Raw genomic sequence first — 57009 nt, 5'->3', positions numbered from 1 at the left:
CGAGTCGGTCAGGCCGCTCGCGGACGTCCTCGAACCGGGTGTCGGAATCCGAGAGGCCGACGCCGGTCAGCGGGTGAGCGTGTCGGGAACCTGGGTGCCGGAGGACTACCTCGTGGTGGGCAACCGGGTGAACGACGGCACGCTCGGGTACTGGGTGACGGGCCACCTCGCGACGGACCGCCCTGACCAGGCCGGTCTCGCGGTCGCGCTCGGCTGGACGAAGGACCGCGAGACCGCCGACCGCGTCGCAGAGGCGTTGAACGCGGACGCCCCCACCGCCGCCGTCGAGCTCGAAGGGCGACTGAACCCGCCGGAGGGCCCGGAGGAACCGGCAGCGGACGCCGCACCGACCGACCTCGACAACATGTCGGTCGCCGCACTGCTGAACCGCTGGAACGACGCCGACGGTCTGCGGGTGTTCAGCGCGTTCGTCGTGGACGACGTCGCCGTCGACGGACTCGAGCCCATCTCGTCGCCCGCGCCCAGCCAGGAGATCCAGCTCAACTGGTTGAACATCTTCTACGCGGCCGAGTGGGTCGTCTTCGCGTGCTTCGCCGTGTTCCTCTGGTTCCGGCTCGCCAAGGACGCCTGGGAGCGCGAGATCGAGGAGCTCGAGGACGCCGAGGAGGAGGCCGCAGCGCTCCGTCAGTGATGTCCGGTCGCCTGGCGGCCGCGGGTAAGATGGGCACATGCCCCTCCAGCCGAAACCGTCGACGTTTCCCGCGATCCGAGGCGCGCTGAAGTTCTACCAGGTGGCCGCCCCCATCACCGGTGTGCTGCTCCTGTCGCTCTGCGCCGAGATGCTCATGAAGTACGCGTTCGGCCTCGAGCTCGAGCTCGGCGGCGCCTACGGCTTCCTCGCCTTCGTGCCCTCCGGCACCGCCACCGCGGTCAACCTCAGCACGGGCATCCTCATCATCCACGGCTGGTTCTACGTCGTGTACCTGTTCGCCGCGTTCCGGCTCTGGAGCCTCATGCGGTGGAACGTCCTGCGTCTGCTCTGGCTCGCGCTCGGCGGCATCATCCCGTTCCTGTCCTTCTTCTTCGAGAGCCGCATCCCGCGGGAAGTGAAGGGCTACCTCTCCGGCCGCGAAGCAGCAGCGGCCGCCGAACCCGTGGAGTCCATGCAGTGAGTGAAACCACCCCCGCCGCCGCAGCGGAGCAGACCGCCGCCCGACCGGTCCTCGTCGTCGACTTCGGTGCGCAGTACGCGCAGCTGATCGCGCGTCGCGTTCGCGAAGCCGGCGTGTACTCCGAGATCGTGCCGCACACCGTGTCCGCCGCCGAGGTCGCCGCCAAGAACCCCGTCGGGATCGTCTTGTCCGGTGGCCCGTCCAGCGTGTACGAGCCGGGCGCTCCGTCGCTCGACGAGGGCATCCTCGAGCTCGGCGTCCCGACCTTCGGCATCTGCTACGGCTTCCAGGTCATGGCCAAGCAGCTCGGTGGCGAGGTCGCGCACACCGGTCTCCGGGAGTACGGCTCGACCGACGCGACCAGCGTCGTCGACGTCCCGGGAACCCTCCTGCACGGCGTCCCGACCGAGCAGAACGTCTGGATGAGCCACGGCGACTCCGTCTCCAAGGCCCCCGAGGGCTTCGATGTCCTCGCCTCGACCGCCTCGACCCCGGTCGCCGCCTTCGCGAACGCGGAACGCGGCCTCTACGGCGTCCAGTGGCACCCCGAGGTCAAGCACACCGCCTACGGCCAGCAGGTGCTCGAGAACTTCCTCCACCGGGCGGCCGGCATCCCGGCCGACTGGAACAGCGGCAACGTCATCGCCGAACAGGTCGACCGCATCCGCGCCCAGGTGGGCGACGCGAAGGTCATCTGCGGACTCTCCGGCGGTGTCGACTCGGCCGTCGCCGCGGCGCTCGTGCACAAGGCCGTCGGCGACCAGCTCGTCTGCATCTTCGTCGACCACGGCCTGCTCCGGAAGGACGAGCGACGCCAGGTCGAGGAGGACTTCGTCGCCTCGACCGGTGTCCGGCTGGTCACGGTCGACGCCCGCGAGCAGTTCCTGTCGGCGCTCGCCGGCGTCAGCGACCCGGAGCAGAAGCGCAAGATCATCGGCCGCGAGTTCATCCGGTCCTTCGAACAGGCCGAGATCGACCTCGTGAAGGAGGCCCAGAGCGAGGGGGAGCCCATCCGCTTCCTCGTCCAGGGCACGCTGTACCCGGACGTCGTCGAGTCCGGCGGCGGATCCGGTACGGCCAACATCAAGAGCCACCACAACGTCGGCGGCCTGCCGGAAGACCTCCAGTTCGAACTCGTCGAGCCCCTGCGCACCCTGTTCAAGGACGAGGTCCGGGCGATCGGTCGCGAGCTGGGCCTCCCGGAGGAGATCGTCGGCCGTCAGCCGTTCCCCGGTCCCGGACTCGGTATCCGCATCGTCGGTGAGGTCACGGCCGAGCGTCTCGACCTCCTCCGCGACGCCGACGCGATCGTCCGCGAGGAACTGACCGCGGCCGGGCTCGACCAGGAGATCTGGCAGTGCCCCGTGGTCCTGCTGGCGGACGTCCGTTCCGTGGGCGTGCAGGGCGACGGCCGCACCTACGGCCACCCGATCGTGCTGCGACCGGTCTCGTCTGAAGACGCCATGACCGCCGACTGGACCCGCCTGCCGTACGACGTCCTCGCGCGCATCAGCAACCGCATCACCAATGAGGTGAAGGACGTCAACCGCGTCGTGCTCGACGTCACGTCGAAGCCACCGGGGACCATCGAGTGGGAGTGATCGCTCCCTGAGTCATCGGAAGGCCGTCCCGTTCGCGGGGCGGCCTTCCGTCGTCCGCGCCCTTCGACAGGCTCAGGGACCGCGGTGGGGTGGCTCAGGGACCGGGGTGGGTGGCTCAGGGACCGGGGATGGTGTGCCTCGGTCCGAGGGGTTCGGTCCCTGAGCCTGTCGAAGGGCAGTACCTCGACCGGCGGGTTCCTCGGACGACGAAGGCCCGCCCCGCGAACGGGACGGGCCTTGCAGTACGTGCGCTCCTAGTTGCGGGAGATGGCCAGCAGACGCAGGATCTCGACGTAGATCCAGATGACCGTGACCATGATGCCGAAGGCGCCGGTCCAGCCGTACTTCGCGGGTGCGCGGTTCTGCACGCCACGCTGGATGAAGTCGAAGTCGAGCACCAGCGAGTACGCACCCATCAGCACCGCGAAGATGCCGATGACGATCCCGAGCGGGATGCCGAAGATCGTCGCGCCGTAGAGGCCGAACGGGTTGTTCAGCACGCCCGTGAACATGAGCACGAGGTTGAGGAGCTGGAAGACGCCGTAGCCGATGATGGCGACGAGGAAGACCTTCGTCAGCTTCTTCGAGGCGCGGACCTTGCCGCTCGCGAAGAGGGCGAGGGTCACGCCGACGACGGCGAGGGTCGCGAGGACCGCCTGGACGACGACGCCGGACCAGGCCGGGTTCGCCTCGAAGACGCGCGAGATGCCACCGACGAAGAGTCCCTGGAAGACCGCGTACCCGAGGATGAGCGCCGGGACCGGCTCCTTCTTGAAGGAGTTGACGAGACCGAGGCCGAGGCCGCCGATCATGCCGATGATCATGGGGAGGGCGTAGCCGCTGCCTGCCTGCAGGAGGGAGGTCGTCCACATCCAGGAGATGACGGCGAACACGACGAGGACGGCGAACGAGCCGAGGGTCTTGACGAGCGTGTTCTCGATCGTCATGCGGTCGGCGGTGCCGACGCCCGCCGGTGCGGTGGGCTGCTCGTACATCTTGCGGAGCTGTTCGGCGGTCAGCGAGGGGTTCGCTGCTTGAGCTGCCTGCAGCGTCCCGCCTCCCTGCTTCGCGAATGCCGGGTTCTTCGAGAACGCGGGATTGTCGAGGGCCATGGCTGATTCCTACTCTCAGTCGTGGAGGCTGTGTCGCGCCAAGCGGCGCTGCTGACACCCAGAGTATCCGAGTTCCCTTTGAATCAGCCGGGTCGCGCGTGGAAAACCCCGAACGGACGCCGATGTTCGCGGCGGGCTGACAGCCGGCACCCTGCGCGCACGCCGGAGCGTCGTCCTAGGCTGATGGCGTGCGCATCGACTCCCTGCCCAACCCGCTCGTCATCGGACACCGCGGGGCTCCCGGTTACCGCCCCGAGCACACCGAGTCCTCCTACCGCTTGGCCGTCGCGCTCGGTGCGGACGCCGTCGAGCCCGATCTCGTCGCGTCGAAGGACGGAGTCCTCGTGGTCCGACACGAGAACGAGATCTCCGGGACGACCGACGTCGCCGCCCGAGCGGAGTTCGCCGACCGGCGGACGACGAAGCGCGTCGACGGCCACGAGCTGACCGGGTGGTTCACCGAGGACTTCACCTGGGCCGAGCTGTCGACCCTGACCGCACGCGAGCGGATTCCCGAGGTGCGGACGGTGAGTGCGGGATTCGACGGCACCGAGGGCATCCTGCGGTTCGCCGACCTCGTCGCGGTCGTGCGCAGTGCGGCCGAAGCGCACCGACGACCCGTGGGCATCGTGGCCGAGGTGAAGCACGCCGACTACTTCGCGTCGATCGGCCTCCCGCTCGATCGGCTCCTGGCCGAAGAGCTCGCCGCCCTGGAGTTCGGCACCGATCCCGATGCCGAGCCGCTCATCATCGAGTCGTTCGAGCAGTCGGTCCTCATGGCGTTGCAGGCCCGTCGGGTGCAGGCGGAGTTCGCGTACCTCATCGAGCGGTCCGGCAGGCCGAGCGATCTCGTCGCCCGGCTGGGGGATTCGGCCCCGTCCTACGCCGACGCGATGACCGACGCCGGACTCGCGGCGCTCGCCCTCGAAGTCGACGCCATCAGCGTGGACAAGGCGATGCTCATCGACCTGGGCGACGACGACGGCGCACACCCGACGGACCTCGTGGAGCGCGCACACGCGGTGGGCCTGCGCGTCTACACCTGGACCCTCCGCCCCGAGAACCGGTTCCTCGCGCCACCCTTCCGGGACGGGGCCGATCCGGCGGCGGTCGGCCGCTGGCTCGAGGAGTTCGTCCTGGTGCTCTCCTCAGGGGTCGACGGCTTCTTCGTCGACCAGGCCGACCTCGGTGTCGCCGCGCGGTCGGCGGCCGGCGACCGTGCGGATCACCACGACGGCGGTGCTCGGCCGAGCGATGTCGGAGGCAGCGCCTAGACTTGCAGGCGATATGGCGAGCTCTCCTTCTTCGAACGCCGACGCCGTGCAACCGGTGATCGTCGGCTGGCCCACGGCAACCGTTCCCGAGTCGTCCTCCGACGAGCGTGCCGGCGGGAGTCGGCTGCTGGAGGGGCTCAACCCCCAGCAACGGATCGCGGTGGAGTACCGGGGCCAGGCCCTGCTCATCGTCGCCGGTGCCGGGTCCGGCAAGACGAGTGTGCTCACCCGCCGCGTTGCGCTGCTGCTCGAGCAGCGGGAGGCCTGGCCGAGCCAGATCCTCGCGATCACGTTCACCAACAAGGCCGCCGCCGAGATGCGCGAGCGGGTGCAGGCGCTCGTCGGCCAGGCCGCGCAGGGCATGTGGATCTCCACCTTCCACTCCGCCTGCGTCCGCATCCTCCGCCGCGAGGCCGAGCACTTCGGCTTCACCAAGAACTTCACGATCTACGACAGCGGCGACCAACGTGCCCTCCTGAAGCGCATCATCAAGGAGCTCGAGGCCGACGCATACGGCTTCACGCCGTCGAACACCTCGGCGAAGATCTCGAAGCTCAAGAACGAGCTGTCGGACGTCGAGTCGTACTCCCGCACGATCAACACGAACGACCCGCAGGAACTCGTGTTCCTGCAGGTCTTCCGGAAGTACACGCGCGCGCTGGCCGACGCGAACGCCTTCGACTTCGACGACCTCATCAGCCAGACGGTGTTCCTCTTCCGGGCGTTCCCGCACGTCGCGGCGCAGTACCAGCAGCGGTTCCGCCACATCCTCGTCGACGAGTACCAGGACACCAACCACGCCCAGTACTCGCTCATCCGGGAGCTCACCCGCGCGCCTGAGGCCGGCCCGGGTCAGCTCGCCACCACCCGCACCGAGGGTGCCTCGCTCACCGTCGTCGGTGACTCGGACCAGTCGATCTACGCGTTCCGCGGGGCCGACATCCGGAACATCACCGAGTTCGAGCGCGACTTCCCGGGTGCCAAGGTGGTGCTGCTCGAGCAGAACTACCGCTCCACGCAGAACATCCTCTCGGCGGCGAACGCGGTCATCTCCAACAACTTCGACCGCAAGGACAAGAAGCTCTGGACGGCCGTCGGCGACGGGGAGAAGATCGTCGGCTTCACCGGGTACTCCGGGCACGACGAGGCGCAGTTCATCGCCGACGAGATCGAGAAGCTCCGGAACGCGGGAACGCCCTACAGCGACATCGCGGTGTTCTACCGGACGAACGCCCAAACGCGTGCGCTCGAGGAGATCTTCATCCGTGCGGCCCTCCCGTACCGGATCATGGGCGGAACCAAGTTCTACGAACGCGCCGAGATCAAGGACGCCCTCGCCTACCTCGTGTCGGTCGCGAACCCGGCCGACATCATGGCGCTGCGACGCATCCTGAACACGCCCAAGCGTGGCATCGGGCCGGCGACGGAGACGGCACTCGCGAGCTTCGCCGAGAACAACGGCGTCACCTTCCGCGAGGCCATGCGGCGCGCCGACGCCCTCGGGCTCGGGCCGAAGGTCACGAGCGCGATCCTGCAGCTGTCGGCGCTTCTCGACGAAGCGCAGGCCGCGCTCGACGACGCCGCCGCAGCCGACCGCCCGACGGCGTCCGCGACCGCCGTCGGCGACGTCCTGTCACTCCTCATGACGAAGAGCGGCTACCTCGACTCGCTGCGCAACAGTCGCGACCCGCAGGATGAGGCACGCGCCGAGAACGTCGACGAGCTCATCGCCGTCACCAAGGAGTTCGCGAAGAACAACCCCGACGGCGGCATCGTCGACTTCCTGACCGAGGTCTCGCTCGTCGCCGCGGCCGACGACCTCGACGACGCGACGGGCAGCGTGTCGCTCATGACCCTGCACACGGCGAAGGGCCTCGAGTACGACGCGGTCTTCCTGACCGGCATCGAGGAAGACCTCCTCCCGCACCGGATGTCGGCGAACGAGCCGGGTGGCCCGGCCGAGGAGCGACGCCTGTTCTACGTCGGCATCACGCGCGCCCGCAAGCGCCTGTACCTCTCGCTGGCGATGACGCGTGCCCAGTACGGCGAGACGGCCGTCGCCATGCCCAGCCGCTACCTGCAGGAGATCCCGGCCGAACTGATCGAGTGGCGTCAGTCGCCCGGCAACGTCAACGGTCGTGGTGGCACGCAGTCACGTGCCCTGAACGCCCGCCGTGCCCCCTCGAGCGACCGCTGGTCGGTCCGCTCGCTCCCTGAGGGCGCCTCCGCGGGCGACACGCGGTTCTCCGGCGGTTCGAGCAAGCCGGAGACGGCCTGGGCCAATCGCATCACCGCGAAGGTCCGCGACAACGGCGACCTCGAGCTCGTTCCCGGCGACCGCATCTCCCACGCCGACTTCGGACCGGGCCGGGTGAACGCGGTGACCGGTGAAGGCGCGAAGCGCATCGCCCATGTCCAGTTCGAGTCAGCCGGAGCGAAGAAGCTGCTGATCAAGATCGCGCCCATCGAGAAGCTCGACTGACTGCGCTGAGGCGCGCACCGTCGGTCCGGCCGGTTCCCTGAGCGGAATCCAGCATCTAGGCTGATGCATCATGGGTCTGTTCTCCAAGCGCAACGCGTCCGATGCCCGATCTGCAGCCGTGGAGGCCGAGACATCGGCACCTGAGGATGAGGTGGATCCGGCCGCGGAAGCCCCGGAGACCGTGCCGCAGGTGTCGATCTCGGTCACGACGGTCAACGCAGCCGCTCGGACACCGGAGGCGCCTGTCTCCGTGCCTGCTGCGGCCCCGGCGCCGGCCCGGGCGCCCGCTCCCGTCGAGCCTGACTCCAACGTCGACCTCGCTCAGGCGCTTACCGCTCTGGCCGAAGGCGGTGACGAGCGCGCGATGATGCACGTCCTGCGCCAGAGCATCCAGGGCAAGCTGCTGTTGTCCACGAGCCTCGACGGTGTCTCGGAGGAGGACAAGGCTGCCGGGCGCATCCCGCTCGGCGTCCACCGCGACCCGGAGGGCGCCGTCTACCTCCTCGCCTTCACCTCGTCGCGTGAGCTCGAGAAGACGCGGACGGCGGACGGGCCGGTCACGGGGGTCGCGGTGGACGCCGTCTGGGCACTCCGTCAGGCGACCGGCGACGGGTACGCCGGCATCGTCCTGAACCCCGCCGACGGCAAGGCGAGTGCGGTCGTCCCGAAGACGCTGATCGTGCGTCTGTTCGGGGACGGCCGGAACAACGACCTCGCGAAGCAGGCGCTCGCCCAGCCGCGAGAACCCGATGCCCTCCAGCGGCTGGTCGCCGCACTCGCCGCGCACGGCGGGTTCGTAGCCGGTCGCGCCGAGGTCGACGAGGACGGTAACCGCAAGACCGTCGGCATCGCGGAGACCCGCCTCGGCGACCGTCGACTGCTGGAGGTCTTCACCTCGCCCATCGAGATCGCCGCACTGGGACGAGGGGATGACGCGTACCCGGTCACCGCAGCGGAACTCGCGGCCGCGCTCCGCAGCGACGAGGGCATCACCGGGATCATCGTGAACCCTGCGGCGCCGTGGCTGGACGTCGACCGCGCCCAGCTCGCACCCCTCCTCGACGTGCGCTGAGCGCCGCACCCGCTCCACTCGGCGTGATCCGCCGACGGAGAGCGAGCAGGATGCCGCCGAGCGCGAGCGCTCCGATCGCCGCAGTGCCGGCGAGGAGCAGGGAACGGTCGTCGGCGCCGGTCTCGGCGAGCCGCGCTTCGGGCACGGTCGGCGTCGAGGCGAGGGTGATCTCCGAGGCGACCCCGAAGGCGGATCGCCAGGGGCGGATCATCGTGCCGCCGTTCTCCGGCAGGGTGTCGCTCGGCTCGATGCGTTCGACCCAGACGTAGTAGCCGTCCTCGGGGAGGACGCAGGACGGCGTCGTGTACTCGCCGGGGCCTGCATCCACGAGCGTCTCGACCTCGCAGACCACCGGTGCTCCGAGCGGGACGTCCGGCGATTCGACCGGGCGCTCCGCGAAGGGACCGAGCAGCTGGCTTCGGACGGTCACCGGGATCGGCGTGTACGGTCCGCCCTCCGGGCCGAAGAGGCCCCACTCCGAGGCCAGGCCGGCGCCGGTCGCGATCCCGACCGACAGCCGGTCGGTGATCTCCGCTCCCGGAGTCGACGTCGCGTGCGAGGTCGTGGTGGCGACGATCGGCTGGAACGGGAGTGGCGTCGGCCGTTCCCGGTCGGCACTCGCCCCGGCCGAGACCGTGATGGGGCGCGCGATGAGGACACTCTGCACGTTGGCGGCGCTTCGAGCGATCGTGAGGCCGGCCCCGTAGGGCAGCTCACCGAAGGTGGCGTTCGCTGAGAACGCCACGACGGCGGCATCGGTGCTCGGCAGGATCCGCAGGCTCTCACCGTTCCCGACGGCCCGTTCGGAGGTGCCGTCCTCGAAGGTCGCGCCGTCGAGGGTGACCGTGCCGGTGTGGGTGCCCGGTGGCAGGGTGGTGACGCCGGATGAGATGAAGTCGACGGCGAGTTCCGTTCGGACGAGGTCGAATCCGTCCTCGCCGCGTTCGATGGACATGGTGGCGCTCGCTCCCCGACTCGCGCCGCCGGGCCCGTCGGCCTCGGCGAGCATCTGCTGGGCCAGGGAGAGCACGCGGTCGGCACTCGCTCCTGCCCGAGCGGCGATCTGCGCCGGCGTCCACCCGTTCAGGCCGGTGATGATCCAGGTGGCGAGCTGACCCGCGGCGGCCTCGTCGGCGTCCTGGCTGGCACCCCAGTGCCGCGAGAGGTAGGCCAGGCGGGCGGCGTCCTCCGGGGTGAACCACCCGAGCGATGATCCGTCGACGTGCTCGTAGGCGTGACCCGGCGGGATCGGGAGGTCGAGATTGATGCAGAACCCGACCGTCCCGTCGTCGAAAGCCCACGAGCCGAGCCAGCGGCCGTTCGAGGCGTCGCGGTGGCCGTAGGCCGCGCCGGTGGCGGTCAGTGCGGAGGACGCGGTGGCGCCGCCGAGGACGATCGTGAGCAGGATCGGGACGGCCGCCAGGAGCCGGAGGATCCGCGGTCTGCCGCCGAGGAGGCGGCCGGTCTGGGGGAGGTGGTGTGTTGTCATGCCCCCATCGTGCGAACCGCGGTGCCTCGGTCAGCGGGGCGAGGATCCGAATGTGGACGGGACGGCTCCGCCAGCGGGCTGTGGAGGGCGGTGCTGGAACGTCGTCAGTCGAGGTGACGGGCCGCCTCCGTGCGATCCCGCTCTCGCATCGCCCGGAGATACCAGGCGGAGGGTGCCGCGCGCAGTCGCTGCGGAAGACGCGGCCAGACGGCTCGGGCGACGGCTACCCGACGTGCGAAGCGACGCTGCTGCCGCGGCGTCCAACGGAACCCGTAGGCGCTCCGCAAGCCGTCGGGCAGCAGTCCCGCCGTCACGAGCCGGACGAGCGGGAGCAGGCACCGGACGGGGAGCGGCGCCGCGCGAGCGGTCAGGAGCTCGATCGAGACGGCACGCGCCTCCCCGGTGACGTGGAGTCCCGCGACCCGGCCTGCGAAGTACTCGTCGAACGCGGCCCGGGTCGGAGGCCAACGATCGGGCGGGAGCTGCAGGCTCGTCCCCACGATCGCGTACTCACGGTGCAAGCGCTCCCGGGACTCCTCGTCGAGCGCGCCGAACACGAGCTCGTAGACCTGGACGGCGGTGTCGTACAGCGTCGCCGCGACCCAGAGCTGCGCGTCGTGGTCGAAGGCCGAGTACCCCGGAGCGGCCTCGCCCGGCCGGGTACGGACCGGCGCGTGGGCGTGGTTCACCCGTCGGGCCGCACTGCGCTGCTCGTCCGGCGTGCCGAGGGCGAGCGCGTACACGAAGGTGAGGGTGGCGTGCAGCCGGTCGAGCGGGCGGGAACCGAAGTCGCTGTGCCGCGCCACCCCGGCGGCGACCGAGGGGTCCGCGATCTGCAGCAGGATGGCCCGTCCGGCGCCGGCGACGAGGATGCCCTCGCGAGCGAGGTCCGCCATGCCGGTCATGGACCCGACCTTAGTCGTTCACTGCGAACGTCCGGTTGCGGCGCAGCGCTGGGGGTAGAGTCGTCACTGGCCCTTTTTCTCTCGCCGCCGAGATAACGCGCGGCCGAAAATCGCCACGACAATCACAGCAGAACGCGCGAAGCGCGGATGGGAATGACACGTGGATCTTTACGAGTATCAGGCACGAGACCTGTTCGAGCAGTACGAGGTGCCGGTCCTCGCCGGCATCATCGCCGACACCCCGGACGAGGTGCGGGCCGCGGCCGAGCGTCTCGGCGGCGTGGTCGTCGTCAAGGCCCAGGTGAAGGTCGGAGGCCGCGGCAAGGCCGGCGGCGTCAAGGTCGCCAAGACCCCCGACGAGGCCTACGAGGCGGCGAAGGCCATCCTCGGACTCGACATCAAGGGTCACGTCGTCAAGCGCGTGATGGTCGCTGCCGGCGCACGCATCGCCCAGGAGTTCTACTTCTCGGTGCTGCTCGACCGCGCCAACCGGTCCTACCTGTCGCTCACGAGCGTCGAGGGTGGCATGGAGATCGAGCAGCTCGCGGTCGAGAAGCCCGAGGCGCTCGCGCGCATCGAGGTGAACCCGCTCACCGGTGTCGACAAGGCGGCCGCGGTCGAGATCGCGAAGGCTGCGAACTTCCCCGAGGAGCTCGTCGACCAGGTCTCCGACGTCTTCGTGAAGCTCTACGACGTCTACAAGGGCGAGGACGCGACGCTCGTCGAGGTCAACCCGCTCGTCCTCACGGAGGAGGGGCGCATCGTCGCCCTCGACGGCAAGGTCTCGCTCGACGAGAACGCCGCCTTCCGTCACCCGAACCACGCCGAACTCGAAGACACCGCAGCCGAGGACCCCCTGGAGCTCAAGGCCAAGGAGAACGACCTCAACTACGTCAAGCTCGACGGCGAGGTCGGCATCATCGGCAACGGCGCTGGACTCGTCATGTCCACGCTCGACGTCGTCGCCTACGCGGGCGAGCAGCACGGCGGCGTGAAGCCGGCCAACTTCCTCGACATCGGCGGCGGTGCTTCGGCCGAGGTCATGGCAGCAGGCCTCGACGTCATCCTCGGCGACGCCCAGGTGAAGAGCGTGTTCGTCAACGTCTTCGGTGGCATCACCGCCTGCGACGCGGTCGCGAACGGCATCGTGAAGGCGCTCGAGATCCTCGGTGACGCAGCGACGAAGCCGCTCGTGGTCCGCCTCGACGGCAACAAGGTCGCGGAGGGCCGCGAGATCCTCGCCGCCGCCGCGCACCCGCTCATCACGCTCGCCGCAACCATGGACGAAGGCGCCGACAAGGCCGCCGAGCTGGCTTCGAAGTAAGGGATCGCACAAGCATGTCAATCTTCCTCAACAAGGACTCCAAGGTCATCGTCCAGGGCATCACCGGCGGCGAGGGCACCAAGCACACGGCGCTCATGCTGAAGGCCGGCACCCAGGTCGTCGGTGGCGTCAACGCACGCAAGGCCGGCACGACCGTGACCCACGACGGCGGCGTCGAGCTGCCCGTGTTCGGCACGGTCGCCGAGGCCATCAAGGAGACCGGCGCAGACGTGTCGATCGCCTTCGTGCCCCCGGCGTTCACCAAGGACGCGGTCATCGAGGCCATCGACGCCGAGATCCCGCTGCTCGTCATCATCACCGAGGGTGTGCCGGTCGGCGACTCCGCCGAGTTCTGGGCCTACGCCCAGTCGAAGGGCTCGAAGACCCGCATCATCGGCCCGAACTGCCCCGGCATCATCACGCCTGGGGAGTCGCTCGTCGGTATCACGCCCGCGAACATCGCCGGCAAGGGACCGATCGGCCTCGTGTCGAAGTCGGGCACCCTCACGTACCAGATGATGTACGAGCTGCGCGAGATCGGCTTCTCGACGGCGATCGGCATCGGCGGCGACCCGATCATCGGCACGACGCACATCGACGCGCTCGCCGCGTTCGAGGCCGACCCCGAGACCAAGGCCATCGTCATGATCGGCGAGATCGGTGGCGACGCCGAGGAGCGCGCGGCCGACTTCATCAAGGCGAACGTCACGAAGCCGGTCGTCGGCTACGTCGCGGGCTTCACCGCGCCCGAGGGCAAGACGATGGGCCACGCCGGCGCGATCGTCTCGGGCTCCGCAGGTACCGCGCAGGCGAAGAAGGAGGCCCTCGAGGCCGCCGGCGTCAAGGTCGGCAAGACGCCGAGCGAGACCGCCGACCTCATGCGCGAGATCATCGCCTCTCTGTAACACCCGCAGCTCGACTGCGACCACGACGCGACGCCCGGATCGGGCGTCGCGTCGTGGCGTTTCGGCCCACGCACGCCGTGTGCCTGACCGTCCGCACGCGCGGCTCCAGGTAGGGTCGAAGGCGCATGAACCGTCTGACCGTCGCCCTCCTCGCCGCCCTCGATGCCACCCTCGCCGTGGCCATCGGCATCGGTGTCGCACTCGTCCCACTCCTCGCCCTGTGGGCCCTGCACTTCCAGTTGGACGTCGACCCCGCCGCGCTCTGGCGGGGGGCCGTCGACATCTGGGCGCTCGGCAACGGCTCGAGCATGCGCATCTCCCTCGACACGGCCCTCGTCACGCAGCTCGGCCTGCCTGCCGGGATGGAACCGTTCCTCGTCTCCCTGGCGCCCCTCGCCTTCACGATCGGCACGGTCCTGTTCGGCCTGCGCACCGGGGCCCGCGCGGCACGCAGCACTTGGTGGCAGGGTGCCGTCGTGCTGTCGGTGCTCGTGTTCGCCCTGCTCTCGTTCCTCGTGACCCTCACCGCCCTCCACCCGGCGGTGCGTCCCTCGATCGTCCAGGGGACCCTCGCGCCGACCGTGCGCTTCGCAGGCGGGGTCGTGGTCGCCGCGCTGTGGGTCCGGTTCCGAGAGCAGGACGCGGTCGATCCGATCCTCGACGGACTCCGCGCGATGCGGGACCGGATGCCGGACGGGACCTGGTCGATGGTCGTCGCGGCGCTGCGTGGTGGAGCACTCGCCGCCACCGGACTCGTGGCGGTCTCCGCGGTCCTGACCGCCATCCTCATCGCCGTCGGCTACGGCGCCATCATCTCCCTGCACGAGAGCGCGCAGTTCGGCGTCCTGGGCGGTGCCATCGTCACCGGCGCCGAACTCCTGTACCTGCCGAACCTCGTGATCTGGGCCATGAGCTGGATCACCGGCGCGGGCTTCGCCATCGGGAGCGGCACGGCGATCTCGCCGATCGGCACGCTCGTCGGGCCCATGCCGGCCGTGCCGGTCCTCGGCGCCATCCCGACGGGGGAGAGCCCACTCGGTTTCGCGGTCCTCGTGGTCCCGGTCGTCATCGGATTCGCCGCTGCCGTGGTGCTGCGCCGTCGTCTGCTCGTCGACCTCGACGGGCGTGGCGGGCTCGCACGGCTGGCGGTCGTCGGTCTCGGCGTCGGGGTCACCGCCGGCATCATCGTCGGTGTCCTCGCCGCCCTCTCGGCGGGCGCGGCAGGCCCAGGCCGCCTCATCGAGGTCGGCCCGAACGGTTGGGCGACGGGCCTGTGGACCACGCTGACGGTCGGGATCGCGGCCGTGGTCGGCATGGCGGCCGGTCCGACGCATCTCGCCGAGGAGGACCGCCTCCCGGAGCTGCACGCCCAGCCGAGCGGCCGGGGTGCCCGCGACCGATAGGATGCTCTGGTGCTGTCACTCGTCGTGCTGATCTCCGGTGGCGGATCCAATCTCCGCGCCCTCCTCGAAGCCTCACGCGACGCGGATTTCCCCGCTCGCGTCATCGCCGTCGGTGCCGATCGGGAGGCTGACGGCCTCGCCCACGCTGAGGAGTTCGGCATCCCGTCGTTCACCGTCCCCTACTCGTCCTTCGACTCGCGGGCGGAATGGGGCGCGGCCCTCCTCGAACAGATCCGGGTCTGGAACCCGGACGTCCTCGTCCTCAGCGGCCTCATGCGCCTCCTGCCGCCCGTCGTCGTCGACGCCCTCTCGCCGCGCATCATCAACACGCACCCCGCGTACCTCCCCGAGTTCCCGGGTGCGCACGGCGTCCGGGACGCCCTGGCGGCAGGCGCCTCGCAGACCGGGGCATCGATCATCGTCGTCGACAACGGCGTCGACGCTGGACCGATCATCTCGCAGGAGCGCGTCCCCGTCCTGCCCGAAGACACGGAGCACAGCCTCCACGAGCGGATCAAGCCGGTGGAGCGTCGACTCCTCGTCCAGGCCGTCCGCGACCTCGCCACCGGAACCATCGACCTCGAGGCGCTCTCCACGGCGTCCCGCCCGCCAGCAGAAGGAGCACCCCAGTCATGAGCGGTCCCAGCCACGACCACAGCCTCTACCGCGAACGCGACCTCGTCCCCGTCCGCCGGGCGCTGATCTCGGTCAGCGACAAGACCGGGCTGCTCGAGCTCGCCGGCGCACTCGCCGCAGCGGGCGTCGAGATCGTCTCCACCGGGTCCACCGCGGCGACCATCCGCGGTGCGGGCCACACGGTGACCGACGTGTCCGAGGTCACCGGATTCCCCGAATCGCTCGACGGTCGGGTCAAGACCCTGCACCCCTCGGTGCATGCCGGACTCCTCGCCGACCTGCGGCTCGAGTCCCACGAAGCCCAGCTCGCCGAGCTCGGTATCGAGCCGTTCCAGCTCGTCGTCGTGAACCTGTACCCCTTCGTCGAGACGGTCGCGAGCGGCGCCGCCGGTGACGACGTCGTCGAGCAGATCGACATCGGTGGACCGGCGATGGTGCGCGCCTCGGCGAAGAACCACGCCAACGTCGCGATCGTCGTCTCTCCGGAACGCTACGGGCTGATCACCGAGGCCGTCGCCGCCGGCGGCACCACGCTCGCTCAGCGCCGCTCGCTCGCCGCGCAGGCCTTCGACCACACCGCCTCCTACGACGCGGCGGTGTCCGCGTGGTTCGCGAGCACGGAGACGACCGAGGCGGAGGCCTTCCCCAGCACGCTGACCGTCACCGGTCGTCGCGAGGCGGTGCTGCGCTACGGCGAGAACTCGCACCAGGCCGCGGCGCTGTACGTCCGTCCTGGCGGTGCCGGGATCGCCCAGGCGACGCAGTTGCACGGCAAGGAGATGTCGTACAACAACTACGTCGACGCCGACGCGGCAGTCCGCGCGGCCTACGACTTCGCCAACCCCGCCGTCGCGATCATCAAGCACGCGAACCCGTGCGGCATCGCCTTCGCGAACCCGAAGGCACCCGACCCGATTGCCTCGGCCCACCGTCGCGCGCACGAGTGCGACCCGGTCTCCGCCTTCGGCGGCGTCATCGCCGCCAACCGCGTCGTGACCCTCGGCATGGCCGAGACGGTCAAGGAGATCTTCACCGAGGTGCTCGTCGCCCCGGGCTTCGAGGACGCCGCGCTCGAGGTGCTCAAGACGAAGAAGAACCTGCGGCTCCTGCAGCTGCCGGAGGACTTCGTGCGCGAGGACCGCGAGGTCCGGCAGATCTCCGGCGGCCTGCTCTACCAGGACGCGGACCGCTTCGCCGACGACCCCCAGGACACCGCCAAGGGCTGGACGCTCGTCACGGGCGAACCGGCCGACGACGACACCCTGCTCGACCTCATCTTCGCGTGGAAGGCGTGCCGCTCGGTGAAGTCCAACGGCATCCTGCTCGCCAAGGGCAGCGCGAGCGTGGGCGTCGGTATGGGGCAGGTCAACCGCGTCGACTCCTGCCACCTCGCCGTGAGCCGAGCCGGTGACCGCGCCGCGGGTTCCGTCGCGGCCTCGGACGCCTTCTTCCCGTTCGCCGACGGCCTGCAGGTCCTGCTCGACGCCGGCGTGCGCGCGGTCGTGCAGCCCGGTGGTTCCGTCCGCGACGAAGAGGTCATCGCTGCGGCCGAAGCCGCCGGCGTGACCATGTACTTCACGGGGGAGCGTCACTTCTTCCACTAGGCCGTGCCGCCCGCCCCTGTGGGGGTTCTGGGCAGGCTCGTGGTGATCTCCCAGCGGCGTCGGGCCCTCGTGGCCCGACGCCGCTGTGTCGTTGGGATACGGTTGTCGAATGACTGCCACCTGGAGCCGCAAGCTCATCGCATCCGCCGCCGCCGCCGTCGCGACCATCGTCGTGGGCTTCCTGGGGGTCATGTTCGTCACGTTCGTCGGCTACCAGTTCGCCGGGACGATCTTCGCCCAGGCGAGTCCGTACTTCTTCGAGAGCACGATCATCACCTTCGTGCTGCTGCTGATCGTGGGCGTCGTCGGCCTCTACCGGTACCGACTACTCGCCCTGCTGGGCGGCGCCGCCCTCGCTGTCATCGGAGCGCTCCTCGGGCTCATCGTCCAGGTGGCGACGACCGGACAGCCCATCGACAGCACCGTCCTCGGCAGCATCGTCGCGACGCTCATCAGCCTCAACCTCGTCTTCGTGGTCGTCGTCGCGCTCTCCGCGGCATTCATCGGATACCCCGTGTACTGGATGGTCGTCCGCACGCAGGACGCCGTGCTCGACGACGGACGCCGAATCGCACTCGTGCGGATGCCCGCCTCCAACCTCGCCGAAGGCCTCGTGACGCACCTGGAGCGCACGCCGATCGACACCGAGCTCGCCGACAAGCAGTGGGACGCGTACGTCGCAGCGTTCGACGCCGCCGGCTGGGACACCACCGAGGTCTCCTGGGCCGACCAGCTCGCCGACTCCGTCTTCATCGAGGACGCCGTCATCGTGATCGGCGACGTCGCCGTCGTGACCCGACCGGGCGCCGAGAGCCGTCGCCCCGAGGTCGTCGCAGCCGAGACCACCGCCCGTGAGCTGGGCCTCCGGATCCACCGGATCGAGGGCGAAGGCACCCTCGAGGGCGGCGACGTCCTCCGGGTCGGCACGACCGTCTACGTCGGTCGCAGCGGCCGCACCAACGCGGAAGGCGTCCGGCAGCTCCGAGCCATCCTCGCGCCGCTCGGGTTCGACGTCGTGGCGGTCCCCGTCACGACCGCCCTCCACCTGAAGTCGACGGTCACCGCGCTCCCCGACGGGACCGTGCTCGTCCACCCCGACCTCGTCGAGGACCCGGCCTTCTTCGGCCGCCACCTCGTCGTGCCCGAGCGCGAGGGCGTCGCTGTGGTCGAACTCGCGGAGGACACCGTGCTCATCTCCGCAGCCGCTCCCAAGACGGCTGCGCTGCTCGAGGACCGCGGCTACACCGTGGTCCAGGTGGACATCAGCGAGTTCGAGAAGCTCGAGGGCTGCGTGACCTGCCTGTCCGTGCGGGTCAGCTGAGCCGATCGTGGAGCAGCAGGCTGGAGCGCGCGGCGGTCGGGATCTGAGCCGGAGGACCGTCGCGCAGCGACTGGACATCCCGCTCGAGATGGCCAGACACCACGGGATCCCGCCGTTCTGGTCGGCGGACCAGTTGGCGGCGTTCCTTGCCGATCCGCCGGCCTGGTACGTGCAGTCCCGCGCGAACCGGACCGGGAAGCGGCCGGTCTGGGTCGAGCTGCGCTGCACCATCTGTGGCACGAGCGAGACGCTCCGCCCGAAGAAGTGGTGGCCGGAATTCTCGATGGTGAGCTGCTCCTGGCACGGCGCCGACGAGCTGCCGCCGGTGCCCGAGGGCGCCCGTCGGCGCGAGGTCGACGGCATCGGAGCCTTCGTCGGCATCGTCGACGAACCGACCTCCTGAGGACGAGCCCATTCGGTCCGGTGCGTGCAACCGCATGGATCCCTTGCAGCTTGACGGTCGATTCCCATAGTCTGGTCTGCTGCGCCGAACCTCGTTCACCGTGATCGGTCGCCGCCCGCGTTCGAGTGCGACCTGTGCACCCGGCCCGCGGCTCTCGCCCCACAGGATGAGGAGGATGCCATGACGCTCTCGAACCACACCGCGCTCGCGCCGACGGTCGATCGTGCCCGCTCCGCCTCGAGCCGCCGCCCTGTGGTCGTCCCGGCGCCAGCCGGACGCGCCGCAGCGGACGCCGACGCTTAGCACGAGCGCCAGGCAGTCCACCTCACCATCCGTCCGGCCTCGTCCGGGCCCGTCACCGGATGCTGCGACCTCGCACAGCGACCTCGCCGTCCGGCCGTTCCACGACCATCATTCCGTCGGTGATCGACGTCACCGACGCTCTCGCAAGGAATCCCCGTAATGACTCCGCTCGGCGATGAACGCCGTCCTGTCCAACCGCGTCAGAGCACCTTCCGTGCCCTGATGCGGATCTACCCGTTCGCGAAGACGGCCATGCCGCGGATCGTGCTCGGCATGGTCGCCGCGCTCGTCGCCGGCCTGGTGGCGCTCGCGATCCCGCTCGTGCTGCAGGCCCTCGTCGACGGCCCGCTCTCGACCGGCGACTCCTCGCAGATCTGGCCGGCGGTGCTCGTGGTCCTCGCGCTCGGTGTCCTCGAGGCGGTCATGATCGCGCTGCGCCGCTGGTTCGTCCTGACTCCTGGGACGCACGTCGAGGCGCGGATGCGCAATGCGCTGTTCGCCAAGCTGCAGGACCTCCCCGTGACCTTCCACGACCGCTGGCAGAGCGGGCAGCTGCTCTCGCGCGCCGTCAGCGACCTCGGACTCATCCGCCGGTGGATCTCGTTCGGCTTCGTGCTCCTGATCGTCAACGGTGTCACGATCGTCATCGGTGCGGTCATCCTGTTCACCTGGAACTGGCTGCTCGGACTCATCTTCATCGCGCTCGCCATCCCCGTGTGGGTGTTCGGGTTCACCTTCGAGGGGCGGTACTCGGTGATCGCCCGGCGCAGCCAGGACCAGGCCGGTGACCTGGCGACCGCCGTCGAGGAGTCCGTCCACGGCATCCGGGTGCTCAAGGCGTTCGGTCGAGGCAAGCACGCCCTGCGGAGCTTCGCGTCGCGCGCCGAGGACCTGCGGGGCACCGAGATCGAGAAGGCGAAGGCCATCGCGGGGATCTGGTTCTGGCTGGTCCTGTTGCCCGACGTCGCCTTCGCGCTCTGCCTGTTGGCGGGGGTCTGGCTCGCGTCGATCGGCGAACTCACCGTCGGTCAGCTGTTCGCCTTCTTCGCGACGGCCACGATCCTGCGGTTCCCGATCGAGTCGATCGGCTTCCTGCTCGCGATGACCTTCGACACCCGGACGGCGACCGACCGGTATTTCGAGGTCATCGACTCGGTCAACACGATCACCGACCCCGAACACCCCGAGCGCATCCGTGAACCGCGTGGTGAGCTCGTGTTCGAGGACGTGCACTTCCGCTACCAGGACGCACCCGACCGCTACGCGGACGTGGTGAACGGCGTCGACCTCCGGCTCGAGCCGGGGGAGACCATGGCACTCGTCGGTCTGACGGGCTCCGGGAAGTCGACCATCACGGCACTGACCACCCGCCTGTACGACGTCACGGGCGGGCGGATCCTGCTCGACGGGGTCGACATCCGCGCGCTCACCCGGGAGGACCTGCGCCGGCACATCGCCATGGCGTTCGAGGATGCGACCCTCTTCTCGGCGAGTGTCAAGGAGAACGTCCTCCTCGGGCGGGACGACATCGACCTCGACTCCGCGGAGGCCGATCGGATCCTGCACGAGGCGCTCGACATCGCCCAGGCCGGGTTCGTCGACGAACTGCCGAACGGTGTGGAGACGTTGGTCGGTGAAGAGGGGCTCAGCCTGTCCGGTGGGCAGCGTCAGCGGCTCGCACTCGCGCGTGCGGTGGCCGCGCGGCCGGAGGTGCTCGTGCTGGACGATCCGTTGTCGGCGCTCGACGTCGACACCGAGGCGCTCGTCGAGGCGGCACTCCGCCGAGTGCTCGCCTCCACCACGGCCCTGATCGTCGCCCACCGGCCGAGCACCGTCACCCTGGCGGACCGCGTCGCCCTCCTGGAGGACGGTCGCATCACCGCCGTGGGTCGCCACAGTGAGCTGTTGCAGCACAACGCCCATTACCGCTACGTGATCTCGAGTCTGGAAGACGACGAACGAGAGTCCAACCGCCAGGAGGTGAACCTGTGACCCCGCCGACGACCGTCCACGGAGTGGAGGGTGAGGAGCGCGACGACCTCACCCGTGACGAGTCCGCGCACATCCGGCGCCGTTCGCTGCGCCTGCTCGGATCGCTGCTCGCGCCCCTGCGCCTGCGCGTGATCGCCGCCATGACCATCGTCGTGGTGTCGACCGCCGCCCAGGTCGCCGGGCCCGCGCTGATCGCCATCGGCATCGACCGGGCCCTCCCGGCCGTCCTGGAACGCGCCGACTGGATGCCGGCCTTCCTCGTGGTCGGCGCGTACCTGCTGACCGGCGCCGCCGGTGCGACGCTGATCTCCTGGTACACCGTGCTCGCCGCTCGGATCAGCCAGGCGATCCTGATCGACCTGCGGAAGCGCGTGTTCCTGCAGACACAGCGGCTCAGCCTCGACTTCCATGAGAGCTACACCTCGGGTCGCATCATCTCCCGGCAGACGAGCGACCTCGACTCCATCCGCGAGCTGCTCGACTCCGGCATCAACCAGCTCGTGTCCGGCGTGCTGTACATGGGGTTCACGGCCGTGGCCCTCGTCCTCGTGGACTGGGTCAGCGGTCTGGTGCTCCTCGGATCACTCATCCCGCTGTTCGTGCTCACCCGCTGGTTCCAGCTCCGCTCGCAGCGGATGTTCCGCGAGTCGCGGGTCCGGTCGGCGAAGCTCATCGTGTTCTTCGTGGAGGCGATGACCGGCATCCGTGCCGTGAAGGCGTTCCGGAAGGAGCGGCGGAACGAGCGCGCGTTCGGCGAGCTCGTGGAGCAGTACCGCGACACCAACGCCCGGGTCATCCAGCTGTTCGGGGTGTTCGATCCCGGACTGGTGTTCATCGGCAACGTCTCCGTCGCCGTGGTGCTGCTCGTCGGCGGGTTCCGGGTCGCGGACGGACAGCTCGCGATCGGAGCGCTGCTCGCGGCGCTCCTCTACACGCGTCGGTTCTTCGACCCGATGGAGGAGATGGCGATGTTCTACAACTCCTACCAGTCGGCCGCTGCGGCGCTCGAGAAGATCTCCGGCGTGCTCGAGGAGCGTCCCGGCGTGCCCGACCCGGTCGCGCCGGTCGACCTGTGGACGTCGCAGGGACGGATCACCTTCGACGACGTGACGTTCGCGTACGCCGCCGACCGGGTGGTGCTCCCGAAGTTCGACCTCGAGATCCCGGCAGGGCAGACCATCGCACTCGTCGGCACGACCGGTGCGGGCAAGTCGACGCTCGCGAAGCTCATCAGTCGGTTCTACGACCCGACCGACGGTGCGGTGCGCCTCGACGGCATCGACCTGCGCGACCTGCACCCGAAGGACCTCCGTCGGGCGATCGTCATGGTGACGCAGGAGGCCTACCTGTTCTCCGGCTCGGTCGCCGAGAACATCGCGTTGGGCAAGCCCGACGCGACGATCGAGGAGATCACCGCCGCCGCGAAGGCCGTCGGCGCACACGCCTTCATCGAGGCGTTGCCGAACGGCTACGACACCGACGTGAACAAGCGCGGTGGTCGGGTCTCGGCCGGCCAGCGGCAACTCCTGTCGTTCGCGCGGGCGTTCCTCGCGGATCCGGCCGTGCTGATCCTCGACGAGGCGACCGCCTCGCTCGACATCCCGAGCGAGCGACTCGTCCAGGAGGCGTTGCAGACCCTGCTCGCGGACCGCACCGCGATCATCATCGCGCACCGGTTGTCGACCGTCGCGATCGCCGACCGGGTGCTCGTGATGGAGCACGGCCGGGTGATCGAGGACGGTGCGCCCGCGGAGCTCATCGGCGGGACGGGGCGGTTCGCCGCGATGCACGCGGCCTGGCGGTCCTCGGTCGGCTGATCCGGACCGCGCAGGCGTGTCCACGGGGTCCTCCGGTGACGGAGTGACCCCGTGGGCACTACACCTCGTGTCGTCGACCTGCCACAATGAGCGGATGACCAGTCTGGAACCGCGTTCGCTGCGTGTCGCCGTCGCGGACGACGCGGTGCTCCTCCGTGAGGGTGTCGCACAGATCCTCAAGGCGGGCGGTCACGACGTGGTCGGCTCGTTCGGCTCGGCGGTCGACCTGGTCGATCGCATCGACGCGGGGCTGCAGCTCGACGCCGTCGTGCTCGACATCCGGATGCCGCCCACCCACACCGACGAGGGCATCGTCGCCCTCGAGCAGTTGCGGGCGTCGGGCTTCGCCGCCGGGGTGCTCCTGCTGAGCACCTACGCCGTGCCGTCCTACGCGGTCCGCGCGCTCGGCTCCGGTGGTGGCACCGGGTACCTGCTGAAGGATCGCGTCGCCGACTCCGGGACGCTCGTCGACGCCGTGGAGCGCGTGGCGGCAGGTGAGTCCGTCGTGGATCCGGAGGTCGTCTCCCTCCTCGTCGCGGAGCGGACCCGATCCGACGGACTCGACCACCTCACGGAGCGGGAACGTGAAGTCCTCACCCTCATGGCCGAGGGGCGGTCGAACTCCGGCATCGCGAAGGCGCTGGTCGTCAGTCTGAAGACCGTCGAAGCGCACATCAGCCGCATCCTGGCCAAGCTCGGACTCGAGGACTCTCCGGCGGACCATCGCCGCGTCCTCGCGGTCGTGCGATGGCTGGAACACACGGATGGCTGACGGTCGCCCACGGGCGACCTCGCTGCCGATCCCGGCGCCGGCCGGCCGCGGTCGACTGCCGTGGCCGCTGCGACTCGGCATCCTGCTCGCCGCCGCGCTCGTGTGCGTCCTGTCGGTCGTGTTCGGCGTCGTCCAGCCGGGCGTCGCCGACGGCAACGGTCTGCCCTGGTTGGTGGGCCACCTCGCGGCACTGGTGGCGGCGGGGCTGATCTGGTGGCTGGCTCCGACGGCCACTCCGGGCTGGGTGATCGTCGGGTACGCGCTGGCCGAGACGGCCTACATGTGGGCGTACGGCGTCGACGCGGGCTGGCTCTGGCCGCTCCTGATGTCGATCTCCGTGCTCCCGGGGGTCGCGCTGGTGTGGCTCGCGCTGGCCTTCCCCGCCGGCCGGCTGCGGCGCGGCTTCGACCGGCGGCTCGTCATCACCGCCTCGGTCTACCTCGTCACCTATGCGATCGTGACGCTCCTGGTGACGCCGAACCACATGCTCGACGCGAGTCACGAGCGGAGTCGGTACGCCGTCCTCGCCACCGGAGACGTGGCCGACGTGCTCGGTCGGGTCCACGCGGGTGTCATGGGGGCCTTCGCGGTCGTCGTCGCGGGGGTGGTGCTCCTGCGATGGGCGCGGAGCAGCGGAGCGGCCAGACAGGTGGCCTTCATCATGCCGGTCGCGTTCGTGTTGTGGCTCGTCATCGGGGTGGCGTGGTCACTCGTCCGCCTCGGGGGATGGCCGGAGCACCTCCGGCTCGTCGTCGAGGACCTCAATGCGTTCTCGGTGGTGCTCGTTCCCGCGGCGTACGCGACGGGTCTCATCCGGATGCGGACGATCCGCGCCAGGGCCGTCGACCTGGTGCAGACCGGACAACTGAGCGAGACCGGCCACGACCGCTGGGACGGTGCGGTGAAGACCGTCCTCGGGGACCGCACCGCCCGGCTCGTCTGGCCGGGATCGCAGCGGACCACCGACCGGGACCCACGCGGGCGGGCGATGTCGAGCGTCGGCGATGCGGACGCGCCGCTCGTGTACATCGAGCACGACGCGGCTCTGCTCGACAATCCGCAGTTGCTCCGGTCGGTGTCGGCGTCGCTGCGCATCATGATCGACAACGAACGACTCACCGCTGAACTCCGTCACTCGTTGCGCGAGGTGAGTCGGTCGCGGTTGCGCATCGTGCAGGCGGCCGACGAAGCGCGACGGCGGGCGGAGCGAGACCTGCACGACGGCTCGCAGCAGCAGCTGTTCTCCGTCGCGCTGCGGCTCCGGATGGCGAGCGACGCGGCACGCGCCGACGGTCAACTCGCCCTGGCCGACGGCCTCGAGACCACCATCGATCAACTCGCGAGCGCCATCAAGGAGCTCCGCGAACTCGCCCGAGGGCTGCATCCGGCGCTCCTGGCAGAGGGCGGACTGGTGCCGGCGATCGCCGAACTCGGGCGCCGGTGCACCGTCGTCACCAAGGTCACCGTCGAGCTGCGCGAGCGGCCCGGGCAGCTCATCGAGGCGACCGTCTACTACGTCGTGTCGGAGTGCCTGGCCAACGTCACGAAGTACTCCGGGGCGTCCAGCTGCGAGGTGGTCGTCTCCGACGACCCCGACGGCGGGCTCCGGGTCGTCGTTGCGGACGACGGGGTCGGCGGCGCCGATCCTGCGCGGGGGAGCGGGTTGCGCGGTCTCGCGGACCGGGTGGACGCCGTCGGCGGGACGATGCGCGTCGAGAGCCCGGTCGGTGCCGGGACGGTCGTCTCGATCCACCTTCCCTGCTGATCCGGCGCGAAGCCGGTCAGTGCAGCAGTGCCTCGCGGCCCAGGCGGTACCGCCCGCCGCTCATCCGGACGATCGGTGTGCCCTCGGCCTCGTAGTGCTCGAGCGCGCGATCCTCGTGCCCCGTCGGAGGGAGACCGCCCGACCGGACGACCCGCCACCAGGGCACGGCGTGCCCGTACTGCGCCATCACGCGACCGACGCCACGCGCGGACTTCGACCCGATGATCGAGGCGACCTGGCCGTAGCTCAGGGCGCAACCCTCGGGGATGTCGGCGACGACGGCCAGTACGGCCTCGGCGAACGCCTCAGCTGAGTCCGTCGGTGATGACCCGCTCACGGCCTCAGAGACTGATGCTGCCGATGGTCTCGCCGTACTGGGTCTCGCCGACGGGGGTGAACCCGACGCGGAGGAAGAACGCCTCGGGACCGAGATCACCGGGCTCGTAGATGACGTTGACGTGGTCGAAGTCACGCTGCTTGGCCTCCTCGATGAGCGAGGCCACCGCGAACCGGCCGACGCCCCGGCCCTGGTCGTCGGCGTCGACGTTGATGCGCCACAGGGCGGAGCGGAACTCCTCCTGCGTCGACTCGTGGTCGAAGTTGGCGGAGATGAAGCCGACGACCTCGTCGCCGTCGAGGATGACGCGCTGCCAGGAGGTGGCGGGGTTCACGACCGCGGCGGCGACCGCGTAGGACACCGGGGCGATGAACTGCTCCTGCCCGGGTTTCATGGTGAGCGCGTTGACCGCCACGATCGTCGATGCGGACAGTTCTTCCAGACGCAGCTCAGCCATGTCCTTAGGCTAACCGGTCGAGCCGACCGCGGATAGTCCGGCCCCCGGGCGACACGCGGTGACCGCCGACTTCCACGGCCGACCCACAGCTGGGGTCGGGGACGGAACCAGGCCATCCGCAACTGTCTCGATGTCAAGAGACCTGGCGGGTCTTGTAAGCTAGGGCGTGGCCGTGCCGTCCACCTTTCGGATGCGGTCTCCTCCATGCCATGCGGAGCACTCCACCGCGTGCGCACCTCCGTAGGCCGCTCGGCTCAGGGCGGCATCAGAAAGGACAACCAGTGTCGAAGATCAAGGTCGAAGGCACCGTCGTCGAACTCGACGGCGATGAGATGACTCGCATCATCTGGCAGTTCATCAAGGACTCGCTCATTCACCCCTACCTCGATGTGAACCTCGAGTACTACGACCTCGGCATCGAGAAGCGTGACGAGACGGACGACCAGATCACGATCGACGCCGCACACGCCATCCAGAAGCACGGCGTCGGCGTCAAGTGCGCGACCATCACCCCCGACGAGGCCCGTGTCGAGGAGTTCGGTCTCAAGAAGATGTGGCGGAGCCCGAACGGCACCATCCGCAACATCCTCGGCGGCGTCATCTTCCGCGAGCCCATCATCATCTCGAACATCCCGCGTCTCGTGCCCGGATGGAACAAGCCGATCATCATCGGCCGCCACGCCTTCGGCGACCAGTACCGCGCGACCGACTTCCTGTTCAAGGGCGAGGGCAAGCTCACGGTCGAGTTCACGCCCGACGACGGCTCGGAGCCGCAGAAGTTCGAGGTCTTCCAGTCGCCCGGCGACGGCATCGCACAGGTGCAGTACAACCTCGACGCGTCGATCCGCGACTTCGCCCGGGCGAGCCTCAACTACGGCCTGAACCGCAACTACCCGGTGTACCTCTCCACGAAGAACACCATCCTCAAGGCCTACGACGGCCGGTTCAAGGACATCTTCCAGGAGATCTTCGACGCGGAGTTCAAGGAGCGGTTCGAGGCTGCCGGCATCACCTACGAGCACCGCCTCATCGACGACATGGTCGCCTCGGCCATGAAGTGGGAGGGCGGCTACGTCTGGGCCTGCAAGAACTACGACGGCGACGTGCAGTCCGACACCGTGGCGCAGGGCTTCGGCTCGCTCGGCCTCATGACGAGCGTGCTGGCCACGCCCGACGGCAAGATCGTCGAGGCTGAGGCCGCACACGGCACCGTCACGCGCCACTACCGCCAGCACCAGCAGGGCAAGCCCACGTCGACGAACCCGATCGCCTCGATCTTCGCGTGGACCCGTGGCCTGCAGCACCGAGGTGTGCTCGACGGCAACCAGGAGCTCATCGAGTTCGCGGCGACCCTCGAGGACGTCGTCATCAAGACGGTCGAGTCCGGTGCCATGACGAAGGACCTCGCGCTCCTCGTCGGCCCCGACCAGGCCTACCAGACGACCGAAGAGTTCCTCGAGACCATCTCGGCGAACCTCAAGGCGCGCCTGGCCTGATGACGTCGGCCTGACCGACACCAGCACCACACGGACGGGGTCCGGGAGCACACGCTCCCGGGCCCCGTCCGTCGTTCGGGTCTCGACGCCGGGGCGAACGGTCGTGTTAGCGTCGATGGACCACCTCGACGACGAAGTGAGGACCATCGATGTCACCGATGACGAGAAGACAGTTGCTCGCCTGGGCTGCAGCGGGTGGTGCGACCGCACTCCTGGCGGGCTGTTCCACCCCGGGGACGGTGTCGCCGAACACCGGTCCGACGATCGCCCCGGCCGCCGCCGGCGAACGGATCACGCTCACGTACTGGGCCTGGTTGAAAGACCTCCAGAAGGTCGCCGACGTCTGGAACGCCGACCACCCGAACGTGCAGGTCGAGGCCGTGTGGATCCCCGGAGGCAACGACGGCGGGTATCAGAAGCTCTACTCGGCGCTCGCCGCGGGCGGTGGTCCGGACCTCGCGCAGGTCGAGATGCGGACGCTTCCCGAGTTCCTGCTCGTGAACGGGTTGGTCGATCTCCGGCGCTACGGCGCGGACGAGGTCGCGTCGCGGTACAACGAGACCCTCTGGAACCAGGTCTCCTACGTCGACGGGGTCTACGGCATCCCGCAGGACTCCGGTCCGATGGCGCTCTACTACCGACCGGACCTGCTCGACCGGGTGGGCGCGAAGCCCCCGGCCACCTGGGACGAGTGGTTCCAGGTTGCGGGTGCGGTGCGCGAGGCCGACATGTACCTGGATTGCTTCGCCCTCGACGACGCGTCGTGGTTCGCGGCCATGGCGACCCAGGCCGGCGCGTCCTGGTTCCGTGTCGACGGCGACCGGTGGATCGTGGACATGACGGACGATGCGACCTTGGAGACGGCCAGATTCTTCGACCGGGCCATCGACGAGGGCGTCATGACCACCTCCTACAGCCAGTTCTCACCGGCCTGGTTCGCCGCTGCGGCGAAGGACTCGATCGCGTCGCTCGCCGGAGCCAGCTGGGGAGACGCCCTCCTGCAGGGCGTCTCGGGGGCCGAGGGCAAGTGGCGGGTCGCGCCGTTGCCCCGGTGGGGGAGCGAGGGGTACGGCTCGACCTTCCAGGGTGGGTCTACGGCTGCCGTCCTGGCGAACAGCGCCCACCCGAGGGAGGCGCTCGAGTTCGCCGTGTGGATGACCACGAGCGACGCCGGCATCGACGCCATGATCGAGCACTCCGGCATCGGGTGGTCGCCGAACGACGCCTACATCGGTGCCCGCCGACAACAGCCGAGCGAGTTCTTCGGTGGCCAGAACTACAACGAGGAGGTCTTCGTGCCGGCGGCCAAGGAACAGAACAACGAGTGGCAGTGGTGGCCACTGACCCAGCAGACCTTCAACATCCTCGCCGACGGGTTCCGTGCCAAGGCCTCGGGCGGCACCCTCGTGGACGCCGTGGTCCAGGGTCAGCGCGACGTCATCACCGCCTTCCGCAATAAGGGCCTCCGGATCGAGGCGGCGTCGTGAGCGCCGTCACGGAACGCCCGGCGCGCGGTGTGGCGGACGACCCGTCGCGGTCGGGGGCGCAACGCCGACGCCGGACCTCGGTCGCGGCTCCGTGGGTGCTCCTCGGACCGTTCCTGGCGCTCTTCGTCCTCACCTTCATCCTGCCGATCATCGTCGCGATCGGCAGCAGCTTCCTCCGGGTCTCACGGAAGGGCGTCTTCGGCGAGGAGGGTGTCACGACCGAGTTCGCGTGGTTCTCCAACTACGCCCAGGCCCTGGAGAACGGCAACTTCATCGCCTCAATCGGCCGGATGCTCCTCTTCGGGGTCGTGCAGGTCACGGTCATGATCGCCCTGTGCACCCTGCTGGCGCTCCTCCTCGAGTCCGCCTCCGCGAAATGGCCGGGGTTCTTCCGGGCCGTGTACTTCCTGCCCTACGGCATCCCCGGCGTGATCGCGACGATCCTCTGGTCGTTCCTCTACGTCCCGGGACTCAGCCCGATCATCGACATCGCCGGGGCGATGGGAATCGAGCTCGACTTCCTCGGCGCAGGCACCGTGCTCTGGTCCATCGCCAACATCGTGACGTGGACCTACACCGGCTACAACATGATGATCATCGTCGCCCAGTTGAAGGCCATCCCCGGCGAGGTGTACGAAGCCGCGAAGGTCGACGGCGCCGGGCCGTTCCGCGTCGCGGTGAGCATCCAGCTCCCGCTCATCCGGCCGGCGCTCATCCTCACGACCGTGTTCTCCATCATCGGCACGCTCCAGCTCTTCGCCGAGCCCCAGGTGCTGCAGACCGTGTCGCCCGCGATCGACAACGAGTACACGCCGAACCTCAGCGCCTACACGACCGCGTTCGCCTACAACGACTACAACGTCGCCGCAGCGCAGGCGGTGCTCATCGCCGTGGTCGCGTTCGCGCTGTCGTTCATCTTCCTGCGCCTGACGTCGAGGAGGGCATCATGAGCGAGACCCGGAGCATCACGACCGCGACCTCGTCGAAGCGTGCCCGGCGGCTGAGCGATCAGCCGGGACGACCCGGTGGATCCAGGGGGATGCGGGTGCTCGTGACAGGCATCCTCGTCGTCGTCGCGGTCTACTTCCTGGTGCCGGTGTACTGGGTGGTGATCGCTGCGACCAAGAGCACCGAGGATCTGTTCGGCAGCAACGGCTTCCTCCTCGGCTCCGAGTTCTCGTTGTGGTCGAACCTCCACGAGGTGCTCACCTACGACGGCGGCATCTTCGTCCGCTGGTTCGGCAACTCGGTGCTCTACGCGGGCGTGGGAGCACTCATCGCGACGTACCTCGCCGCCGCAGGTGGGTACGCGCTCGCGAAGTACCGGTTCCGCGGGCGCAACCTCGTCTTCGGCACCATCCTCGGCGGGGTCCTCGTGCCGGGGACGGCCACCGCGCTCCCGCTGTTCCTGCTCTTCAGCCAGATGGGGCTCGCGAACACGTACTGGTCGGTGCTCCTGCCGTCGCTCGTCTCGCCGTTCGGGTTGTTCCTCTGCCGGATCTACGCCGACGCGACGATCGACGACTCGCTCATCGAGGCGGCACGGATCGACGGCGCGAGCGAGCTGCGGATCTTCCACACCGTGGGGCTGAAGATCCTCACGCCCGCGCTCGTGACCGTCTTCCTCTTCCAGCTGGTCGGCATCTGGAACAACTACTTCCTGCCGCTCGTCATGCTGTCCGACAGCACGCTGTACCCGATCACCCTGGGCCTCAACAACTGGCGGAGCCAGGTCGACCGCCTGCCGGAGTTCTACGAGCTGACGACCGGCGGCGCGCTGTTGTCGATCATCCCGTTGGCGATCGCGATGATCGTGCTGCAACGCTTCTGGCGTGGCGGGCTCACCGAGGGATCCGTGAAGTAGCGGTCGGCCCGGAGACGGCGACGGGCCCCGGATCAGCCGATCCGGGGCCCGTCGTCAGTCGTGTCGAGCTAGAGGCTGCAGGTGTTGCCGAGCGTCGTGAACTCGTCCTGGAGCTTCGTGAGTGAATCGGTGAGCCCGGTCTGGTCGACGTTCTGCGGGTCGTCGACAGCCGTCTTCGCGACGTCGATGAAGTCGTTGAGCGCCTTCACCGAGTCGTTCGCCGCGGTCTTCACCTCGTCGTTGGTGACCTTGTCGGCCGCCGCCTTGAACGTTCCGGAGAAGTCGTCGAGCTGGGTGACGGCCGCCTCAGGGTCGGAGGACAGCGAGCTCAGGCCCGACTGCAGCTGCGAAGCCGACTCCGTCACCTCGGACTGGATGAGCTTGCACGCATCTTCTTTGCTCTGGGCGCCGCCGGCACAGCCGGTGAGGAGCAGGCCCGAGACGGCGATCGCGCCGAGGAATGCTGCTGCGTTCTTCTTCATGGTGGTGTGATTCCCCCGTGTTCGGTGCCCGTGGCGGGCCCGCCCGCGCGCTGCGGGTCGGTCTCCAGGGTACCCGGTGGAGCCCGCCACCCGCAGGCGTGCGCGGCCCGATCATCGTGTGCGGTCGTCGTCGGCATGGACGCGAGCCCCGTTTATTTGTAAGCTTGGCGAACAAACCGGTGGTGCGAGCGGGTCGCACCACGGATCGAAGGAACCACAGCATGCAGACGCGCCACGACGCCCTCCGGAGACGAACCGCGTGAGGGTGGGACTCGACATCGGCGGCACGAAGACCGATGCCGTCGTCGTGACGGATGACGGCGCGCTCCTGCACCGGCTCAGGCTGGTCACCGGACGCGGTCCGGAAGCGGTCGTCGAAACCGCCGTCGAGGCCGTCAGCCGGCTCTCCGACGCCGTCGCGCGTCCGATCGACGCGTTCACGTCGGTCGGCGTCGGTATCCCCGGCCTCATCGTCCCGGGCACCGGCCGCGTGACCCACGCCGTCAACCTCGACGTGGAGGAACTCGAGCTCGGTGCGATCCTCGCCCAGCGACTCGGGGTCCCCGTCGCCGTGGAGAACGATGTGAAGGCGGCGGCCCTCGGCGCCTGGCAGCTGCTCGACGGTTCCGGCACGATGGCCTACCTCAATCTGGGCACGGGCGTCGCCGCCGGCATCGTCACGGACGGCCGGCTCTGGCAGGGATCGAGCGGGGTCGCCGGCGAGGTCGGGCATCTGTCGGTCGATCCGCTCGGTGACCGCTGCGGGTGCGGACAGCGCGGGTGCGTCGAGACCATGGCCGCCGGTGGTGCGGTCTCCGCCGCCTGGGGAGCCGACGTGGCGCTGCCGGTGCTCGACCTCTTCGACCATGCCGACGCCGGTGACCCGCGGGCCATCGCGCTCCGCGCACGCCTCGGTCACGGAGCGGCCGCGGCCGTCCGCATCCTGACCCTCACCGTCGACGCCGACGACATCGTCCTCGGAGGAGGACTCACCGCTCTCGGAGAGCGACTGCTCGCCGTCATCCGCGAGGCTCTGGCCGAATCCGCCGCCGGGTCTCGATTCGTCGCATCATTGCAACTGGAACAGCGCGTGCGCCTCGTGCCGACGGGATCCCCCGTCGCGGCCATCGGCGCAGCGCTCGTAGGAAGAGGAGAATCGTCGCATGGCTGAAGTCGTGATCGTGGGGGACAGCGGTGCCGCAGGCGCCCTCGTCGCGGAGGCGATCGTCGCCCTGATCGAGGAGCGTCCAGACGCCGTCCTCGGACTGGCGACGGGTTCGACACCGCTCCCCGTCTATGAGGCGCTCGCCGCACGCTCGCAGGGCCTCGACCTCTCGCAGGTGCGCGGGTTCGCCCTCGACGAGTACGTCGGCCTGCCGGCCGGGCACCCCGAGTCGTACCGTTCCGTCATCACGCGTGAGGTCGTCGAGCCGCTCGGCCTCGCGCCCGAGCGCATCCAGGTGCCGAACGGTGCGGCGGAGACCATCCAGCACGCCGGCGCCGACTACGAAGCGGCGATCCAGGCCGCCGGCGGCGTCGACCTGCAGATCCTCGGCATCGGCACCGACGGCCACATCGGGTTCAACGAGCCGGGCTCGTCGTTCGCCTCGCTCACCCGCGTGAAGACCCTGACGGAGCAGACCCGCCGAGACAACGCACGGTTCTTCGACTCGATCGACGACGTACCCATGCACTGCATCACCCAGGGACTCGGCACTATCCTCCGCGCGAGACACCTCGTCCTCCTCGCCTTCGGTGCGGGGAAGGCCGCTGCGATCGCCGCCGCGCTCGAGGGACCGCTCTCCGCGAACCTCCCCGGTTCGGCCGTGCAGCTGCACCCGCGTGCCACGGTGGTCCTCGACGAAGCGGCGGCGTCCGAGCTGCAGCACGCCGACTACTACCGCTACGCGTACGCAAACAAGCCCGCCTGGCAGGGCATCTGACGGCTCAGGCGACGCCCGCCAGGCGGAGGAGCGCCGTGGTGAGGGCTGCCACGAGGACGATGACGACGAACGGCGCGTTCCTCCACGCGAGGACGCCGGCCACCAGGACGCCCGAGAGTCGCGCGAATCCCGCGAACTGCTGGTCCTGGGTCAGGGCCGTGGTCGTGAGGACCGCCATGAGCAGGACGATGGCGGCGTCCGCGAGCAGCGTCTCGACCCGTTCCGAGACCTCGGTGCGGGTCCGCAGGAGTGGCCCGGCCAGGCGGAACGTGTAGGTGCCCACCGCGAGGATCACGATCCCGACCAGCACGAGCATCGACTGGTTCATGCGGTGACCTCCGGCTTCGGCTGCTTCCGGCCGAAGCCGAACAGGAGACCGACGAGCGACAACAGGACGGGGATCCCCGCAGGGAGGAACGGCGTCGCGGCGACGGCGACGACCGCGCCGACGAGTGCGGCTCGGCGCGTCCGGCGCTCGCGGAGGGCGGGGAAGATGAGGGCGAGCAGGACGGCGGGGAACATGACGTCGAGTCCGAAGGCGTCCGTGTCCTCGATCACCGTGCCGGCGAAGGCTCCGAGTGCCGCGCCCGCCGGCCAGCAGAGGAGGATGCCGAGGCCACACGCCCAGAACGCGGCGCGCTTCCGCTCCAGGGTGTCCTGGTCGAGCGCGAAGACGACGGACTCGTCGTTGAGGAGGTGCGTCCCGAGCACGCGACGCCAGCCCGTACCGACGACCTCGTGGATCGCGAGGCCGAACGGCAGGTGACGGGCGTTCACGAGCAACCCTGCCAGGGCCGCGGTGAGCGGACTCCCGCCGGCCGCGACGATTCCGACGAACAGGATCTCCGATGCGCCGGCGAGGACGAGCAAGGCGAGCGCCAGCACGACCCAGGGCTGGATGCCCGAGTGCACGGCGACGGCTCCGTAGGAGATGCCGACCAGCCCGTCGGCGATGCAGACCAGCGCGATGGCCCGCGTGGTCGGCCGGCCGAGGTGACCCCATATCGAACGCACGTACACTATATTGAACGTCGATCAAGCGTTCGTCAAATCGAACGCGTAATACTCTGGAGCGAACGCATGCCGCAGCTCGAACCATCCGACCACGGAGCACCGCACGCTGCGGTCGCGGCAGCGCTGACCCGCGAGCGGCAGCGCACCGGCCTGTCACTCGCGGAGGTGGCCCGTCGAGCCGGGATCGCGAAGTCGACCCTCTCGCAGCTGGAGGCGGGGCTCGGGAACCCGAGTCTCGAGACCCTCTGGGCGCTCAGCGTCACCCTCGACGTCCCGTTCGCCCGCCTGGTCGAGCCGGTGCGGCGACCGGTCCAGGTGATCCGTGCCGGTGAGGGGCCGACCCTCGCCGCGTCCGGGGCGGATTACGTCGCGACGGTGCTGTCCGCGTGCCCGCCGAACGCCCGACGCGACATCTACCGCATCGTCGTCGAACCGGGGGAGCCGAGGCGTTCGGAGCCGCACATGCCGGGCGTCGTCGAGCACTGGATCCTCAGCACCGGTCGCGCGTCCGTCGGACCCGTCGGCGAGGAGGTTGAACTCGGACCGGGGGACTACCTCGCCCACGCCGGGGACGTGCCGCACGTCTTCGAGGCACTCGAGCCGGGTACGACCGCGGTGGTGGTCACCGAGCACGTCTGAGCACCTCGACAAGCTCGGTGACCGGGACCGCTCGGTGACCGGGACCGCGCGACGGGTGCTCAGCCGTCGATGACGTGCACGAGCTCGTCGATGAAGCCGGCGAAGTCCTCGGAACGGCGGATGATCCGGGCGACGCTCGAGCGCTCCGAGAACACCTCGACGAACTGGTCGAACACCGTCTGGAACGCGGCACGACCCGATTCACTGAACGCGACGAGTGCGACGACGCTCACGCGGGCGCCGCCCCACTCCATCGGCGTCTCGTTCACGGCGATCGCGATGGCCGTCGAGTGCGCGGTCATCGCCATGGCGTGCGGCACGGCCAGGGTGTCGGTGAACGCCGTCGACGACATGCGCTCCCGCTCGATCGCCGCGGTGAGGTAGCTCTCGTCGATGATCCCCCGGGCGATCATGCGCTCGCCGAGCAGGCGGATCATGCCCTCCTCGTCCTCGGCACGCGCGTTCCGGAGGAAGAGGTCCGGGTGGAAGTACTGCAGCAGTTCGTCGGTGATCTCCGACAAGCGAGACGAACGACGGACGCGGCTGACCGCGGTGCGGACTCGCTCCACGTCGGCCGCGGTGAGGAACGGTTGGATGACGACGATGCCGTCGGCAGGGGCCGGTGGCTCGATCGTCGTGAGCACGAGGTCGGTGTCGATGGCGGCCCAGTCGACATCGGTGCGGGTGATGACGGATCGGACGTCGAGGACGTCCCCCAGCTGCGATTCGACGCGTCGGCGCAGTACCTCGTGCATGTCGTAGTAGCCGGCGGAGACGATCGTGGAGCCGAGGAGGGCCTCCTTGCGGGCCTTCTGCTCGAGCTGGGCGCCGACGTGCATCGCGATGTAGGCGATCTCGTCGTCGTTGATGATGATCGAGCCGTGCCGCTGCAGTTGGCTGGCGATGAAGACCGCGAGCTCGTAGATCATCGGGTACGAGGTCTTGATCGAGCGGGTCAGCGGATTGCGGGAGTAGGACTGGTCCTGCGCACGACGGATGAGGTTCTGGACGTGGAGGGTGAGCCGGACGATGAAGTCCTCGTCGGAGAGGTCGACGAGGTACTCGCGGCCGGCACGGTCGACGGCCTGACGGACGGCAGCGAGGTCGTCCTGGTTGACGTAGTCGTCGACGAGGACCTCGGCGGGAGCCCCGCTGCCCGGCGTGACCACCCGCGTCACGAGCAGGTAGCTGAGGTAGACGAGGTCGCCCTCGCCGAGCGCGACGTGGAAGTGGGCGTCGACGAGCCGCGCCAGATCCTCAGCGACCGCCTCGACCTCCGGGGTGCGCGGAGCATGGTCTGCGGGTTCCGCCGGACGGTCCTTCGTGACTCGGTCGATGGCGATCGCGATGTGGAGCAGGACGTTCGCAATGCCGTACTCGTTCACGTAGTACCCGCGCGCGGTCAACGCCTCGAGCAGCTCGCCCTTGAACGGGCTGAACTCGTTCGGCGCGAACGCGCGTTGGAGCGCCTCGAGTTCGACGATGCCGCGGTCGGTCTCGTCGCGGAACATGCGGCTGAGGAGGCGCCGTCGTTCGGTCTCGCCGCCGGCCATCGTCACCGTCGATCCGGAACGGTCGAGCGTGAGGGCGGTGTCGGCGAGCATGGCGCGGACCCGGCCCAGGTCGCCCTCGACGGTCGACTCGCTGACGTGGAGCCGCTGTGCCGTCTCGTGCACGTCGATTCCCGAGGGGGCGCTGATGAGCAGCCGGACGAGCCCGTACAGCCGATCCCGCGGGGTCTCCGATTCGAACGCCGATGCGGCTCGTCGCCGGTAGACCGCATAGCCGTCGGCGTTCAGCCGATACCCGTTCGGCCCGGACTCGACGACATCGTGCGGCGCGGTGCGCGTGTTGACCGCCGTGACGTAGCTGCGGACGCTGCGCGGTGTGACGCCGAGCACCTCCGCGACCTCCGTGGCCGTCGTCCAACCGTCCCGTCCCGCGAGGTAGCCGAGCATGCGGTCGTGTTTCTCGCGTGCCACGATGCCCTCTCCGTCGGTCGGCCGTCGCGCGGTCCGGGCGAACCGCTCCACCGAGTCAACCACCTTCCCGGCTGCTTCCGCGCGTTCGACGACCTTTCCGCCCCGGCGGAAGAGCTTCTGGTGGAGCCGCGAGGGGCGCGACGGAATGATGGGTTGGTAGGCAATCGGCGGTTCTGGAGAAGGTTCGATGAAGATCCTGGTGATTTGCGGCGCGGGTGCGTCGAGCACGTTCATGGCCCAACGCCTGCGTCGCGCAGCAGCCGACCGATCGGTCGACGTCTCCGTCGCGGCCGGTGCCGAATCGCAGGTCCTCAGCGGCACGATCGCCCTCGACGGTGTCGACGTCCTGCTCGTCGGCGCCCACCTCGCCGACCACGAGGCCGCGCTGCGCGCAGCGGCCGAGCCCACCGGCACCGCGGTCGCCGTCCTGCCTGGCGACGTCTTCGGCGTCGAGGGCGGCGCGCGAGCCCTCGAACTCGTCCTCTCGATCCAATCACCAACCAGGAGGTAACCCCATGGCAACTCGAACCGTCCGCATCGGCTCGTCGCACGGCCTGCATGCCAGGCCCGCGAAGCTGTTCACGCAGGCTGCGAAGGACGCCGGGGTCCCGGTGACGATCGCGAAGGGCAGCGGCAAGCCCGTCAACGCGGCGAGCATCCTCGGCGTGATCGCGCTCGCCGTCGAGCACGGCGACTACGTGACCCTGTCCGTCGACGGCGAGGGCGCCGCAGCCGAGGGCACCCTCGACACGCTCTCCGAGCTCCTGGTGACCGACCATGACGAGCAGTAGTCCGATGACCGCGTTCCAGGGCATCGGTATCGGCCAGGGCGTCGCCGTCGGCCCGGTGGCCCGCATGGCCGACCCGCTCCCCGCCCCCGCCGACGTCGCCAGCACCCTCGACCTCGCGACCGAGACCGAGCGCGCGAACACCTCCCTCGCCGCGGTCGCCCGCGAGCTCGAGGCCCGAGGCGCCGCCGCCGGTGGTGCCGCTCGCGACGTCCTCGAGGCCCAGGCGATGATGGCGGAGGACCCGACCCTCGCCGAGGAGATCGCCACGCGGCTCGCGGACGGCAAGACCGCCGAGTGGGCCGTCCACGCGGCCTTCGCCTCGTTCCGCGACCAGCTCGCCGCGATGGGCGGCTACCTCGGGGAGCGCGCCGCCGACCTCGACGACGTGTCGCAGCGGGTCATCGCCGACCTCATGGGCGTGCCGGCCCCCGGCGTCCCCTCGCCCGGCCACCCGTTCATCCTCGTCGCCCGCGACCTCGCGCCGGCCGACACCGCTCTCCTCGACCTCGACCTGGTCCTGGGCCTCGTCACGAGCGACGGCGGCCCGACTTCGCACACGGCGATCCTCGCCCGCGAGAAGTCGATCGTCGCGATCGTCGGCGTCGTCGGAGCAGCGGAACTGACCGACGGCACGACGCTCGTCGTCGACGCGGCAACCGGTGAGGTCACGGTCGATCCGACCCCCGAGCTCGTCGCCGCCACGGAGCAGCGCATCGCCGACCGACTCGCGCTCGTGAACGCACCGGTCGTCCCCGGTGCACTGGCCGACGGCACCCCCGTGCCGCTGCTCGCGAACCTGGGCTCGGCCGAGCACGCCGACGCCGCCGCGGAGCTCGGCGCCGAGGGCGTCGGCCTCTTCCGCACCGAGTTTCTCTTCCTCGACCAGGCGCTCGCACCGACGGTCGAGCAGCAGCGGGCGCACTACGAGAAGCTCCTGAACGCCTTCCCCGGCCAGAAGGTCGTCGTGCGCGTCCTCGACGCCGGCGCCGACAAGCCGTTGGCGTTCCTGAACGACGCGCACGAGGACAACCCGGCGCTCGGACTCCGCGGCCTCCGTGCGTTGCGGGCGAGCGAGGACATCCTGCGCGAGCAGCTCACGGCGCTCGCCCAAGCCGATGCGGCGACGAACGCCGACCTGTGGGTCATGGCCCCGATGGTGTCGACCGTCGAGGAGACGAAGTACTTCATGGCGATCGCCGCCGAGTACGGTCTGAAGACGCCCGGCGTCATGGTGGAGGTGCCGTCGAGCGCCCTCCTCGCCGACCGCGTCCTCGCCCACGCCGGATTCGCGTCGATCGGGACCAACGACCTCACGCAGTACACGCTCGCCGCGGACCGCCTGCTCGGTTCCGTCGGCGCGTTCCAGGACCCGTGGCACCCGGCGGTCCTCCGTCTCGTGCAGCTCGTCGGCGAAGCCGGCCAGCACCACGGCAAGCCGGTCGGCATCTGCGGCGAAGCAGCCGCCGACCCGCTCCTCGCCGTCGTCCTCGTCGGACTCGGCGCCACCACCCTGTCCATGTCACCGTCGGCGCTCGCCGACGTCCGTCACTCCCTCCAGCAGTACACGCTCGACGATGCCCGGCGCATCGCGGCAGCAGCACTGGCCGCCGACGGTGCGGCCGAAGCCAGGGCAGCGGCCACCGCTGCAACGACTCTCGAAATGAAAGAGGCAACATCATCATGACAACGACGTCTACTCCCAAGAAGCCGGGAGGTGCACGAGTCGGCGTTCAGCGATTCGGCACCTTCCTCTCCGGCATGGTCATGCCGAACATCGCGGCCTTCATCGCCTGGGGCCTCATCACCGCCTTCTTCATCGCGACCGGCTGGTTCCCGAACGGGATCCTCGGCGGCTTCGGCAACGCCGACCTCATCGGTTGGCAGGGTGCCGCGACGGCGCTCGCGCAGGCCGACGACGGCACGACCTTCCCGCAGTACGTCGGCCTCGTCGGCCCGATGATCACGTACCTGCTCCCGCTGCTCATCGCGAACACCGGTGGCCGCATGATCTACGGTGAGCGTGGCGGCGTCGTCGCGTCCATCGCGACCATGGGTGTCATCGTCGGCAGCGCGATCCCGATGTTCATCGGTGCGATGATCATGGGCCCGCTCGCCGCATGGCTCATGAAGCAGGTGGACCGGATCTGGGACGGCAAGATCAAGGCCGGCTTCGAGATGCTGGTCAACAACTTCTCCGCGGGTATCCTCGGAGCCATCCTCGCCATCGGCGGCTTCTTCGGTATCGCACCGATCGTCACCGCGCTCAGCAGCTTCCTCGAGGGCATCGTCGACTGGCTCGTCGCCAACTCGCTCCTGCCGATCGCGAGCATCTTCATCGAGCCCGGCAAGATCCTCTTCCTCAACAACGCCATCAACCACGGTGTGCTGACCCCGCTCGGTGTCCAGCAGTCCGAGGAGACCGGCAAGTCGATCCTGTTCCTCCTCGAGGCGAACCCCGGTCCGGGCCTCGGCATCCTGCTCGCGTTCTGCTTCTTCGGCATCGGTCTCGCGAAGGCGTCTGCCCCCGGCGCCGTCATCATCCAGTTCTTCGGCGGCATCCACGAGATCTACTTCCCGTACGTGCTCATGAAGCCGATGCTGGTCCTGGCCGCGATCGGTGGCGGTATGGCCGGTGTCGCGACGAACGTCGCGTTCAACACGGGTCTCCGTGCCCCGGCCTCGCCCGGCAGCATCATCGCCGTGCTCATCCAGACCGCACCCGACAGCTACTTCGGCGTGATCCTGTCGGTCATCGTCGCAGCAGCCGTCTCGTTCGCGATCTCCGCGATCATCCTGCGGGCCAGCCGGAAGCGCGACCTCGAGAACGAGAACGCCGGCGACCTCTCGGCCGCCGTCGCCGCGACCGAAGCCGCCAAGGGGAAGAAGTCGAGCGTGCTCGGCAACCTCTCCGCCGGAAGCGCCGCAGCCGGTGCCGACGTCGTCGATGAGGGCGTCGTCACGACGCTCGAGCGCGGCCCGATCCGCAACATCGTCTTCGCGTGCGACGCCGGTATGGGTTCGAGTGCGATGGGCGCCTCGGTGCTCCGCAACAAGATCAAGAAGGCCGGCATCGACGAGATCACCGTCACCAACAAGGCGATCGCGAACCTCGCCGACGACGTCGACCTCGTCATCACCCAGCGCGAGCTGACGGAGCGTGCGAAGGAGAAGACCCCGAGTGCCGTGCACATGTCGGTCGACAACTTCATGAACTCTCCGAAGTACGACGAAGTGGTGGAGTTGCTCCGCGGAGAGGGAGCACACTAGCAACGGAACGATCCCGGGGCGCACGCGAAGGGCGTGCGCCCCGGGGCTCCATCCACCGCCCTTCATCCGGCTCCGGACCGCACCGGCGGAGCCCCCGCACGACGAATGCAGAGGAAGACATGTCGCAGGTACTGACCCAGGATCGGATCACCATCGTCACCGGGACGGTGACGCAGGAGGAGGCCATCCGCCGCGCTGCCGACGCCCTCGAAGCAGCCGGAGCCGTGACCGACGAGTACTTCGAGGCCATGCTCGCCCGCGAGCAGTCCGTGTCGACCTACATGGGCAACCTCCTCGCCATCCCGCACGGGACGAACGACGCGAAGGAGGCGGTCCGGGATTCCGCCCTGTCGTTCACCCGCTACGAGACCCCCATCGACTGGGACGGCGACGAGGTCCGGTTCGTCGTCGGCATCGCCGGCAAGGACGGCGGGCACATGGAGATCCTCTCCAAGATCGCCATCATCTTCTCCGAGGACGACGAGGTCGCCAAGCTGCTCGCAGCCGAGACGCCTGAGGAGCTCTACGCGCTCCTGAGCGAGGTCAACGAGTGATGCGAGCCGTCCACTTCGGCGCCGGCAACATCGGGCGCGGCTTCGTCGGCCTGCTCCTCCACGAGGGCGGCTACGAGGTCGTCTTCGCGGACGTCAACGCCGAGCTCATCGATGCGATCGCCGCGGCCGACAGCTACACGGTGCACGAGGTGGGCGACGGCGCGAAGGACACGGTCGTCACCGGGTTCCGCGCGATCAACAGTGCCACCGACGAGGAGGCCCTGGTCCAGGAGATCGCCACCGCCGACGTGGTGACCACCGCCGTCGGGCCGACCATCCTGCGCTTCGTCGCTCCGGTCATCGCTCGGGGGATCGCCGCCCGTCCTGCCGACGCCGCTCCGCTCGCCGTCATGGCCTGCGAGAACGCGATCAACGCCACCGACCTCCTCGCCACCGAGGTGCGCCAGGCGGTCGGCGATGAGGCCTGGGCGTCGCTGTCGACCCGGGCCGTGTTCGCGAACACGGCCGTGGACCGCATCGTCCCGGGCCAGCCCGCCGGGCAGGGCATCGACGTGACCGTCGAGACCTTCTACGAGTGGGCGATCGAGACCCCGGCGTTCAACGGCTCGCTGCCGTCGATCCCCGGTGCCCACTTCGTCGAGGAGCTCGCGCCGTACATCGAGCGGAAGCTCTTCACCGTGAACACCGGCCACGCCTCCGTCGCCTACTTCGGTGCGCGCGCCGGTATCGGGACGATCGCCGAAGCGCTCGCCGAGCCGTCCATCGCCGTAGCCGTCGGTGCGGTGCTGGAGGAGACCTCCGCGCTGCTCGTCGCCAAGCACGGGCTCGACGTCGACGCGCAACGCGAGTACCGCGAGACGATCCTCCGTCGCTTCGCGAACGTGCACCTGCCCGACACCGTGGAGCGCGTCGGTCGGCAGCCGCTGCGCAAGCTGAGCCGGACCGAGCGGTTCATCGGACCCGCCGCAGAGCTGGCGGAGCGCGGCATGGCCCACGACGCCCTCGTCTCGGCCGTCGGTGCCGCGCTCGAGTTCGACGTCGCCGACGACGAGCAGAGTGTCCACCTGCAGGCGAAGCTCCACGAGCTCGCGCCGGGCACCTTCGTCGAGGAGGTCACCGGCCTCGCTCCCGAGCACCCGCTGGCTCCCGCGGTGCTCGCGCAGGTCGTCGCCCGACAGGCATCGCTCGCGTAACACCCTTCGACAGGCTCAGGGACCGGATCCGTCCGGTCCCTGAGCCTGCCTCCGGCCGCCCGTCTTCGGCCCCTGAGCGCGCCTCACCCCGGTCCCGGCGCGCCCCGTTCCGGTCCCTGAGCCCGTCGAAGGGCCTCAGAACATCTTGCCCGGGTTGAGGAGGTTCTCGGGGTCGAAGAGCCGCTTGATCCCGTGCTGGAGCGCGAGCTGATCCTCGCCGAGCTCGTCGCCGAGCCACCGCTTCTTGAGCAGGCCGATGCCGTGCTCGCCGGTGAGGGTACCGCCGAGCCGCAGCGCGGTGGTGAAGAGGTCGTCGGCGGCCTGCCAGATGAGGTCGGGTACCTCGACACCCTCGAAGACGAAGTTCGGGTGGAGGTTGCCGTCGCCCGCGTGCGCGACCGTCGGGATGGAGATGCCGTACCGGCGCTCGATCTCGCCGATCGCCGTGAACATCGCCGCCAACTGGCTGCGGGGGACCGACACGTCCTCGATGAGCGGGGTGCCGAACTGCTCGAGCGAGGGGTGCAGGGCACGGCGGACGGCCAACAGGTGCTCACCCGTCGCGTGGTCGGTGGACATCTCGGCACGCCCGCCGCCGGCGTGGAGTACATCGAGGATCGCGGCGGCCTCCGCCTCGGCGTTCGGGCCGTCGGTCTGGATCACGACGTGCGCCTCGCCGCTGGTCGGGGTCGGCAGCTGCAGGTAGCGGTGCACGGCGACGAGCGCGACGGGGTCGAGTAGTTCCATGATCGACGGCTGGACACCGGACGCGGTGACGGCGGCGGTGGCCTCTGCTGCCGAGACCACGCTCGGGAAGTACCCGGCGATGGTCGCGACGGTGCCCGGCGTCACGCGCCGGATGCGGACGGTCGCCTCGACGATGACGCCGAGGACGCCCTCGGAGCCGACCATGAGACTCGTGAGGTCGAGGCCGGTGACCCCCTTCACGCTCCGGTGCCCGACGCTGATGAGTCGTCCGTCGGCCAGGACCACTTTGAGGGCGAGGACGGCGTCGCGCGTCACGCCGTACTTGGCGCACAGCAGGCCGCCGGCACCGGTCGCGATGTTCCCACCCACGGTCGAGATCGCGCGGCTCGCCGGGTCGGGCGCGAACCAGAGTCCACGGGCGAGCAGGAGGTCGTTGAAGGCGCCGTTGATGATGCCCGGTTCGACCACCGCGAGGAGGTCGGGTTCGTTGATCTCCAGGACGCGCTGCATCTCGAGCGTCGACAGGACGATCTCGCCCGCGCCGCCGAGCGCGCCGCCCGCCAGTCCGGTACCGGCGCCGCGCGTCACGACCGGCGTCCCGGTCGCAGTGGCGATCCGCATGACCGTCTGGACGTCTTCGATGGAGCGCGCGGAGACCACGGCGATCGGTGGGGCGTCGGACACGTGACCCGACTTGTCGGACCGTGCGTCCGCGAGGACGGCGTCCGTCGTCGAGACCGCGTCGCCGAGGGCGTCACGGAGGGCGTCGAGGACGGTCTGCATCGTCATCGCGGCAGGGCTGATCCGTCGGCCCAGACCGCCTGGACGTTCCACTGGTGGTCGAGGAGGACGGCGTCCGCGGCGTATCCCGGGGCCAGCCGACCGAAGCGGTCGGCGAGGCCGAGGACACGGGCCGGGGTGCTCGTGAGGGCACCGACCGCCGCGTCCGCCGCCACACCGCTCGCGACGGCGAGTCGGAGCGCCCGGTCGAGCGTCAGCGTGGAGCCGGCGATCGAGTCGCCTTCCACGAGCCGCGCCAGACCGTCCGTCACCTGGACCTCGAGGGCTCCCAGGAGGTACCGGCCGTCGGAGGAGCCTGCTGCGGCCATCGCGTCGGTGATGAGTGCGACACGGCCCGGTGCCTGCTCGAAGGCGAGCTTGGCGACGTCGGGGTGCACGTGTTCGCCGTCGAGGATGAGCTCGACCGTGACCCGCTCGTCGGCGAAGGAGGCGATGATCGGTCCGGGCGCGCGGTGGTGGATCCCGTTCATCGCGTTGAACACGTGGGTGACGAGCCGGGCGCCGAGATCGAACGCCGTCTTCGTCAGTGCCTCGTCGGCGTCGGTGTGACCCACGGCGACGATGACGCCGGCCTCGACGAGGACCTGGATCGCCTCGAGGGCGTTCGGCAGCTCAGGGGCGATCGTGATCTGCCGCAGCGTGCCTCGGCTCGCGTCGATGAGGCGTTCGACGACCGCCGGGCTCGGGTCGATGAGCGCACCGGGGTCGTGCGCGCCCTTCTTGACCGGTGAGAGGAACGGACCTTCGAGGTGGGCTCCGAGGACCAGCGGATCCTCGGCGACGAGGTCGGCGATCCCCTCGAGGCTCGCGACGAGGGCGTCGACCGGGTTCGACACGAGGCTGATGAGTGTCCTCGTGGTCCCGTGTGCCCGGTGCACCGCGAGTGCGCGTCCGATGGCGTCGCGTCCGTCGTCGAAGGACGACCCGCCGCCACCGTGGACGTGGAGGTCGATGAACCCCGGCGTGAGGTGGCCGCCGTGTGCGTTGTGGACGGATGCGCCGTCGCCGACGGGGATGGAGCGCCAGTCGTCGCCGGTGCCGGTGGAGCGGATGACCCCGTCGACCGCGTGCAGCCAGAAGGCGTCCTGGTGGCCGTCGACGTCGACCTTGGTGGCGGAGTGGATCAGGAGCTCGGTCATGCGAGCTGCTTCCGGCCGCGGACGACACCACTGGCGACGGCGACCACGGCGAAGACGGTCGCGATGATCGGCTGCCCGAGGTGCAACCAGGCGAGCGCCGCCGCCGCGAAGATGAGGAGCTCGACGACCGCCTGGCCGTAGAGGTCGATGCGGATCACGGCGCGCGGTGAGAGGAACAGCGCCCAGAGGATGATCGCCACGACCGGGGCGGCGATCCCGACGACCACGTTCAGCGGGAACGGCCACACCGCGACGCCCCAGAAGCCGAGCGAGAAGAAGGCGAAGAGTTCGAGGAAGAACCGCAGGATCTCGTTGGGGCCGATCTTCACGTCGGCGGGAGTTCGTTCAGACACCACACGATTCTACGGCGCGTGGCCGCGAGCCCGCTCCGGGTCAGCGGAAGATGATCGTGCGCGCACCGTCGAGGAGGACGCGGTCCTCGGCGAACCACTTCACCGCCTGGGTGAGGGTGCGGCTCTCCTCGTCCTGACCGATGGCGACGAGCTCCGCGGGGGAGCGGGAGTGGTCCACGCGGACGACGTTCTGCTCGATGATCGGTCCCTCGTCGAGGTCGCTCGTCACGAAGTGCGCCGTCGCACCGATGAGCTTGACGCCGCGCGCGTGCGCCTGCTTGTACGGGTTCGCGCCCTTGAAACCGGGCAGGAAGGAGTGGTGGATGTTGATGGCGCGACCGGCGAGGCGCTCGCAGAGCTCGGGGGAGAGGATCTGCATGTACCTGGCGAGGACGACGAGCTCGATGTCGTGTTCCTCGACGGCCTCGACGACCCTGGCCTCGAACGCCGCCTTCGATGCGGCGTCCGTCACGGGCAGCGCCTCGAAGGGCACGCCGTAGAAGGAGGCGAGATCGCGGAGCGAACTGTGGTTGCTGAGCACGAGGGGGATCTCGACCGGGAGCTGGCCGGCCCGCTGGCGGAAGAGGAGGTCGTTGACGCAGTGTGCCGCCGTCGAAGCCAGGACGAGCGTCCGGAGCGGACGACCGACGACGTCGAGCCGCCACTGGAGGTCGTATCGCTCGACGACCGGTGCGATGGACGCCTCGAAGCGCTCGCGCGAGACCGCCGCCTCGACCTGGAGCCGCATGAAGAACCGCCCGGTGTCATCGCTCGAGAACTGCTGGCTCTCGGTGATGTTGCCGTCGGCCTCGACGATCGCACCGCTGATCGCGTGCACGATGCCGGGCCGGTCCTCGCAGATGATCGAGAGCACCCAGTGGACGGAGCGCTCGTGCGTGGTCGAGGGCACAGCGGAGGGATCGGTCGAGTTCGTCACCGACTCAGGTTACCGGGACCCGACGGCTCAAGCCGCAGGGACGGACCGCTCGTCGACGAGGTCGGCGTGGGAGGACTGCCGCAGGTACGACCGCACCGTCTCGCGGCTCTGCCGCAGGCAGTCGATGCGGGCGTCGATCGAGGCGATCTGCGCGTGGAGCGACTCGGCCGTCGCGCGGGAGCAGTCGGGCACGGCACGCGAGGTGCGTGCGTCGTCGAGATCGAGGACCACGCGCACGAGACGGGTCGTGAGCCCCGCGTCGAACAGGTTGTCGACCGTGACGACGTGGTCGATCGCGGACGGTTCGTACTCGTCGGGCGCGTGCGACGCACGCACGGCCACCAGGAGTCCCTCCTCCTCGTAGGAGCGGAGCCGGGTGGCCGGGACACCCGTTCGTTCAGCGAGTTCTGCAATGCGCATGAGCGGCCTCTCTGTCACCTTCACGTCAGCTGCAACGTCGGATCGAGCCCTCCGCATTCCCGCCCTCGGGTAGACTCGTCCGCGGTCGCCGGATGTCGGTTGACCCTGGGCGCGCACATCAGCGCGTAGACGAACTCGTCCGCCACGTCAGCCGACGAGTGAACGCCATCGTTGGAGCAATCCGATGACCTCCTCTTCGCCCTCCTCGGCGCGCGCCGCCGAACCCTCCAAGCCGACGTCACCGCCGTTCCCCTGGGTCGGCCTGATCGCGCTCGCGGCGGGCACCTTCCTCTCCGTCACCGGCGAGATGATCCCGACCGGCCTCCTCCCGGAGATGAGCACCTCGCTCGGCGTCACCGAGTCGCAGATCGGGCTCCTCGTCAGCGTGTTCGCGTTCACGGTGGTGCTGTCGAGCACCGCGCTCATCCACCTCACCAGGCGTGTCCCGCGACACGCGCTGCTCGTGGCCGTCATCGTGGTCCTCGGCGTGAGCACCGGTCTCGGCGCGCTCGCCCCGAACTACGAGCTCCTCGTCGCCACCCGCGTGCTCGGCGGGCTCGCCCATGGTGTCTTCTGGGCGGTCGTCGGCGCGTACGCCGGTCACCTGGTCCCGAAGGAACAGCTCGCCCGCGCCGTGTCCGTGACGATCGCCGGCGGCACGCTCGCCTTCGTCCTCGGCGTCCCGCTCAGCACCGCGCTCGGGCACGCGCTCGGCTGGCGCCTCGCGTTCGGCGTGCTCGCCGCGGCCATGCTCCTCGGCGCCGTCGTCGTGTGGTGGAAGCTGCCGCCCGTCGGTCGGGAGGAGTCGCATGCGGCCGCCTCGGGTGCCACGGGTCGTGATCCGAGCATCGTCCCGGTCGCGATCGTCTGCATCGCGGTCGGCGTCATCATGGCGGGCCATTACGCGTTCTACACGTACATCGCGCCGTTCCTCATCGGCGAGGTCGGTGTCCCGGCCGGCCAGCTCAGCATCCTCCTCCTCGTCTACGGCGTCGCGGGCGCGATCGGCCTCATCCTCACCGGCAGCGTCTTCGCGAGGCGCGCGACCACGGGGCTGTTCGTCGCCCTGACCGTGTCTGCGGCCATGGTGAGCGTCCTCGCCCTCTCGGCAGGGTGGCTTCCGGGCGCGCTCGTCGCGTTCTTCCTCTGGGGGACGGCCTTCGGCATGCTGCCGCCGCTCATGCAGACGCGCCTCCTGCACGCGGCGAGCCCGCGCATCCGCGACACCGCCAACGCGTTCTACACGACCGCGTTCAACACGGGTATCGGTGGCGGTTCGGCGCTCGGCGCGTTGCTCCTCGCCGAGATCGGTCTCGGCGTGCTGCCGTGGGTGTACGTGTGCCTGGCCGTGGTCGCGACCGCGCTCCTCGCGGCGGACGTGCTGCGCACCCGCAAGCGCGAGACCGTCTGATCGAGCACGAGCCGATGCGGACGCGCTGAGCGGGACCGCTTACGGTACAGCCGGTTCGTCCGTCGTCGGCGCCGGTGAGGTGTCTGCGCCATCGGTCGGCGCGGTGACGTCGGGCGCGGTCTCCACCGGCGTCTCCGTCGCCGGATCCTGCTCGGTCGGACTCGGCACGTCCGTCTCCGTCGCCGGATCCGCTTCGGCCGGGGTCTGCTTCGCGATCGGGTCGACGACGGCCTGAACCGGGGCCGGAGCGGGAACCGCCTCCGGTACGGTGTCCAGAACCGCTTCCGGGAGCGGGGCCGTCGCCGGATCGACGGCGGCGTCGGTACTCAGGAGTCCGGTCAGCGAGAGGTACTCGACGGAGGTCGCAGGTCCCACGCGCGATGGGTCGGACGGGTCGACGCTCCAGACGCTGAGCTCGTGGAACCCGACGGCGACGGCGGCGCCGGTGAGCGTCGCTCGACCGTCGGCGTCGAGCGCGACGCGTTGCTCGTCACCACCGTCGACCGTGTATCCGACCGCGCCATTGGGAGCACCGACGATCACGAGCGGGCCGGTCGGATCGAGGAACTGCACCGACAGCACCGTCCGGAGCCCGGTGACGGCCGGCCCGCTGATCGACATGGTGGCCGGTTCGGCGGACACGGAGACCTCGTCGCCGAGGGTCTGGCGGACAGTCAGGACGAAGGTGCCCGTGCGGCCGAGGTCGACCGGGCCGGTCGACCAGGTCCCGGTCTCGGGAGGGGCTGTCGCGGACGCCCGCCGAGCGGAGGCCGGCACGACCGTCGACGCGACGACCACGTCGCCGTCGAGGATGTCGACGGTGGCGCCGGCCGCTGCGGTGCCGCTGAAGGCGGGCCACAGGAAGCCGCCACCGGTGTCGGCGGCCATCGTCGGCGCCGGGAGCTCCTCGGGGTCGGTCGGATCCACGGGGTCCACCGGGTCGACGGGATCGACGGGAGGGGCGACGGGCGGCGCCGTCGGCGACGGGACCTGCGGCTCGGCGACCGGAGGCGGCGTTGCGCCCGTGCCGGGCGTCGGCCAGGGAGTGGGCATCGGTCCCGAGGGTGTCGGGGTCGTCGGCGCGGACGGCGACGTCGTCGGACCCGTGGTCGGAGTCGCGCCCGGTGTCGGCACGGCGGCGGGGTCACTGGTCTCGCCGGCGGAGACGGAGGTCGCCGAGTCGGCTGCGGGCGGGAACACCACCGGACCCAGGACGAGCGCGGCGGCGGTCACCGCCGCGACGACGCCGACGCCGATCGCGGCGATGATGCCACCGGAGAGACCTGCCGTCGCAGCACCCGCGACGCCCGCACCCGACGCGACGCCGACACCGGATGCGGCGCCACTGGAACCGGCTGCACCGGAAGCCGCTGCTCCGCCTGAGGCCGCCACCGAGGTGCTCAGGTGCGCCGTCAGTGCGACCCCGCCGGTGACGCCGGCCGGCATCGCGGCGACCGCGGTCGTCGACGCACCGTTCGTCTGCAACCACGCGGTGTAGCCGGCCGCACCGGCGGCGCCTGCGACGAGGGGGAGGAGGACGAGCGCCATGCGCGAGCCGACCTCCTTCGCCTCAGCGGCCACGATGGTGCACCGCTGACAGGCGTCCAGGTGCGACTCGACCTTGGCCGTGTCCCGCGCGGAGAGGTTCCCGCGCGCGTACGATCCGAGCCTGCTGATCGTGAAGGCGTGCTCCGAATCGTCGTCGACGGCCTGCAGGTGCGCCTGGATCCACGCTTCGCGCAGCCCCTCGCGTGCTCGGTAAGCGAGCGCGGCCACCGAGTTGGCCTTCATCCCGAGGAGCGGCGCGACCTCCGCAGGCGTCATCGCCTCGATCTCCGTGTACCAGAGCACCTCCTGCCACCGGGTCGGCAGGCTCCGGAACGCTCGGGCACTCAGGCTGCGATCGAGGGCCTCGATCGAGGAGGCCTCGTTCGTGTCCGGGTCCTCGAATGAGTCCAGGGTGTCGAGCGAGGTCTCCCGACGCGAGCGGCCCCATGCGGCCGCCGTGTTCCGGATGGTGGTGAACAGGTACGGGCGGAAGGCGCCGGTGGGTCCCTTCCCGCGGCGGACCGCCTGATAGATGCGTGCGAAGGACTCCGAGACGAGGTCGTCGGGATCGAGGCTCGAGGTGACGGACCGGGCGACGGTCCGTCCGGCGTTCGAGTGCCGTCGCCACAGCTCCGCGTAGGCGTCCTGCGAGCCCGTTCGGGTGCGCTCGATGAGCTCGGCATCCGATCGCTCGGTGAGCGATGAAGCCGGGGATGTGTCCAGGCTCATGATGCCTCCGTCTGCGAGCTGCGCACTACCGGGCACCGTGCCCGCTCAAGAGAGTCGGGTGAAGCGGGATCATGACGCCGATTCCTCATCTTGGCACGAGGTGTCTCGCGGACAGCCGCTGGCGCCGAGGAAGATCCGTTTCGGATGTTCTGGGAAACCGCGTCATGACCTGCTCGGAGGCACTCTCTCAGGATGAAGAGCAGGATTCCCGGCGACGGGGACCCTGCTGGGTCGTCCTCGGACGGCCACGATGCGCGCCACGGCCGGTGTGCATCGGGCAACGGACCCGAAACGTTGCAGATCTCGACGGGAGGGGGCGCCTTCGTGCGTACCCGTCGACAGGCCGGGAGTGGTGCTCGGGGGCGAGCATCACTCCCGGCCGCTTTCCCGACCGTCGCTCGGATCAGTCGAGCCAGCTGACCTCGGGGGAGCGGTGGAAGGCGATGCCCGCGGCCGACCAGCCCTGGGCAAGCTCGGCCAGTCGGACCCGGAAGTCGCTCCAGTCCGGCGCGCGTCGCTCCGACCATCCGATCTCCGCGATGGACGCGACCCGGGGGAAGACGAGGAACTCGAGTGTCTGCACGTCGGCCACGGTCTCCGTCCAGAGCGGGGCCTCGACGCCGAGGATGTCCGGCTCACCGACGCCTTCGACGATCTCGGTCGGCTCCCAGACGGCGGAGCGTTCGACACTCGTGGGCCCGTCCGCCCAGGTGAGGCCGGCCGTCGCGACGTCGGGGTACTGCATGTCGAGGTAGGCGGCGTCCGCCGGAGACATGATGACCTGCCCGCCCTGATCCACGAACGAGCGCAGCTTGTCGGCGTGACCGTCCTCGGGGGAGACGTAGTTCCAGTACTGGCCGATGGTGCCGGGGGCGAGGTCGCGTGACGCGCCGAACTCGTGCCAGGCGATGGCGGTCTTCCCGGTCGCGGCGACCAACTCGGACACCCGACGGGCGAAGTGGAGGAAGTCCGCCTCAGTGGTGGCGAGCGCTTCATCGCCGCCCAGGTGGAGGTAGGGGCCCGGGGTCATCGCGGCGAGCTGGGTGAACACGTCCTCGAGGAACGTGTAGGTGGACTCGGCATGGATGTCGAGGCTCGAGAAGCCGACCTCCGTGCCGGTGTAGGGCTGGCGGGCGACGCCGTCCGGGTTGAGTTCGGGATACGCCGCGAGGACCGCGTTCGTGTGTCCGGGGACGTCGATCTCGGGGACGATCGTGACGCGGCGGTCGGCGGCGTACTCGATGATCGCCCGGTAGTCGTCGGCGCTGTACGAGCCGCCCGAGCCTCCACCGACGGCGGTCGCCGCACCGATCCCGGTGAGCTCCGGCCACCCGGCGATCTCGAGGCGCCACCCCTGGTCGTCGGTGAGATGCAGATGCAGGTGGTTGAGCTTGAGTGCGGCGATCTGGTCGATGAACCGCTGCACCTGCGCGACCGTGAAGAAGTGCCTTGCGACGTCGAGCATCGCGCCGCGGTATGCGAAGCGTGGAGCGTCGTCGATGACGGTCGCGGAGACGATCCAGTCCTGTGCGCCGGCCGTCGGTGCCCAGTTGGCCGGCGGGAGGAGGTGCCTGAGCGTCTGCGTGCCGTGGTGGACCCCGTCGGCGTCCGTGCCGACGATCTCGACACCGGAGACCGCGGCGGTCAATCGGTAGGCCCCGGTCGTCGTCGACAGACGGGGGTCGACCGACAGCGTGATGTCCGTGCCCGCGGAGTCCACGGTCTGCTCCATGCCGGTGGTCTCGACCGGGAGGGCGAACCCCGTCGAGGTGCGCAGGGCGTCGGCGAGGATCCGAGCCGTGGTCGCCACCGACGGGTCGGTACGGATCACCGACTCCGTCGACAACCGGAACGGGGGAGCGGAGGCGTCCGTGGTCTGCGAGACGGGGCGGGGCAGCAGGCTCATGCGCGGTTCCTTCGGCGTCGGCGACGCGGGATCGTGGGGGCTGGAACGGGTTTGTTCGGAGGGTGAACAAGCGTCGGGCCATCCTGACACACCGGCCCCCACCGCTGCCCGACCTCTCCACAGGACGGTGCGCGTCGGGCGTCCCGTTGCTATGCTGCTAGCAGTCGCAACTGGCGTATAGACGGAGTTCCGCTCCGCCTCAGATGGTTCACCATCGGGGAGCGACCCTGCACCTTGAAGACAAGGGCGGATTCGGCCGCACGCCTGGGCCGAAACGGCACATCACCGACATCCGTTCTGTCACAAAAGGGAGCCAGTCTTGTCCGACACCTTCAACGCGCCACTCTCCGAGGTCGATCCCGAGATCGCAGCGGTCCTCGAGCAGGAGCTCGGTCGCCAGCGCAACACCCTCGAGATGATCGCGAGCGAGAACTTCGTGCCCGTCTCCGTCCTGCAGTCGCAGGGCAGCGTCCTCACCAACAAGTACGCCGAGGGCTACCCGGGTCGTCGCTACTACGGCGGCTGCGAGTTCGTCGACATCGCCGAGTCCCTCGCGATCGAGCGGGCCAAGAGCCTCTTCGGTGCCGAGTACGCGAACGTCCAGCCGCACTCGGGCGCCACGGCCAACGCCGCGGTCCTCTCGGCGATCGCCACCCCCGGCGACACCATCCTCGGTCTCGAGCTCGCCCACGGTGGTCACCTCACCCACGGCATGAAGCTCAACTTCTCCGGCAAGCTCTACAACGCCGTCTCCTACGGCGTCGACCCCGAGACCTTCCTCGTCGACATGGACGTCGTCCGCGACAAGGCACTCGAGCACAAGCCGCAGGTCATCATCGCCGGTTGGTCCGCCTACCCGCGCCAGCTCGACTTCGCCGCGTTCCGCGCGATCGCCGACGAGGTCGGCGCGAAGCTCTGGGTCGACATGGCGCACTTCGCCGGCCTCGTCGCCGCAGGGGTCCACCCGTCGCCCGTGCCGTTCGCCGACGTCGTGTCCTCCACCGTGCACAAGACCATCGGCGGCCCGCGCTCCGGCTTCATCGTGAGCCGCGACATGGAGCTCGCCAAGAAGCTCAACTCGAACGTGTTCCCCGGCCAGCAGGGCGGACCGCTCATGCACGTCATCGCCGCCAAGGCGACGGCGTTCAAGCTCGCCGCCACGGCGGAGTTCAAGGACCGCCAGGAGCGCACGCTCCGCGGTGCCAAGCTCCTCGCCGAGGCGCTCACCTCCGAGGCGTCGAAGGCAGCCGGCATCGACGTCCTCACCGGCGGCACCGACGTGCACCTCGTGCTCGCCGACCTCCGCACCTCCGAGCTCGACGGCCAGCAGGCCGAAGACCTCCTCCACGAGGTCGGCATCACGGTCAACCGCAACTCGGTGCCGTTCGACCCGCGCCCGCCGATGGTCACCTCCGGGCTGCGGATCGGTACCCCGGCACTCGCGACGCGTGGCTTCGGCGACACCGAGTTCGCCGAGGTCGCCGACATCATCGCTCTCGCGCTGCGCAACGGTGCCGAGGCCGGAGCCCTCCGGGAGCGTGTCACGGCGCTCGCCGAGCGCTTCCCGCTCTACCCCGGCCTCCAGCAGTAGGGCGCGGGAGCATGACCGCACAGATCCTCGACGGTAAGGCCACGGCCGCCGCCATCAAGTCCGAACTCGCGATCGAGGTGGCCGCGCTCAAGGAGCGCGGCATCTCGGTCGGGCTGGGCACCGTCCTCGTCGGGTCCGACCCGGGTTCGCAGTGGTACGTCGCCGGGAAGCACCGCGACTGCGCCGAGGTCGGCATGGAGTCGATCCGACGCGACCTGCCCGAGACGGTCTCGCAGGAGGAGCTCGAGGCCGTCCTCGACGAGCTCAACGCCGACGAGAGCTGCACCGGCTACATCGTGCAGCTGCCGCTGCCGAAGCACATCGACACCGACGCCATTCTCGAGCGCATCGACCCGGAGAAGGACGCCGACGGCCTCCACCCGACCAACCTCGGTCGTCTCGTGCTCAACGTGAACCGCCCGATCCACACGCCGCTGCCGTGCACGCCGAAGGGCGTCATCGAGCTGGTGGAACGCCATGGGATCAGCTGGGCGGGCAAGCACGTCGTCGTCGTGGGCCGCGGGGTCACCGTCGGTCGCGCGATCGGCCCGCTGCTCACCCGTCGCGAATACAACGCGACGGTGACGCTGACGCACACCGGAACGGTCGGACTCGACGACATCCTCCGCACCGCCGACGTGATCGTCGCCGCGGCAGGCGTCCCCGGGATCGTCACGCGCGATGCCGTGAAGCCGGGCGTGATCGTCCTCGACGTCGGTGTGAGCCGCGAGACCGACCCCGAGACCGGCAAGTCCCGGGTCGTGGGCGACGTCGCCCCCGACGTGGCCGAGGTCGCCTCGTGGATCAGTCCGAACCCCGGTGGTGTCGGCCCCATGACCCGCGTTGGTCTCCTCGCCAACGTCGTCCGCATGGCCACCCCCTAACCCAGCCCGCGAACTGTCACTCGACGCTAGTCCGAGCGGCCGGGACTAGCCGGAAGTGACAGTTCGCGAGCCAGGGCGGTGAGGATGGGCGACGGGTCCGTCAGGTGCGAGCGATTCACCCGGATGACCCGCCAGCCCGCTGCCATGACTCGGTCGAGGCGATCGATGTCGTGGAAGATCTGCCGTTCATCCGTGAAGTGGGTGCCGCCGTCGTATTCGACGAGGACCCGCTGTTCGGGATACACCAGGTCGCCCAAGGCCAGAAACCGTCCGTGGGCGTCTGAGATGACCTCGTTGACGAGCGGTTCCGGAAGGCCCGCGCGGACGATCAGCAAGCGCAAGGCGGTCTCCATCGGCGAATCCGTCCGAGGCCGCATCATCGAGAACGCGAGCCGCAGCCGTTTCGCGCCGCGACGGCCGTTCATCCGTGCCAGCCCACGGACGATCTGTTGCTCCGAGGCCAGCGGTCGCTTGCGGCGGAGCAGGACGTCGCCGGCGACCACCAGGTCGTCCACGGGGAGCCGGGTTCCGAGCTGACACCAGGCGTCGACGGCGGTCAGTACCGGCAGTCCTTCGACGGCGACGACCTCCCAGTGGTCCCCGTCGAGTTGATGCCCGCGCACGCCCGCTCCTCGAGGCGCGCGTGCCGGCGCGATGGAGGCGACATCGAGTGGTGCCTGGTGTTCCCAGGTGGGCACGGGGAGGCCGTGCAAGGCCGCCGCGCTCACGTGGCTGAAGAACTGCCCGTCGTGCAGGAGCGGGGCGTAGGCGTGACAGCGTCCGGGGATGTCCGTGGGCTGGTCGAGCGGTGCCCGGACGCCTCGGTGCGGCGTGGCGAGGTCGCCCGCTCGTAGCCGCGATCGAGGCACGCCGAGGTCGTCGGCGTCGGCCATGGAGAACGGCTGCTTGCTGAGTTCGAGGGGGAGGGGACGTCGGCGGACCATCCCACCACGGTGCCGACTGCGGCGCTTCGGCGTCGGAAGTTCTCCACACCCTGCCCGCGAACTGTCACTCGACGCTAGTCCGAGCGGCCGGGACTAGCCGGAAGTGACAGTTCGTGGGCAGGGGAGGGGAGGTCAGGATTCTCGGGTGGCGCCGGCGGCGGGGCGGACGGGGAAGATGGTCGGGGCGGTGAAGGACGCCTCGGCGAAGGCCGCCGTGACCGCCTCGGCCACGGACGATGCCAGGGCGACGGGGACCAGGGCGATCGCCGCACCCCCGAAGCCACCACCGGTCATGCGCGAACCGATCGCACCGGCCGCCATCGACGTCTCGACGGCCAGGTCGAGTTCCGGCACCGAGATCTCGAAATCGTCACGCATCGACGCGTGCGAGGCCACGAGCAGCTCGCCGATCGACGTCGGGCCGTGCTCGCGCAGGGTCCGGACGGTGTCGAGGACACGCTGGTTCTCGGTCACGACGTGACGAACACGACGGAAGGTCTCGTCGTCGAGCAGCTCACGAGCGCGCTCGAGGTCGCCGACCGTGACGTCGCGGAGCGAGTCGGCGCCGAGCGCTGCGGCCCCCGCCTCGCAGGACGCCCGACGTGCCGCGTACCCGCCGGAGACGTGGGCGTGCTCGACGCGCGTGTCGATGACGAGCAGCTCGAGGTCGTGCTCCTCGAAGCCGAGCGGGATGACGTCGGTCTCGAGCGAGCGGCAGTCGAGGAAGACGCCGCAGTCACGTTGGCCGAGGAGCGACGCCGACTGGTCCATGATGCCGGTCGGCGCACCGACCGCTCGGTTCTCGGCGAGCTGGCAGATCTTCGCGAGCGTCCGGCGGTCGTGGTCGAGGTGCCAGAT

General features: G+C 69.7%; 52 protein-coding genes and 1 riboswitch (2 of these 53 only partly in view). Of the genes, 34 read left to right on the top strand and 18 right to left on the bottom strand.

All coding sequences use genetic code 11. The annotated features are described in order from the left end of the window. The 3 genes in view from ACZZZB_RS04605 to guaA are tightly spaced (at most 37 nt apart) and all read left to right on the top strand, a layout consistent with a single transcriptional unit that may run on beyond the window. A protein-coding gene (locus ACZZZB_RS04605) for an SURF1 family protein (RefSeq protein ID WP_192018328.1) crosses the window boundary here: on the top strand, positions 1–652 show its 3' portion. It extends 125 nt beyond the left edge of the window; the window shows 652 of its 777 coding nt (coding positions 126–777); its start codon lies off the left edge, out of view; it ends in the stop codon at positions 650–652. Between the two features lie 37 nt (positions 653–689). After that, positions 690–1133: a DUF3817 domain-containing protein gene (locus ACZZZB_RS04600; RefSeq protein WP_056778703.1), complete on the top strand. Its 444-nt coding sequence runs from the start codon at positions 690–692 to the stop codon at positions 1131–1133. Then, positions 1130–2734 (top strand): glutamine-hydrolyzing GMP synthase, encoded by a 1605-nt coding sequence (guaA, locus tag ACZZZB_RS04595; protein WP_192018327.1) that lies wholly within the window; start codon positions 1130–1132, stop codon positions 2732–2734. The genes ACZZZB_RS04600 and guaA overlap by 4 nt, the downstream gene beginning before the upstream one ends. 254 nt (positions 2735–2988) lie before the next feature. Here guaA and ACZZZB_RS04590 read toward each other — a convergent pair whose 3' ends face one another. Then, on the bottom strand, positions 2989–3846 hold the full coding sequence (locus tag ACZZZB_RS04590; protein ID WP_064296659.1) for a Bax inhibitor-1/YccA family protein: 858 nt from the start codon (positions 3844–3846) through the stop codon (positions 2989–2991). Positions 3847–4040: 194 nt separating this feature from the next. Here ACZZZB_RS04590 and ACZZZB_RS04585 point away from each other — a divergent pair, with 194 nt between their 5' ends. From ACZZZB_RS04585 to ACZZZB_RS04575, 3 genes are all read left to right on the top strand, one after another. Next, positions 4041–5120, top strand: coding sequence for a glycerophosphodiester phosphodiesterase family protein (locus ACZZZB_RS04585; RefSeq protein ID WP_463530544.1), 1080 nt, complete (start codon positions 4041–4043; stop codon positions 5118–5120). A gap of 13 nt (positions 5121–5133) precedes the next feature. Beyond that, a complete protein-coding gene (locus tag ACZZZB_RS04580) occupies positions 5134–7602 on the top strand; it encodes an ATP-dependent helicase (protein ID WP_463529090.1) in 2469 nt (822 codons plus the stop codon). A 70-nt stretch (positions 7603–7672) separates the two neighbouring features. Next, on the top strand, positions 7673–8674 hold the full coding sequence (locus ACZZZB_RS04575) for an SseB family protein (RefSeq protein WP_139382416.1): 1002 nt from the start codon (positions 7673–7675) through the stop codon (positions 8672–8674). Here the strand turns inward: ACZZZB_RS04575 and ACZZZB_RS04570 are convergent. Beyond that, positions 8601–10163, bottom strand: coding sequence for a thioester domain-containing protein (locus ACZZZB_RS04570; protein WP_463529089.1), 1563 nt, complete (start codon positions 10161–10163; stop codon positions 8601–8603). The genes ACZZZB_RS04575 and ACZZZB_RS04570 overlap by 74 nt on opposite strands. Before the next feature lie 104 nt (positions 10164–10267). Next, positions 10268–11068 (bottom strand): oxygenase MpaB family protein, encoded by an 801-nt coding sequence (locus tag ACZZZB_RS04565; protein ID WP_463529088.1) that lies wholly within the window; start codon positions 11066–11068, stop codon positions 10268–10270. A 160-nt stretch (positions 11069–11228) separates the two neighbouring features. On the opposite strand from ACZZZB_RS04565, the gene sucC reads away from it, so the two are divergent. The 12 genes from sucC to ACZZZB_RS04505 all read left to right on the top strand — a co-directional run bounded on the left by sucC (position 11229) and on the right by ACZZZB_RS04505 (position 25313). Continuing rightward, on the top strand, positions 11229–12392 hold the full coding sequence (gene sucC, locus ACZZZB_RS04560) for an ADP-forming succinate--CoA ligase subunit beta (RefSeq protein WP_124768842.1): 1164 nt from the start codon (positions 11229–11231) through the stop codon (positions 12390–12392). 14 nt (positions 12393–12406) lie between these two features. Further along, positions 12407–13297: a succinate--CoA ligase subunit alpha gene (sucD, locus tag ACZZZB_RS04555; RefSeq protein ID WP_064296653.1), complete on the top strand. Its 891-nt coding sequence runs from the start codon at positions 12407–12409 to the stop codon at positions 13295–13297. Between the two features lie 125 nt (positions 13298–13422). Beyond that, entirely contained in the window at positions 13423–14700 is a 1278-nt protein-coding gene (locus ACZZZB_RS04550) for a cell division protein PerM (protein WP_159877993.1), read from the top strand. Positions 14701–14709: 9 nt separating this feature from the next. Beyond that, positions 14710–15336, top strand: coding sequence for a phosphoribosylglycinamide formyltransferase (gene purN, locus ACZZZB_RS04545; RefSeq protein WP_085510275.1), 627 nt, complete (start codon positions 14710–14712; stop codon positions 15334–15336). Next, positions 15333–16940 carry a bifunctional phosphoribosylaminoimidazolecarboxamide formyltransferase/IMP cyclohydrolase gene (purH, locus tag ACZZZB_RS04540; protein ID WP_137242136.1) on the top strand — a complete coding sequence of 536 codons (1608 nt, stop codon included), beginning with the start codon at positions 15333–15335 and terminating at the stop codon, positions 16938–16940. Before purN ends, purH begins: the two co-directional genes overlap by 4 nt. 109 nt (positions 16941–17049) lie before the next feature. After that, entirely contained in the window at positions 17050–18261 is a 1212-nt protein-coding gene (gene ddaH, locus ACZZZB_RS04535) for a dimethylargininase (RefSeq protein WP_463529087.1), read from the top strand. 88 nt (positions 18262–18349) lie between these two features. Then, complete coding sequence (locus ACZZZB_RS04530; protein WP_124770137.1) at positions 18350–18664, top strand: hypothetical protein; 315 nt, start codon at positions 18350–18352, stop codon at positions 18662–18664. A gap of 180 nt (positions 18665–18844) precedes the next feature. Next, on the top strand, positions 18845–18967 hold the full coding sequence (locus ACZZZB_RS04525; protein ID WP_255528002.1) for a hypothetical protein: 123 nt from the start codon (positions 18845–18847) through the stop codon (positions 18965–18967). Positions 18968–19126: 159 nt separating this feature from the next. Beyond that, positions 19127–20959: an ABC transporter ATP-binding protein gene (locus tag ACZZZB_RS04520; protein WP_426737200.1), complete on the top strand. Its 1833-nt coding sequence runs from the start codon at positions 19127–19129 to the stop codon at positions 20957–20959. After that, the gene (locus ACZZZB_RS04515; protein WP_463529086.1) at positions 20956–22776 is read left to right on the top strand and encodes an ABC transporter ATP-binding protein; all 1821 of its coding nucleotides are present in this window, start codon (positions 20956–20958) and stop codon (positions 22774–22776) included. The genes ACZZZB_RS04520 and ACZZZB_RS04515 overlap by 4 nt, the downstream gene beginning before the upstream one ends. A gap of 94 nt (positions 22777–22870) precedes the next feature. Then, positions 22871–23548: a LuxR C-terminal-related transcriptional regulator gene (locus ACZZZB_RS04510; protein ID WP_123539688.1), complete on the top strand. Its 678-nt coding sequence runs from the start codon at positions 22871–22873 to the stop codon at positions 23546–23548. Then, positions 23541–25313 carry a sensor histidine kinase gene (locus tag ACZZZB_RS04505; RefSeq protein ID WP_463529085.1) on the top strand — a complete coding sequence of 591 codons (1773 nt, stop codon included), beginning with the start codon at positions 23541–23543 and terminating at the stop codon, positions 25311–25313. The genes ACZZZB_RS04510 and ACZZZB_RS04505 overlap by 8 nt, the downstream gene beginning before the upstream one ends. Positions 25314–25329: 16 nt before the next feature. Here the strand turns inward: ACZZZB_RS04505 and ACZZZB_RS04500 are convergent, their stop codons facing one another. Beyond that, the gene (locus tag ACZZZB_RS04500) at positions 25330–25650 is read right to left on the bottom strand and encodes an MGMT family protein (RefSeq protein WP_194644151.1); all 321 of its coding nucleotides are present in this window, start codon (positions 25648–25650) and stop codon (positions 25330–25332) included. Positions 25651–25654: 4 nt separating this feature from the next. Next, the gene (locus tag ACZZZB_RS04495) at positions 25655–26107 is read right to left on the bottom strand and encodes a GNAT family N-acetyltransferase (RefSeq protein WP_079705295.1); all 453 of its coding nucleotides are present in this window, start codon (positions 26105–26107) and stop codon (positions 25655–25657) included. A gap of 281 nt (positions 26108–26388) precedes the next feature. On the opposite strand from ACZZZB_RS04495, the gene ACZZZB_RS04490 reads away from it, so the two are divergent. The 4 genes from ACZZZB_RS04490 to ACZZZB_RS04475 all read left to right on the top strand — a co-directional run bounded on the left by ACZZZB_RS04490 (position 26389) and on the right by ACZZZB_RS04475 (position 30954). Next, positions 26389–27603, top strand: a complete 1215-nt coding sequence (locus ACZZZB_RS04490; protein WP_064296642.1) for an NADP-dependent isocitrate dehydrogenase — start codon at positions 26389–26391, stop codon at positions 27601–27603. A 149-nt stretch (positions 27604–27752) separates the two neighbouring features. Next, positions 27753–29090: an ABC transporter substrate-binding protein gene (locus ACZZZB_RS04485; protein ID WP_192004695.1), complete on the top strand. Its 1338-nt coding sequence runs from the start codon at positions 27753–27755 to the stop codon at positions 29088–29090. Next, positions 29087–30040, top strand: a complete 954-nt coding sequence (locus ACZZZB_RS04480; protein WP_369821904.1) for a carbohydrate ABC transporter permease — start codon at positions 29087–29089, stop codon at positions 30038–30040. The genes ACZZZB_RS04485 and ACZZZB_RS04480 overlap by 4 nt, the downstream gene beginning before the upstream one ends. Positions 30041–30129: 89 nt before the next feature. Next, on the top strand, positions 30130–30954 hold the full coding sequence (locus ACZZZB_RS04475) for a carbohydrate ABC transporter permease (protein WP_228498429.1): 825 nt from the start codon (positions 30130–30132) through the stop codon (positions 30952–30954). Between the two features lie 68 nt (positions 30955–31022). Here ACZZZB_RS04475 and ACZZZB_RS04470 read toward each other — a convergent pair whose 3' ends face one another. Continuing rightward, positions 31023–31436 (bottom strand): hypothetical protein, encoded by a 414-nt coding sequence (locus ACZZZB_RS04470; RefSeq protein ID WP_064296639.1) that lies wholly within the window; start codon positions 31434–31436, stop codon positions 31023–31025. A 259-nt stretch (positions 31437–31695) separates the two neighbouring features. Here ACZZZB_RS04470 and ACZZZB_RS04465 point away from each other — a divergent pair, with 259 nt between their 5' ends. After that, positions 31696–32607: an ROK family protein gene (locus ACZZZB_RS04465; protein ID WP_463529084.1), complete on the top strand. Its 912-nt coding sequence runs from the start codon at positions 31696–31698 to the stop codon at positions 32605–32607. Further along, positions 32600–33379 (top strand): glucosamine-6-phosphate deaminase, encoded by a 780-nt coding sequence (locus ACZZZB_RS04460; RefSeq protein WP_191940656.1) that lies wholly within the window; start codon positions 32600–32602, stop codon positions 33377–33379. Before ACZZZB_RS04465 ends, ACZZZB_RS04460 begins: the two co-directional genes overlap by 8 nt. A gap of 4 nt (positions 33380–33383) precedes the next feature. Here the strand turns inward: ACZZZB_RS04460 and ACZZZB_RS04455 are convergent, their stop codons facing one another. Further along, complete coding sequence (locus ACZZZB_RS04455; protein ID WP_124768854.1) at positions 33384–33707, bottom strand: AzlD domain-containing protein; 324 nt, start codon at positions 33705–33707, stop codon at positions 33384–33386. Further along, on the bottom strand, positions 33704–34393 hold the full coding sequence (locus ACZZZB_RS04450; RefSeq protein WP_463529083.1) for an AzlC family ABC transporter permease: 690 nt from the start codon (positions 34391–34393) through the stop codon (positions 33704–33706). The genes ACZZZB_RS04455 and ACZZZB_RS04450 overlap by 4 nt, the downstream gene beginning before the upstream one ends. A gap of 66 nt (positions 34394–34459) precedes the next feature. Here ACZZZB_RS04450 and ACZZZB_RS04445 point away from each other — a divergent pair, with 66 nt between their 5' ends. Continuing rightward, positions 34460–35032: a helix-turn-helix domain-containing protein gene (locus ACZZZB_RS04445; RefSeq protein ID WP_463529082.1), complete on the top strand. Its 573-nt coding sequence runs from the start codon at positions 34460–34462 to the stop codon at positions 35030–35032. A gap of 59 nt (positions 35033–35091) precedes the next feature. Here the strand turns inward: ACZZZB_RS04445 and ACZZZB_RS04440 are convergent, their stop codons facing one another. After that, positions 35092–37014, bottom strand: a complete 1923-nt coding sequence (locus ACZZZB_RS04440) for a BglG family transcription antiterminator (RefSeq protein WP_463529081.1) — start codon at positions 37012–37014, stop codon at positions 35092–35094. 187 nt (positions 37015–37201) lie between these two features. Between ACZZZB_RS04440 and ACZZZB_RS04435 the strand changes: the two genes are divergently transcribed. The 6 genes from ACZZZB_RS04435 (at position 37202) to ACZZZB_RS04410 (ending at position 42780) form a co-directional block, all read left to right on the top strand. After that, the gene (locus ACZZZB_RS04435) at positions 37202–37525 is read left to right on the top strand and encodes a PTS sugar transporter subunit IIB (protein WP_124768857.1); all 324 of its coding nucleotides are present in this window, start codon (positions 37202–37204) and stop codon (positions 37523–37525) included. Positions 37526–37529: 4 nt separating this feature from the next. Further along, the gene (locus ACZZZB_RS04430; RefSeq protein WP_064296634.1) at positions 37530–37805 is read left to right on the top strand and encodes an HPr family phosphocarrier protein; all 276 of its coding nucleotides are present in this window, start codon (positions 37530–37532) and stop codon (positions 37803–37805) included. 4 nt (positions 37806–37809) lie between these two features. Next, positions 37810–39489 carry a phosphoenolpyruvate--protein phosphotransferase gene (gene ptsP / locus ACZZZB_RS04425; RefSeq protein ID WP_463529080.1) on the top strand — a complete coding sequence of 560 codons (1680 nt, stop codon included), beginning with the start codon at positions 37810–37812 and terminating at the stop codon, positions 39487–39489. Next, a complete protein-coding gene (locus ACZZZB_RS04420; protein WP_463529079.1) occupies positions 39486–41072 on the top strand; it encodes a PTS mannitol transporter subunit IICB in 1587 nt (528 codons plus the stop codon). The genes ptsP and ACZZZB_RS04420 overlap by 4 nt, the downstream gene beginning before the upstream one ends. Before the next feature lie 119 nt (positions 41073–41191). After that, the gene (locus ACZZZB_RS04415) at positions 41192–41626 is read left to right on the top strand and encodes a PTS sugar transporter subunit IIA (protein ID WP_064296632.1); all 435 of its coding nucleotides are present in this window, start codon (positions 41192–41194) and stop codon (positions 41624–41626) included. Further along, the gene (locus tag ACZZZB_RS04410) at positions 41626–42780 is read left to right on the top strand and encodes a mannitol-1-phosphate 5-dehydrogenase (protein WP_274499548.1); all 1155 of its coding nucleotides are present in this window, start codon (positions 41626–41628) and stop codon (positions 42778–42780) included. The genes ACZZZB_RS04415 and ACZZZB_RS04410 overlap by 1 nt, the downstream gene beginning before the upstream one ends. Positions 42781–42915: 135 nt before the next feature. On the opposite strand, the gene ACZZZB_RS04405 is transcribed toward ACZZZB_RS04410, so the two are convergent. Genes ACZZZB_RS04405 through ACZZZB_RS04385 form a run of 5 tightly spaced genes read right to left on the bottom strand, consistent with a single transcriptional unit; the run spans position 42916 to position 47138 of the window. After that, positions 42916–44271 (bottom strand): FAD-binding oxidoreductase, encoded by a 1356-nt coding sequence (locus ACZZZB_RS04405; protein ID WP_463530543.1) that lies wholly within the window; start codon positions 44269–44271, stop codon positions 42916–42918. 2 nt (positions 44272–44273) lie between these two features. Next, complete coding sequence (nagA, locus tag ACZZZB_RS04400; protein WP_463529078.1) at positions 44274–45428, bottom strand: N-acetylglucosamine-6-phosphate deacetylase; 1155 nt, start codon at positions 45426–45428, stop codon at positions 44274–44276. Beyond that, positions 45425–45781 carry a YrdB family protein gene (locus ACZZZB_RS04395; RefSeq protein ID WP_234993927.1) on the bottom strand — a complete coding sequence of 119 codons (357 nt, stop codon included), beginning with the start codon at positions 45779–45781 and terminating at the stop codon, positions 45425–45427. Before ACZZZB_RS04395 ends, nagA begins: the two co-directional genes overlap by 4 nt. A 40-nt stretch (positions 45782–45821) precedes the next feature. After that, positions 45822–46718 (bottom strand): formyltetrahydrofolate deformylase, encoded by an 897-nt coding sequence (purU, locus tag ACZZZB_RS04390; RefSeq protein ID WP_463529077.1) that lies wholly within the window; start codon positions 46716–46718, stop codon positions 45822–45824. Positions 46719–46745: 27 nt separating this feature from the next. Next, positions 46746–47138 (bottom strand): MerR family transcriptional regulator, encoded by a 393-nt coding sequence (locus ACZZZB_RS04385; RefSeq protein WP_161578547.1) that lies wholly within the window; start codon positions 47136–47138, stop codon positions 46746–46748. A 184-nt stretch (positions 47139–47322) separates the two neighbouring features. On the opposite strand from ACZZZB_RS04385, the gene ACZZZB_RS04380 reads away from it, so the two are divergent. Continuing rightward, positions 47323–48549, top strand: coding sequence for an MFS transporter (locus tag ACZZZB_RS04380; protein WP_463529076.1), 1227 nt, complete (start codon positions 47323–47325; stop codon positions 48547–48549). Between the two features lie 39 nt (positions 48550–48588). On the opposite strand, the gene ACZZZB_RS04375 is transcribed toward ACZZZB_RS04380, so the two are convergent. Next, positions 48589–50826, bottom strand: a complete 2238-nt coding sequence (locus ACZZZB_RS04375; RefSeq protein WP_463529075.1) for a sigma-70 family RNA polymerase sigma factor — start codon at positions 50824–50826, stop codon at positions 48589–48591. A gap of 403 nt (positions 50827–51229) precedes the next feature. After that, on the bottom strand, positions 51230–52732 hold the full coding sequence (locus ACZZZB_RS04370; protein ID WP_137242119.1) for a family 20 glycosylhydrolase: 1503 nt from the start codon (positions 52730–52732) through the stop codon (positions 51230–51232). 158 nt (positions 52733–52890) lie between these two features. Continuing rightward, positions 52891–53009: riboswitch (ZMP/ZTP riboswitch) on the top strand. 42 nt (positions 53010–53051) lie between these two features. Between ACZZZB_RS04370 and glyA the strand changes: the two genes are divergently transcribed. Next, positions 53052–54323: a serine hydroxymethyltransferase gene (gene glyA / locus ACZZZB_RS04365; RefSeq protein ID WP_192004707.1), complete on the top strand. Its 1272-nt coding sequence runs from the start codon at positions 53052–53054 to the stop codon at positions 54321–54323. 11 nt (positions 54324–54334) lie between these two features. Beyond that, on the top strand, positions 54335–55207 hold the full coding sequence (locus tag ACZZZB_RS04360) for a bifunctional methylenetetrahydrofolate dehydrogenase/methenyltetrahydrofolate cyclohydrolase (RefSeq protein WP_071259424.1): 873 nt from the start codon (positions 54335–54337) through the stop codon (positions 55205–55207). Between the two features lie 26 nt (positions 55208–55233). Here ACZZZB_RS04360 and ACZZZB_RS04355 read toward each other — a convergent pair whose 3' ends face one another. Both ACZZZB_RS04355 and galK read right to left on the bottom strand, forming a co-directional pair. Continuing rightward, positions 55234–56151 (bottom strand): hypothetical protein, encoded by a 918-nt coding sequence (locus tag ACZZZB_RS04355; protein WP_137242117.1) that lies wholly within the window; start codon positions 56149–56151, stop codon positions 55234–55236. Between the two features lie 132 nt (positions 56152–56283). Then, a protein-coding gene (galK, locus tag ACZZZB_RS04350; protein ID WP_411558034.1) for a galactokinase crosses the window boundary here: on the bottom strand, positions 56284–57009 show its 3' portion. 435 nt of this gene lie beyond the right edge of the window; 726 of the gene's 1161 nt are visible here — the last part of the coding sequence; the start codon falls outside the window, past its right edge; the stop codon is at positions 56284–56286.

It is taken from the genome of Plantibacter sp. AC185 (assembly GCF_979258065.1).
The sequence above is the reverse complement of the archived record's forward strand: the minus strand, read 5'-3'. Positions and strand labels throughout refer to the sequence as shown.

Bases quoted from the DNA above. Each gene is read 5' to 3' on its own strand.
- ACZZZB_RS04410 (WP_274499548.1), top strand. From the start codon at position 41,626: ATGCGAGCCGTCCACTTCGGCGCCGGCAACATCGGGCGCGGCTTCGTC.
- ptsP (WP_463529080.1), top strand. From the start codon at position 37,810: ATGACCGCGTTCCAGGGCATCGGTATCGGCCAGGGCGTCGCCGTCGGC.
- ACZZZB_RS04385 (WP_161578547.1), bottom strand. From the start codon at position 47,138: ATGCGCATTGCAGAACTCGCTGAACGAACGGGTGTCCCGGCCACCCGG.
- ACZZZB_RS04460 (WP_191940656.1), top strand. From the start codon at position 32,600: ATGGCTGAAGTCGTGATCGTGGGGGACAGCGGTGCCGCAGGCGCCCTC.
- ACZZZB_RS04360 (WP_071259424.1), top strand. From the start codon at position 54,335: ATGACCGCACAGATCCTCGACGGTAAGGCCACGGCCGCCGCCATCAAG.
- ACZZZB_RS04415 (WP_064296632.1), top strand. From the start codon at position 41,192: ATGTCGCAGGTACTGACCCAGGATCGGATCACCATCGTCACCGGGACG.
- ACZZZB_RS04520 (WP_426737200.1), top strand. From the start codon at position 19,127: ATGACTCCGCTCGGCGATGAACGCCGTCCTGTCCAACCGCGTCAGAGC.
- ACZZZB_RS04550 (WP_159877993.1), top strand. From the start codon at position 13,423: ATGAACCGTCTGACCGTCGCCCTCCTCGCCGCCCTCGATGCCACCCTC.
- ACZZZB_RS04600 (WP_056778703.1), top strand. From the start codon at position 690: ATGCCCCTCCAGCCGAAACCGTCGACGTTTCCCGCGATCCGAGGCGCG.
- ACZZZB_RS04475 (WP_228498429.1), top strand. From the start codon at position 30,130: ATGCGGGTGCTCGTGACAGGCATCCTCGTCGTCGTCGCGGTCTACTTC.
- ACZZZB_RS04375 (WP_463529075.1), bottom strand. From the start codon at position 50,826: ATGAGCCTGGACACATCCCCGGCTTCATCGCTCACCGAGCGATCGGAT.
- ACZZZB_RS04505 (WP_463529085.1), top strand. From the start codon at position 23,541: ATGGCTGACGGTCGCCCACGGGCGACCTCGCTGCCGATCCCGGCGCCG.
- ACZZZB_RS04580 (WP_463529090.1), top strand. From the start codon at position 5,134: ATGGCGAGCTCTCCTTCTTCGAACGCCGACGCCGTGCAACCGGTGATC.
- ACZZZB_RS04485 (WP_192004695.1), top strand. From the start codon at position 27,753: ATGTCACCGATGACGAGAAGACAGTTGCTCGCCTGGGCTGCAGCGGGT.
- ACZZZB_RS04590 (WP_064296659.1), bottom strand. From the start codon at position 3,846: ATGGCCCTCGACAATCCCGCGTTCTCGAAGAACCCGGCATTCGCGAAG.
- ACZZZB_RS04370 (WP_137242119.1), bottom strand. From the start codon at position 52,732: ATGAGCCTGCTGCCCCGCCCCGTCTCGCAGACCACGGACGCCTCCGCT.
- ACZZZB_RS04430 (WP_064296634.1), top strand. From the start codon at position 37,530: ATGGCAACTCGAACCGTCCGCATCGGCTCGTCGCACGGCCTGCATGCC.
- ACZZZB_RS04570 (WP_463529089.1), bottom strand. From the start codon at position 10,163: ATGACAACACACCACCTCCCCCAGACCGGCCGCCTCCTCGGCGGCAGA.
- purH (WP_137242136.1), top strand. From the start codon at position 15,333: ATGAGCGGTCCCAGCCACGACCACAGCCTCTACCGCGAACGCGACCTC.
- sucD (WP_064296653.1), top strand. From the start codon at position 12,407: ATGTCAATCTTCCTCAACAAGGACTCCAAGGTCATCGTCCAGGGCATC.
- ACZZZB_RS04405 (WP_463530543.1), bottom strand. From the start codon at position 44,271: ATGCAGACCGTCCTCGACGCCCTCCGTGACGCCCTCGGCGACGCGGTC.
- ACZZZB_RS04525 (WP_255528002.1), top strand. From the start codon at position 18,845: ATGACGCTCTCGAACCACACCGCGCTCGCGCCGACGGTCGATCGTGCC.
- ACZZZB_RS04495 (WP_079705295.1), bottom strand. From the start codon at position 26,107: ATGGCTGAGCTGCGTCTGGAAGAACTGTCCGCATCGACGATCGTGGCG.
- ddaH (WP_463529087.1), top strand. From the start codon at position 17,050: ATGACTGCCACCTGGAGCCGCAAGCTCATCGCATCCGCCGCCGCCGCC.
- ACZZZB_RS04575 (WP_139382416.1), top strand. From the start codon at position 7,673: ATGGGTCTGTTCTCCAAGCGCAACGCGTCCGATGCCCGATCTGCAGCC.
- ACZZZB_RS04445 (WP_463529082.1), top strand. From the start codon at position 34,460: ATGCCGCAGCTCGAACCATCCGACCACGGAGCACCGCACGCTGCGGTC.
- ACZZZB_RS04470 (WP_064296639.1), bottom strand. From the start codon at position 31,436: ATGAAGAAGAACGCAGCAGCATTCCTCGGCGCGATCGCCGTCTCGGGC.
- ACZZZB_RS04380 (WP_463529076.1), top strand. From the start codon at position 47,323: ATGACCTCCTCTTCGCCCTCCTCGGCGCGCGCCGCCGAACCCTCCAAG.
- ACZZZB_RS04420 (WP_463529079.1), top strand. From the start codon at position 39,486: ATGACAACGACGTCTACTCCCAAGAAGCCGGGAGGTGCACGAGTCGGC.
- ACZZZB_RS04435 (WP_124768857.1), top strand. From the start codon at position 37,202: ATGAAGATCCTGGTGATTTGCGGCGCGGGTGCGTCGAGCACGTTCATG.
- ACZZZB_RS04530 (WP_124770137.1), top strand. From the start codon at position 18,350: ATGGCCAGACACCACGGGATCCCGCCGTTCTGGTCGGCGGACCAGTTG.
- nagA (WP_463529078.1), bottom strand. From the start codon at position 45,428: ATGACCGAGCTCCTGATCCACTCCGCCACCAAGGTCGACGTCGACGGC.
- ACZZZB_RS04455 (WP_124768854.1), bottom strand. From the start codon at position 33,707: ATGAACCAGTCGATGCTCGTGCTGGTCGGGATCGTGATCCTCGCGGTG.
- ACZZZB_RS04355 (WP_137242117.1), bottom strand. From the start codon at position 56,151: ATGGTCCGCCGACGTCCCCTCCCCCTCGAACTCAGCAAGCAGCCGTTC.
- ACZZZB_RS04565 (WP_463529088.1), bottom strand. From the start codon at position 11,068: ATGACCGGCATGGCGGACCTCGCTCGCGAGGGCATCCTCGTCGCCGGC.
- ACZZZB_RS04510 (WP_123539688.1), top strand. From the start codon at position 22,871: ATGACCAGTCTGGAACCGCGTTCGCTGCGTGTCGCCGTCGCGGACGAC.